Below are 57,671 nucleotides of genomic sequence, written 5' to 3' on the forward strand. Positions count from 1 at the left end.
CCGGTCAGCGAGAGCGGCGACGGGCGTGACCACAATCCTTACGGCTACACGATCTGGATGGCGGGCGGCGGCGTGAAACCGGGCTTTATTTACGGTGCGACCGACGACATTGGTTACCACGCGGTCGAAGATCGCATGCACATTCACGACTTCCACGCGACGGTGCTGCACCTGCTGGGTTTCGATCACGAACGGCTGACGTACCGGTACAGCGGACGCGATTTCAGATTGACCGATGTGGCGGGCGTGGTCGCACACAAGATCGTAGCCTGAGTTGGCGGCACATAAGTTCAGCAGTTACAGGACGGAATGGACGAGAGTTTTTCTCGTGCCCATTCCGTTCTTTTTCTTTCTTCACTACAATCACGCCCCCACACAAACAGGACAGCGCGGAGTGAGTTGACGATGACAGCGGCGCATACATTGACGCAATTACTCAAGGACTGGAATGCAGGCGATCAAGCCGCGCTCGCGCAGTTGGCTCCCTGCGTTGACAGCGAGTTGCGGCGCTTGGCGGGCGCATATATGCGGCAGCAACAGCCCGACCACATCTTGCAAACGACGGCGCTGGTTAATGAAGCGTGGGTGCATTTGATCGAATGGCGCGAAGTCTCCTGGCAAAACCGCGCGCATTTCTTTGGATTGGCCGCGCAAGTGATGCGCAACATCCTGGTGGACGAGGCGCGCCGCTGCCGGGCGCAAAAACACGGCGGCGCACACTTACGCGTTTCGCTCAGCGACGCGGCCAACGAAACCATTCGCAATGATCCCGATCTGGTGGCGCTCGATGATGCGCTCAACACCCTGGCGCGCTTCGACGAGCGTCGCAGCCGCATCGTCGAGTTGCGCTTTTTTGTCGGCCTCAGCGTCGCGGAAACCGCCGAAGTGTTGCAGGTCTCGCCGCGCACTGTCGCGCGCGAATGGCAGTTGGCGCAAGCCTGGCTTTATCAGGAACTCAGCAGCGCGTACCCAGAAGAGGGCTTGAACGATGAACAACCGTGAAATGACTGCCGGACGTTGGCGCCAGATCGAAGCCGTTTTTGACGCCGCGCTCGACTTACCCACACGCGAGCGCACCAACCTGTTGGCCGCGCAAGAAGCCACGTTGCGGCGCGAAGTCGAAGCCTTGCTGACTGCGCGCGCTCAGGCCGAGGGCTTTCTCTGTCAGCCCACCATGCAATTGCCCGCAGCCCTTGCCGTCAACGGCCACGGACAAGCCAATGAACATGTCGGCCCCTACCGGCTCATCCGTGAACTGGGGCGCGGCGGGATGGGTGTGGTCTGGCTGGCCGCGCGCGCCGACGGGCAGTTCGAGCAACAGGTCGCGCTCAAACTCGTCAATTCCGGCGCGGGCAACGTCGAGATCAAGCAGCGCTTCCACCACGAACGCCAGATTTTGGCCGGACTGAATCACCCCAACATCGCGCGCTTGACCGATGGCGGCGCGACTGAGGACGGGCGGCCCTTCTTCGTGATGGAATACGTCGCGGGCGCGCCGCTCGACGAGTATTGCCGCGCGCGCCAACTCGGCGTGCGTGAACGGCTGCAACTGTTTTTGCCGGTCTGTGCGGCGGTGCAATACGCGCATCAACATCTGGTCATTCACCGCGATCTCAAACCGGGCAACATTTTCGTCACCGATGACGGCGCGCCGAAGCTGTTGGATTTCGGTATCGCCAAACTCTTGCAACCCGACCTGACGCAAGCGCAGAACACGCTGTCGGGCGCGCAACCGATGACGCCTGCTTACGCCAGCCCCGAACAGGTGCGCGGCGAGAAGCTCACCACCGCCAGCGACGTTTACTCGCTCGGCGTCGTGCTTTACGAATTGCTGACCGGACGCAGCCCGTATCGTTTGCAAAGCACGACCTTCGGCGAATTGACGCGCGCCATTTGTGAGCAGGAGCCGCTCAAACCGAGCGAAGGGATGAAGGATGAGGGCGGAGGGATGAAGAATAAAACTCATCCCTCCGCCCTCATCCTTCATCCCTCTGTCCTGCGCGGCGATCTTGACAGCATCGTGCTGATGGCGCTGCGCAAAGAACCGGCGGCGCGTTACGGTTCGGTCGAACAACTGGCCGAAGACCTCCGGCGTTATCTCGCCGGGTTGCCGACGCTGGCGCGGCGCGGCACCTTTGGCTATCGCGCACTCAAATACGCGCGCCGCAATCGCGTGCCGCTCGCCGCCGCCGCGCTGGTCGTGCTCGCGTTGCTCGGCGGCCTTGGCGCGACGCTGCGGCAAGCGCGCATCGCCCTGGCCGCGCAAGCGCGCGCTGAACGCGAACAGGCCCGCGCCGATACGCAACGCCAACGCGCCGAGCACGCGCTGGACACGGCGGAAGAGCGCCGCCAGCAAGCCGAAGCTGCGCGCGGCGAGGCCGAGCAGCAACGCACTGAGGCCGAAGCGCAACGCGCACAGGCCAATGAACAGCGCGCCTTGGCCGACAGTCAGCGCGTGCGCGCCGAGACGCAAGAGTTGTCGAACCGCCGCCTGCTTTACACCTCGCGCATGGGCTTGGCGCAACAAGCCTGGGATGAAGCCAACGTCGGGCGGATGCACGATCTGCTCAACCCCTATCTGCCGCAGGCGGGCGCGCCGGAGTTTCGCGGCTTCGAGTGGTACTACCTGTGGAAGCTGAGTCATCAGGAAGAGCAAACGTTGCCGTTTCCGTCTCAAATGAACAACAACGATAGCGTGGCCTTTTCCGCCGATGGCAAACAACTGCTGACGGTCGTGCTGAAACGCGAGCGAGCGCCAGCGGCGGTGGTGACGGAAGTGTTGTTCCGCGAGGCGGCGACCGGGCAGGTGCGGCAGCAACTCAGTTTGCCTCCCGCCTCGATCACTGCACTGACGCGTGATCGAAACACGTTGGCACTAGCGCTCCACAATGGCAAAGAGATCAGCCTGGTGTCGCTGCCCGCTGGAAAAGAATTGAGCAAGCTCGCCGGATTGCAAAGCGGCCTCAGTTGCCTGGACTTCACCCCGGACGGCAAACAGATGGTCGCGGGGTTTTTCGATGGCTCGATTCGTCTGCTTGATGTGGCGACAGGGCGAGAAGTTTACCAAGTCAAACAGCATACGCAGCGCGTCTTTACTGTAGCGGTCGCGCCGGATGGGCAAAAGTTTGTCTCAGGCGGTGATGATCGAACCGTGCGGCTGTGGGCGCTGGCTGCGGGGAAAGAGTTATTCACCCTCGGCCAACGGCTGAACTTTCCGAATAATTCACTCTTTTCTCCCGATGGCCGGGTCGTGGTGGTATCGGGCAGCGGCTTGACGACCGCGTGGGAAGTCGCCAGCGGCAAGGAACTCGCGCGACTCAAGAACAAAGGCCGGCGCATGGTCTTCACGCCCGACAGCCGCACGCTGATCATCGGCGGCGAAGACGCGGAGCGGCAGTCGGAGATCACTTTTTTAGACACAGCCTCGTGGCAGGATATGGCCGTGCTGCGCGGGCACGGCAACTGGATTCTTTCATTGGCGCTGACTCCCGATGGTAAGCAGCTTGCTTCCGGCAGCAGTGATCGAACGGTCAAGCTCTGGGACTTGAACCGCGCACGCGAAGCCTCGTTCATTGATGACTACGCCAGAAAATGGGGCGGCTTCAAACAGGCTGTCCTGACGCCTGATGGGAAGAGATTGTTGATTGGGCAGGGAGATCAATCAGCAACTGTCTGGGAGGTCGCTACGCGGAAAGAAATCATGACGCTACGAGGGCACACACCACTGCCAGCTTACCGTGATTTCGGGTTTGCCATCGCGGTTTCAGCCGATGGTCAGTGGTATGCGACGGGCGGCAGCGTGGACGCCCAAGTAAAGATTTGGGAAGCGGCGACAGGAAAGGAACTCAAGAGCTTCAAAGCTGCTGGGCCGATTGAGTCGTTGAGCTTCTCGCCGGATGGCAGCACGCTGGCGGCAGGCTGTGTTAATCAGGTGCAACTGTGGGAAGTGAGCAGTGGCAAGGCGCTGGCAACGCTCTCCGGTCAGCGTGGCAGAATCAACGCACTCAGTTTTTCGCCGGACGGAAAGACTCTCTTCGGCGCCAGTGCGGACAGCACGGTCAGAGCCTGGGAAGTCTCGACCGGCCAACTGCGCAAGGAATATCGCTGTGGCGATTCAGCCATCCTGTCTTTTGCACTCGCGCGCGCTGGCCGCTTTTTCGTAACGGGAAGCACTGATGCGACAGCCCGCCTGTGGGAGGTGCAGACCGGACGAGAGGTGTTTGTGTTCAAGGGCCATTCGGCGCCCGTCTGCGCGGTGGCTTTTTCGCCGGACGGCCACAGATTGGCGACGGGTAGCCAGGACAAGACGGTCAGGCTTTGGGATGTGACGACCGGCGAAGAGTTGATCACCCTGAAAGGACACAGGGGCTGGCTCGCCAACAACGCCCTCGGTTTTTCGCCGGATGGCGGACTGCTGTTTACGGCTGATCACTCAAGGATGGTGAAATTTTGGCGCGCGGCGACGGAGCCGGAAGTGGTGGCGCGGCGGCGGTGATCTGGGAGCGTAGCGCATCCCTGCCTGCGGGTTTTGGCAAGTCGCGCTTTTCTCTTCAAAGCGCCGCTTCACAAGACCCGCAGGCAGGGATGCGCTACGCTCCCAGAGGGCAGCTCACTTAATCGCAAGCGTCCCGCTGTTGCTCGTTACGCCGCCGCGCGTGATCGTCAGCGTATACGTGCCCGTCGTGATGTTCGCGGGCAACTGCAGATTGAATTGATTGAGGCCCGCCAGTCCTGGCGTAGTACCGGCGTAAAGTGTCGGGACAATCACTCCGTTCAGTCGCGTTGTGACACTCGCGTTAACATTGCCGCTCACATCGGTTGCGTCGCTTCCCAAACCCGTGCCGAAAACCGCAATGATATTCGGCTCGCCGTTGGCCTGCTTCGCGTCGAAAGGGCCGAGAGTGAATCTGAGCGCGTCGAGCGCCGCCGCCGCGCCCGCGCCGGTCGCATTGGTTGTGAAGATGGCGGGCGCCGTGGCTCGCACCTCCAACACCCCAGACACGCTGACGCCCGCGCCGTTGGTGATAGTCACGGTCGTCGTGCCATTGGCCGTGCCAGCGGGGATTTGATAGTTGATCTGTCCCGCTGAAACGAAGAAGAGCGGCGCGGGGCGCTCAGTGCCGTTGGTGTCCCTGACTTTGACCGATGTGCCTGCCAGCGTCAGCGGCAAAGGCAGCGCAGTGGCTGCGGCAGTACTTGTCGCCAAAGCCGTGCCGAAGGCCGCGACGATGGTCTTATCGGCAATCGCGCTCGGGCTGAAGCTCGCGGCGGAAACCGTCGCGAAAGCCGAAGTATCGTCCGGCTGAAAGAAGACGCCACTGCCCTGCGAAGCCAACACGACGCTGTTGCCGCTGACGGCGATCCGGCTGACCAGGCCGAACAGCCCGTCGTTATTGGCCTGCCACGTCGCGCCGTTGTCTTTGGACGAATAACAACCAGCTCCCGTGCCCGCCACATAAAGCGTGCCGCCGCTGCGCGCGATGCTGTCATAAGCCGCATTGGTGAGCACGCGCGTCCACAGCCCGCCGCTGTCGGCGGAGCGGTACACGCCGTTGCCGCTGGTGAGAAAAAGCATGTCGCCAGCCACTTGCAAGCTGCGTGTAGTTTGCGTGGTCAGCCCCGTGTTGATCGCCGTGAAGCTATTGCCGCCATCCATCGAACGAAACGCGCCTGCGCCGTTGGTGGCAACAAAAACGGCATTGTCGCGGAAGGCCAGCGACCAGATGTAGGCAGTGCCCGGCAAGCCGCTGGTTACTGGCGCGAAGTTCTCGCCGTTGTCCGCTGAGAGCCACAACCCTTTCGAGTCGAAGCCGAGATAAAGCTTGCCGCCGTTCGCGGCCAGCACGGTTGGGAAAGAATTGAAGTCAGCGGGCGGCAACCCTTTGCCCGCCGGCGTCCACGTTTCGCCGAAATCGGTCGAACGATACAAGCCAAAGGGCTGGTTCGTTGCAGTGTAAAGCGTGTTCCCGACTGCGCTCACGGCGCTGACGAAGGCGAAATAAGGCAAGCCGTTTTTCAACTGCCGCCAAGTCGCGCCGCTATCCGCCGTCACCCACAGACCGCCGCCGAGGCTGCTGACAAACACGCGGTTACCGAGCACGGCCACGTCGCTGGATGAGTATGACGAACGCAGCCCTTTGTTTTTGAACTCGAGACTTGCGCCGTTGTCGTTCAGGCGAAGGACGCCGCCCGGCGTGCCTAGAAAGACGGTCGGGCCTTCGGCCAGCAGGTCGTAGATGATTTGCGAAAACGGCAGCCGCATTTTCTGCGTCCAGGTCGCGCCGTTGTCGGTCGAGACATAGAGTGTGGACTCAGCGTCCGGCGCAGCCGAAGCGAACAAGGCGGTATAGACCGTCGCCCCGCTGGCGAAAGGCGCATAGGTGAAGTTGCTACCGACGGGCGGCAGGCCGCTGGCTATCTGCCAGGTCTGGCCGCCATTCTCAGACGACAGCAAGCCCACCGTAGAGCCGAGGAAAACCTTGTTATTACTGGTCGCCAGCGCGAAGGGGATTCCGCCCAGCAAGGCTTGCGCCTCTACCTTCGTCCAGTTCAGGCCGTTGTCAGTGGAGCGGTAAAGTTCCGGCGTGGCGGCGGCGGCGTTGCGCAACAGCAGCGCGTTGTTGCTAAAGGCCAGCCCGCCCGCCAAGGTGACTGAAATCGCACTCGGCAAGCCGTTGGTCAGCCGCGTCCAACTGTCGCCGTTGTTGGTTGAGCCGAACAACTCGCCGTTGAAAGTGACGGCAAAGAGATTGGCGCCGTTGACCAGAAAGTCTTGAATCGAGCGCGGCGCGGGAAAGCCATTGTTGATCGCCGTCCACGTTTGCCCATTGTCATTCGAACGGTAAACACCGCCGCCCGTTCCGCCGAAATTCGTGCCCAGAAACAGCGTGGTGCTATTGGCAGCTAAGGCGCTGACGCCGCGCCCGATCAGCAAACCGTTGTTAGTCGTGCGCGCCCAGTTTTCGCCATTGTCGTCGGAAAACCACAGCCCGCCGAAGGTGCCCATAAACAAACGTTGTCCGCGCCGCAGTAAGGCAAAAGCATTGCCTGTCTCCGGCCCGGACGATTGCACCCACGTGGCATTCGGCGCGGCAGCATAGTTTTCGGCGGCTTCAGCCGCGGCTGTTTGGCTGGACACTGATGCGCTTTTAGCGAGTCGGTGCAACTGTTGATCCAGCCACCCCCAGGCAGGCGGTGGCGGCGGCGTGGGCGATTGCGCCTGACTGAAGGTGAGCGAAAAAGACAGCACGATCAATAACGCAATGGCGCTGCTCAAAGATTGCTGACGCATAAGTTTCTCCTTGTTTGTGGTGATCCGGCACGTCAAAGCGGCACACGTTGACCTTTTGCACAGTGCGCCCGCAGCCGCTTGCAGCTTAAACAAACGGATAACGACGCGGGCATTGGAGCGGCCAGGCGCGCCTCCAAATTTCCTTGGCGGTTATTCGACTCCTATCAAGTAAGACGAAATGCGCGTGCGGGAACTGCCAAATGCGCGCAAGTTTTTTGGCGCAGGCGCGGCCCTTGGCTGTTGGCTTGGCGGCGAACGATCACGCGTGTGACAAAGACCGATGGACTGCCAACCGCCAACCGCCAGCCGCTAACTATTTTTTGCCACCGGAAAAACTTCTCAACGTTTAATCACTCAGGCCCGTAGAGCTAAGCGAACAGGCAAGCAACCAAGTAAGCAGGTGGAGATGCAACCCATGCCCGGCGAGATCGCGGAATTTGTGCTGATGGCTGACAACTTGAATTTGCGCACGGCCAACGACGCCGCTACCGACGCGCACGCCCGTTGCATCGCGCGCGCCAAGGCAGGTGACCGCGTCGCCTTCGATCAACTGATGATGCAGCACGAGCGGCGCGTGGTGGCGCTGGCCTGGCGCTTGCTCGGCACACCCGAAGACGCCCGCGATGCGGCGCAGGAAGCGTTTTTGCGCCTGTTCAAACACCTGCACCAATACGACGCGGCGCAGGATTTCAACGGCTGGCTCTATCGCATCGTCGTCAACGTCTGCCGCGACTTGCAACGCAAACGGGGCCGCCACGGCCTTTCGTTCGAGGCGGAATTGGAAGCGGGCAATGTGCGCGAACCGCTCAGCAGCGACGATGCCGAAGCGGCTACGTTGTTGACGCAGGAACGCGCGATCATTCAACGCGCGCTGGCGACCTTGAGCGAGAAAGAGCGCCGCGCGTTGGTCTTGCGCGATCTGGAAGAGTTGCCGACCGAAGAGGTCGCGCGGATATTAGGTTCTTCGCCCACGACCGTGCGTTCGCAGATCAGCACGGCGCGCGTGAAGATCAGGGCGTTTCGTGCCAAGTTGTTAGAACGCGGGTTGAAGGCGAAAGGGAAGCATTAGTTGGAAAGTGAGGCCCCAATGGACTGCACACGAGTGGAAGAATTGTTAGCGTTATTCAGCGGCGACGACCTGGACGCGCGCCAAACCGAACAGGTGCGTGTGCATGTGGCCACATGCCCTGCGTGTCAGGCGCAAGCAGATGAATTGGCGGCCAGCCACGCCTGGTTGCGAGCCGTGCCGCCACCGCAATTCGATGAGGCGTTTTATGCCGGCTTGCGGCAAGCGGTGTTGTGCGCGTTACCGCCAGTTAAGGAGGAGGGAGGCCGCTTTGCCTGGCTGACCGGATTATGGCCGCAATGGCGCTGGCAGCCGGTTTGGGCAGCGGTGGCGGCGGCCTTGTTACTGGTTATTGGTTGGGCGGTTTATCGGAATGTCGTTGGCAAGTCGCAAGGCACGTCATCGGTCTATACCGTGGTGAGGCCCTCGCCCACGACTCCTGCTGTAGCGACGCCTTCGCCTGCGGCTCCTCCGCCTGACGTGCAGAAGGTCTCTGGCCTTCCGGGGCAAGGCTTACTTTCTTACCGGGGCTATGCCCCTGACCGGTCGGGGCGTAGCCCCAAAAATTCAAACGTCACAACACCGGGAGGTCGTAGACCTCCCGCACATCAGGCGGCAGAGCCGCAGGGGGGGGCACCGAGGGGCAACACGGTTGCGCAAAACATGAGTGTGACCAACTCCGCGCCAGTTCCAGAACCTGAAATGATGCGCATGGAAATTCAAACGGCGGATCCCAACATTCGCATCATCTGGCTGACGCCCAAAGCAACAGCCATGAACCCCACGGAACCGCAGACCAGATAGCAAAAAACAATGAAGGAGACGAACGTTATGAAAGCAAAAATGATCTCGTTGGTGTTGTTGCTGGCATTGACCGGCAGCGCCTTGGCGCAAGCCAACTCCGAGCCAAAGAAAGAGCAACCGCCGATGAGTTGCAATGTCAACGAGCAGATCGTCAAACTGCTGGAAGTCAAACACCGGCCAACCAACACACTGCGCGATGTCTTGCAGGGCTTGCTCAGCGGCACAGGCGGCAGCAACATCCGGGACAATGCGCAAACCAAGACGATCACCGTGCGCGATTGCCCGGCCAACATCACCGTGATCGAACAGGCGCTGGCAAAGCTTGACGTGCCGGAACAATCGCCCGCCAATATGGAATTCCAACTGCATTTGCTGGCGGCTTCGGCCAAACCGGTGGAGGCGACGGCCACAATGCCCAAAGCGCTTGAGCCGGTGGTGACGCAACTCAAGGCCACGCTCAAGTATGCGCACTATCGCTATGTTTATTCGGCGCTCAATCGCATCAGCAATGGCAGCCGCGTCGAATCGAGCGGCGTGACAGGGGAGCTTTTCCCTGCGCCGCCGGGCGTGTCGAATGCGCCGGGCAATCCGTCCTTCTATCAATATCAGCTTTCCAACGTGAAGTTTACGCAGGATGGGAACGGCAAAGATTCGGTGCAGATTGAGCAGTTCCGCTTCGGCATCAGCGTGCCGATTCAAATTGGCGAGCCTGGCAAGGTGCAATACCGCGACATTGGGTTGACGACGCCGCTCAGCATCCGCGAAGGCGAATTGGCGGTGGTCGGCACCGCGAACATCAGCGGTTCGGATGAAGCGATGATCGTGGTGGTGTCTGTCAAAAAGCTGAAATGAGCTAGCGTAAAAACAGTACGGGGAGCGTGAGCGACCTGAGCCTTGGCGAATGGCGGATTGAGAAAACCCAAGCACTCTAATTGCCAAGGCCCAGGTCGCTCACGCTCCCCGTACCGTTTTATTCGTCAGCGTTTGTCCGCCAGCAACGTTACCCGGCGCGGATCGTGCGCGGGCTTGTTATTAAATATCCGTTGCAACCAGCCTTGCTTTTTAGGCTCGATCAATCGTTTTAGTCGTGGCATCACCTTGCGCGCGGCGGCTTCGCCGGCGGCGATCATTTCGGCTGCTTTGGTCAGATCATCGGGGCGCACGTGCCGGATTTCGGGGCGAATGACCAGATCGGCGTCCTGATAAAGATAGCTGACCGAACTGCGACCCATAATCGCCAGCGCTTGCGACATCACGGTCAGCAGATGCGTCGGTTCGGGAATGGGCAGGTGCTGCGAATTGACATCCACGGCGATGACGATGTCCGCGCCCATGGTGCGCGCGACGGCGGCGGGAAGGTGGCCCACGAGGCCGCCATCCACCATCATCCGCCCGTTGACCATGACCGGCGTATAAAAGATCGGCAGCGCGCAACTCGCCCGAATCGCCAGCGGCAAACTGCCTTCGGTAAAGACGACCATCCGGCCCGTTTGCAGATCGCAGGCGACCGCGCCGAAAGGCATGCGCAGTTTTTCGAATTCGCTGACCTGAAAGTTTTTGCGCACATAGTCTTCGGTGCGTTCGCTGCTGTTGAAGCCGAGTTTGGAAACGGTCACGCGGCCCAGCAGGCTCCAGCGAATGTTCAGGGCAAGTTGTTCGATTTGATCGGCTGACAAGCCCGAAGCATACGCGCCGCCGATCAGCGAGCCGACGCTGGTGCCGGCGATCAGGTCAATCGGAATGTGGTTCTTTTCGAATTCGCGCAGCACGCCGACGTGGGCGCAACCACGGGCCATGCCGCCGCCGAGGGCCAGGCCGATGCGTGGACGCTGTGGACTGTTGGGCATACGGTTTCTTGTCGCCTCCCGCGCGGCATTCTATGCATAAGACGCAGGCTTGGGAAGAGAGTGCGCCCTCGCGGGCTGGCGCCTCAGGCTTGGCCGCGCAACTTCGCCAGCCACCAGCGCAAGCCGACCAGCAGAAAGCGCCAGTCTTTGAAAAATTCCGGCGGTTGGCCCTCAAACCAGTGCCCGATGAATTGCAGCACCCAGCCGATGACAAAGAGGCTTAGCGCCAAGTAGAAGAGGCTGCCCACGAAAATTCCTGTTAGTGCCAGCAGCAGCGAGATTGCAATGAGCGGTATGCCAAGAGTGTGGCAGAGCCGATTGACCGGGTGTTGATGACTTTGGGCGTATTCCGCGACCCACGCATTCCAGGGTTTGCCAGCGAGCATGGTGTTCTCCGTCATTAGATCGGTTTTGAATTCAGTGTACGGGAAGACCGCGCTGCGGAACAGTACCGCGCACGTGAGCAAGCCGAGCTTTGGCGGTTTAGCCAAAGGGGCAAGGTTGATACGCCGCTTGCTGACGCGCGCGGTACTGTTCCGGCGTCACTTGCCACGCCGTAATTTCCACTGGCAGCGCCAACCTATGCCTCTTGCCCGAATTGCAGCAAGTAGCCGTTGCAATCGCGAATCCCGAACTCGCGCATCCCGAAATCAAAAGTCTCCAGCGGATATTCGACCGTGACCGTGTCTTTCAACTCAGCCCAGACGGCGGCAACATCGTCGGGGTAAAAGTAAAGTGCGCCGGTCAGCAACGGTGTCGTGGCGGCGCTGAATTCGCGGCGGTGCTCATTCCGCAACGAGAACATGAGTTCGACCGGGCCATTGCGCAGCGTTGCCCAGCACGGTTGCTGGGCGTCGGGCCAGACGTTCTGGCAAACGAAGCCGAGCTTTTCGGTGTAGAACTGAATGGTCTCAGCCAAGTCATTGGTTTCAAGCATGGGAATCAGATTGGTTAAGCGCATAGGGTTCCTTTGCGAGCAAGTTTGTCAGCGGCTGGCATTATAAACACGCGGTTGGTTCCGTAAACCCGACTTGCCCTTGTAGCGTTTTCCCCCAAACCCGTGACGCTTGGGGGCGTGCGTGCTACAATCCGCGCCGTTTTAGAACCATGAGCTTTGCTCGAACAATTTTTTCATTGCTTCATCGTTCACCATGAAAAACAGCAAGCGGCCTGCGATGCGCTCTTCATACCCTTTTCACTATACAGTTGCAGCAAGCCGATTGCCCTCTTCGTTTTGTCGTTATATGAGGTCTTATGCTGGCAGACATCATCCTGATTCGTACCGTCTTTTCGCTGATACTCATCATTGCCGGGTATCTCATCCATCCGATTCCCCAATCCGTCACCGCCGCGTTGGGCTTGCCGGGTGAAACTGGTTCCAGGCTCTTTTCGGCCCTCGTCGCCGGCTTGATTGCCGCCGGGATCATCTATTTTGAGTTGCGCATCCGCCGCGCCACCCTGAAAACCCTGATTGGCGGGGCCATTGGTTCAACAATGGGCATTCTGGGCGCGTCGCTGATGGGCTTCCTTATCACGGCCCAACCGTGGGACACGTCGCTCAAATCGTTTTTGACGCTGACGCTGACAATGTTTATGGCCTATTGCGGCTTGCTGGTGGGGGCGGCCAAAGGCGATTTTCTGGACCTGGCCGCGCTTGGCGGCATCCTCAGCGACAAAGGCGCCAAGCAGCATTTCAAGATTCTGGACACCAGCGTCATCATTGACGGGCGCGTGGCCGACATTTCAGAAACAGGCTTTCTGGACGGCACGATCCTGATCCCGCAATTTGTTTTGCGCGAATTGCAGCAAATCGCCGACAGTTCCGATTCGGCCAAACGCAATCGCGGGCGGCGTGGCCTCGACATCCTGGCGCGCATCCAGAAAAACCAAAGCCTCGACGTGCAGATTCACGATACCGACTTCCCGCAAGTCAAAGAGGTTGACCTGAAGCTGATCGAACTCGGCAAATTGCTGAACGCGCCCATCGTCACCAACGATTTCAATCTGAACAAAGTCGCCCACCTGCGCGGCGTGGCGGTGCTCAACATCAATGAACTGGCCAACGCGCTCAAACCCGTCGTGCTGCCCGGCGAAATCATGAAGGTCTTCATCCTCAAAGAAGGCAAAGAGTACAACCAGGGCGTCGCCTATCTCGACGACGGCACGATGGTCGTGGTGGACAACGCGCGCCGCCTGATCGGCAAAAACGTAGACATGATCGTCACCAGCGTGCTGCAAACCACAGCGGGCAAGATGATTTTCGGGCGGGCGGATGAAAACCAGCGCAACGATACGCGCGACAACCCTTCGCGGGACACGCGCGACCGGGGTGACCGCAACACGCGCAATACGCCGGTGCCAGCAGTAGCGCCGACTGTGGTCGAGTAGCCGAAGGCAAAAGGCAAAAATCAAATGGCAAAAGTTGTCGCACTGCTACGGCTACCCATTTTTGCTTTTTGCCTTTTGCTTTTTGCCTTTTGATTTTATGAACATCGCCATCATTCCCGCCGCCGGTTCCGGCAAACGCCTGGGCGGCCAAATCCCCAAACAATTTTTGGAAGTGGCAGGTGCAAGCATCCTGGCACATACGATCTCGCGTTTCGTTGCTTGCCCAGACATTGGCCTGATCGTCATCGCGCTCGCGGCAGAAAACCTTTCAACATCTCAGTATCCCGCCCAAGCCAAACCGATTCTCTATGTTGAAGGCGGGGCCGAGCGCAGCGATTCGATTTACAACGCGCTGCAAGCCGCCGCCGCTTACAACCCCGAAATTGTCGCCGTGCACGACGCCGTGCGCCCCTTCGTCACACCCGCGCAGATTTCCGCCGTCATTGCCAAAGCGCGCGAAACCGGCGCGGCAATGCTGGCCTTGCCCGCCACCGACACGATCAAGGAAGTCGAGAACGGACTGATCGCGCGCACGCTCGACCGCCGCCGCATTTACCGCGCGCAAACGCCGCAAGCCTTCCGTTACGAATTGTTGCAACAGGCCAATGCCCACGCGCGCATGGCGGGGCTGTCATCCGCCGCCGCCACCGATGACGCCTTGCTGGTCGAACAACTCGGCCACCCCATCGCCGTCGTCGAAGGCTCGCCCAACAACATCAAAATCACGACACCGGAAGACCTGACGCTGGCCGAAAAACTGTTTGACGAAATGAATCCGCAATCCGCAATCCGCAATCCCGTGTCGGCATCGGCAACGACATTCACCGTTTGGTCGAAGGCCGCAAACTGATTTTGGGTGGCGTCGAGATTCCGTTTGAGAAAGGCTTGCTCGGCCATTCAGACGCTGACAGCTTGAGCCACGCGATCACCGATGCGATCTTAGGCGCAGCAGGCCTGGGCGACATTGGCACCCACTTTTCGGACAAAGACCCGCGCTGGCAAGGGGCCGACAGCCAGAGGTTTTTGCGGCATGCTTATGAACTGGCCCAAGCGCGCGGTTATCACATCGCCAACATTGACGCGACGATTCAAGCCGAACAGCCGAAGCTGGTGCCACACCTGCCCGCGATGCGCGCGCGTTTGTGCGAAACGCTCGGCCTTGCTGAATCACAACTCAACCTCAAAGCCAAAACCAATGAAACACTCGACGCCATTGGGCAGGGCGAAGCGATTGCCGCACAGGCTATTGTCCTGTTACAAAGTGGCTAGCAATTTTTCTGTCTATCAATTTCAAGGCTGGTGAACCGGAAAGAATGCGCGTATTGCAACTTGGCATGGCTGGCTCCTGATTCCTGATTCCTGATCCCTGACAGCCGAAAATTGCTGATGATGTTCATTGTTCAGGAGTCAGGAGTCAGGAATCAGGGGCCAGCCATCAGGCTCCCTGTTTTATCCCCCCATGAACTTGGGAATCGCTGAGCCTGCCCATCGTTGCCCGCGTCCGGCCCGTCCATTATCTTGAGGCAAAAGCTATGCGACCCGAACTCGACTTTTTCAATCTCAACTCACAGCTTTCTGACGAAGAGAAAATGATGCGCGACAGCGTGCGCCAATTCGTCAACGAACGTATCAACCCGATCATCGCCGACTGTTACGAAGCAGGGCGGTTCCCCAAAGAACTCATCCCCGAATTCGCCCAACTCGGTCTGCTGGGTTCCAACCTGCCCGAAAAATATGGCTGCGCGGGCATCAACAACGTGGCTTACGGTCTGGTCACGCAGGAACTCGAAGCCGGTGATTCCGGCGTGCGCAGCTTCGTCTCGGTGCAAAGCTCGTTGTGCATGTATCCGATCTACGCCTTTGGCAGCGAAGAGCAGCGGCTGAAATATCTGCCCGGCATGGCGAAAGGCGAAATCATCGCCTGCTTTGGTTTGACCGAAGCCAACTCCGGCTCAGACCCCGGCAGCATGCGCACGCGCGCCAAACGCACGAAAGATGGTTGGCTGATCAACGGCAGCAAGGCCTGGATCACCAACGGTAGCATCGCCGACATCGCCATCGTCTGGGCCAAGGTCGAAGACGAGAACGACAAGATTCGCGGCTTCATCGTGCCGACCAATACGCCTGGCTTTAGCGCGCCCGAAATCAAACACAAGCTTTCCTTGCGCGCTTCGGTTACGTCTGAATTGTTTTTCCAGGACGTGTTGATTCCCGAAGAAAACCTATTACCGGGCACGGGTGGATTGAAAAGTCCGCTGATGTGTTTGACACAGGCGCGTTACGGCATTGCCTGGGGCGTCGTCGGCGCGGCGATGGCCTGTTTTCAAACGGCGCTCGATTACAGCAAGAACCGCATTCAATTCAGCCGCCCGCTGGCCGGCTATCAACTCACGCAAAAGAAGCTGGCCGAGATGTACACCGAAATCAGCAAGGCGCAGTTGCTCTGTTTGCGGCTGGGCCGCATGAAAGACGCGGGCGAATTGGAGCCGGTGCACGTTTCGATGGCGAAGATGAACAACGTCGCGATGGCGCTCGAATGCGCCCGCACCGCGCGCGGCATGCTCGGCGGCAACGGCATCATGGGCGAATACGGCGTGATGCGGCATCTGTGCAATCTCGAAACCGTCTACACCTACGAAGGCACGCACGAAGTGCATATGCTGACGATTGGACGGTACCTGACCGGATTGAATGCGTTTGAATAAAACGCAAAGATCGTTGCCACAGAGGCACAGAGGCACAGAGGGGAGCCTACTGATTCGTGCCGCTTTCTCTTTTCCTCTGTGCCTCTGTGGCTAAGCTTGGCACGCTATGTTTGATGTAATCGCCTTTGACGCGGACGACACGCTCTGGCACAACGAGCCACATTACCGCGACATGCAGCAAAAAGTCAGCGCGATGCTGGCGCAGTACCACGAACCTGCCTGGGTGACGCAGCGTCTCTACGAAACCGAGATTCGCAACCTCGAACATTATGGCTACGGCACCAAAGGCTTTACGCTTTCACTGATCGAAACCGCCATCGAATTGACCGAAGGCCGCATCAGCGGCGGCGAAATCGCCCAGATCATCGCCCTGACCAAAGCCATGCTGTGCGCGCCAATTGAATTACTAGACGGCGTGCGCGAAACCATCGAGCAATTAGCTGACCAACACGAACTGATGGTCATCACCAAAGGCGACCTGTTCGATCAAGAAGCCAAGCTGGCGCGTTCAGGCTTGGGCGATTACTTCCGACATATCGAAATCGTGCCCGACAAAACCGCTGCCATTTACGCTGCGATCACGAAGCGGCACCGGCTTGATCCGCAACGCTTCCTGATGGTCGGCAACTCACTCAAATCGGATGTGCTGCCCGTGCTGGCGCTGGGTGGGCACGCAGTTTACATCCCGTATCAGACGACCTGGGCGCACGAACAGGTGCCGGAAGCGGAGTTGGCGGACAAGCATTTTCACGAACTCGCGCACATTGGCGCATTGCCCGCTTGGCTGAACGAATGGAAGAAGGCGTGTCAGTAGCCCGCGCGTCAGCGAGGGCTTGAGTGGCGTCAGATCGCCCTTGCTGACGCGCGGGCTACTGACACGATTCAAAACTATGCGACCACAAGACCTGATCGAAAAGAAACGCGATGGCGGCGAACTGACGCCCTCCGAAATTGCCTGGCTGATTCGCGGCTACACACGCGACGAGATCCCCGATTACCAGATGGCGGCCTGGCTGATGGCCGGGTTCCTGAATGGGTTGAGTGAAGCCGAAACACAGGCTCTAGTCGTCGAGATGCTGCATTCCGGCGAAGTGCTCACGCACGACCACATCGCCGCGCCTAAAGTGGACAAGCATTCGACCGGCGGCGTCGGCGACAAGACTTCGCTCGTGCTCGCGCCCGTGGCGGCCTGTTGCGGCGTCGCGGTGCCGATGATTTCGGGCCGTTCGCTGGGCCATTCGGGCGGCACGCTGGACAAGCTCGAAGCCATCCCCGGCTTCCGCACCAATCTTTCGCTGGCAGAATTCCGCGCGACGCTGGCCCAGTGCGGCCTCGCGCTGATCGGCCAAACCAAAGAGATCGCGCCCGCCGACCGCAAGCTTTATGCGCTGCGCGATCTGACGGCGACCGTGCCGTTTCGGCCCTTCATCGTCGCTTCGATCATGTCCAAAAAACTGGCCGAAGGGATTGATGGCTTGGTGTTGGATGTGAAGTCTGGCAACGGCGCATTTATGCAAAGCGATGCCGACGCGCTGCAATTGGCTGAGATGCTTTGCGCTGTGGGTCGCCGGATGGGCAAGCGTGTGACTGCGCTGCTGACAGACATGAATCAACCGCTAGGCCGCTGGGTCGGCAACGCCGTCGAGACGCGCGAAGCCATCGAATGTTTGCAAGGCAATCTGCAAGGCGAATTTGCCGAACTGAGTTTGGAATTGGCCGCGCAAATGCTGGTCGTGGGTGGCGTAGCAGAACTTGAATCTGCGCGGCAACAAGTTCGTGAGGCAATCACCTCTGGCCGCGCGCTCGAAAAATTCAAGCAATGCATTGCCGCGCAGGGTGGCGATCCGCGCGCGTGCGACGATGTGCGCTTGTTGCCACAGGCCGCACAGCAACTCACGATTCGCGCCGACCGCAGCGGTTACGTCGCGCATATTCAAACCGACGAATTGGGCCGCATCGTGCAGGAATGGGGCGGCGGGCGCTTGCGGTTGGAAGACCCCATTGATTACGGCGTCGGCTTGGAGATTCAGGCGAAGCTGGGCCAGCAGGTGCAGGCTGGCGATGAGTTGCTGACAGCGTCTTACAACGACGAAGCGAAGCGCGTTGAGATGCAGGCGCGCTTGCAGGCGGCGTATCGGATTGCTGAAGAAGCGCCGACGGTTCCGACCTTGATTCGCGTAACGATCTGAAGCTTGTCTGACCCCGACTGCCATAGTATCGTGCCCGCCATATAGCAAAGATTGTCAAAGCCCCAAAAGTACATCAACCTCAAATTCCACAGAGGAGCCGACAGCCGTGACTGATCCCATTCGCTTTCGTTTGGAGGCCTGGAAACGCAAACTCATTGACCTGACCAAACGCAACCGGTTGCTCAATTTCAAGCCGACGCGCGTGACGACGATTCGCATCATTGACGAACTGCCGACAGAAGTTTTCCGCACGCTTTGGCTGCAAAATCAAACGATGACATTTCAGCCCAATTCAGCGCCAGCCGGGCGCAACGCTACCGCCTTCGATCCCGCCGCTGACTTGCTCGAATTGGAAGAATCCGAGGAGTCAGCCGAAACGTTCACGCAGGCGGATCGCGCGTTGTTGGCCGGGCGTCATACCGATAAGCGGTTGCAAACCAAGCTGTTTGCCGAACAACTTGCTACCAACCTGTTGCGGCTTTATCAAAACGCGGTGAGTTTGTTAGAAGAACAAGGCGTTAACGCACTTTATTTAACGCTGGGGATGTTGGAATGGCAGGAAAGCGTCGCGTCTGAGGTGACGTTGAAAGCGCCCCTGCTGCTTTTGCCGGTTGAATTGGTGCGACAGAATGCGCGCAGCCTTTTCACATTGAAAACTACGCAAGATGACCCGCTGCTCAATCCAGCCCTGGTGGAAAAACTGCGGCATGATTTTCGCTTGGCGTTACCGTCATTGCCCGAGACTTTTGAAGACTTCGAGCCGCAATCCTACTTTGCACAACTGCAAGAGAGCTTGGCGGCGCAGCCTGGTTGGCGTATCACGAATGAGATCAATCTTGGCCTGTTCACCTTTCAGAAGTTCGTGATGTACAAGGACCTGGAAAACAACGATGCAGCCTATGCCAATCACCCTGTCATTCAAGCTCTTTGTCTCGGCAAAAGCGTTCGGGCGCAGCCTTTGCCAGAACATCTCCTGGACGCCAAGCTTGACGAAGCGTTGCCCCCTGAAACGACCTTGCAAGTGCTGGATGCCGATTCCAGCCAGCAACGCGCTTTGTTGGCAGTGCAAGCTGGCAAAGATTTGGTGATTGAAGGGCCGCCTGGCACCGGCAAATCACAAACGATCACCAACCTAGTTACTGAGGCACTAGCCGCTGGCCAACGTATCTTGTTTGTCAGCGAGAAGATGGCGGCGCTGGAAGTTGTTTATAACCGGTTGGCCGCCGCCGGGTTACAAGATTATTGCCTGCAACTGCATAGCAACAAGGCCAACAAACGCGCGGTGCTGGATGAACTTGGGCGGGCACTCGACAGTCCGCGCAGCCCCAACCATACGCATGATGAGCAATTGAAGCGGTTGGGTGTGTTGCGTGCAGAGTTGAATGACTACGCTGCCGCGTTGCACACGCCTTTCGGCAAACTCGCCGCTACTCCCTACGAGGCCTTCGGCGAGTTCGACCGTCACCTCAGCGCGCCAATCGTCAATGCGGAGATCAAAGGGCTGGCGGATTGTGACCGCGCTGCGCTTGAGCGCACCTGTCGCGAACTGACAGAGCTTGTGGCGCGGATCAATGCAACTGGAGCACCCGACACGCATCCCTGGCGCGACAGTACGTTGCAAAACCTCAACGGAGCGCAGGAGGACGAACTGCGTGAAGTCCTGAGGCAGGCCACGGCCTGGCTGAATTATCTGGGCGGTCTCAGTCAGCAGTTTGCCGATGAGCTTGGCGCCGCATGTCCACGCACATTGGGGCAGATTGAAGTGCTCTGTGAATTGGCGCTGGCCCTGGCGCATTCGCCTGGCGTCAGCGAAGCGGTGTTGCGCAATGAGCGTTGGAACACCACTTCGGCAGAAGCCCGCGAATTATTGATGCGCGGAGCACGTTACAGCCAGCGCTACGCCGCGCTCACGCAACAGTTTCGGGCGGAGTTGCTGGAGCTGGATTTCGCCGGTTTGCTGGTGCGTTACCGCGCACATTGCGGCAGTGTGTTGCGCTTCTTCAAACCGGCTTTTTGGGCGGATCGCAAAACCTTGCGCGGTAATTTTCAACCGGGTTATCAACCCACCACGAATGAAAAGCTGCTGGCGGCATTGAGCGAGGCGCTAGCTTGTCGTGAAGACCTACTCTTTCTGCGCGAACGTGAGCCGCTGGGCCGCGAATTGTTCGGCGAGCATTGGCGCGGCGTGGAAAGCGATTGGGTGCAACTCCAGCGTTTGGCCGAATGGGTGGTCAGCGTGCGGCGCTACATCATCGAAGAAGCTTTGCAAAGTAAAGGCATCACGCTAGCGTCGCAGCGCCGCCACGAACAGGCGCGCGTGCAGGAGCGCGTCGCCGAACTCCGGCGCGCGTTGGACATAACACGCCAGACGATTGAGCAGATTCGGCAGCTTGCGGCGTTGCGTTCGGAGAGCGAGTTGACCGCCGCCGCCGCCGCGCAATTGGCGCGGTTGGCGGCACGGTTATCCGAACTGGGCGCGCATCCTGCGAAGTTGCGGGCCTGGGTGGATTATCAGCGCAGCCTGGCGCAATGCTGGTATGGCCTAGCTGGGCCGTTGTTGCAGAAATTTTTTCAGGAACGGTTGTCATGGGAACAACTCGAACCTGCCTTTCGCCGCTTGTTCTTCCGGCGTTGGCTCGACTTGGTTTGCCAGGAGCAGACGGCGCTGGCGCACTTTCGCGCGCTCACGCACGAACAACGCATCCGCGAGTTTCAGGAGCTTGACCTCAACGCGCTGACGCTGGCGCGGCAACGCACTTTGCATCAACTCGCGCGTGCGCGTGATCGCGAGTTGACCAAACCGGAGCGCCATAACGAATTGGTCACGATTCAACGCGAAATTCGGAAACGCAATCGCAATTTGCCGCTGCGGCAGCTTTTTGCGCGTGCGCCCCAAGCGTTGTTGGCGATTAAGCCTTGTCTGATGATGAGTCCGCTTTCGGTTGCCCAGTTTCTCGCGCCCAAGCTACACGAATTCGATTTGGTCGTCTTCGATGAAGCTAGCCAGATTGTGCCGGAAGACGCCGTGGGTGCGCTCGTGCGTGGTAAACAGGCCGTCGTGGTGGGCGACAGCAAACAATTGCCGCCCACCAGTTTCTTTTCGGCGCAGATTACGGCAGCCGATGACTGGGAGGGCGAAGATGCTGAGTTGCCGATTACTGACAGCGTGGAAAGCGTGCTAGACGAATTCGCCAGCATCGGCTTTCCACGACTGCGGTTGAAATGGCATTACCGCAGTCGGCACGAATCGCTGATTGCCTTTTCCAACCGCACTTTTTATGACGGCGAGTTGCTGACCTTTCCCGCGCCGGAAACAGGCGTGACGCATGGCGGTTTGCAGTTCGATTGGGTCGGCGGTGTTTATGAAGGCAAAGGCCTCAACCCGATCGAAGCCCGCGCGGTGGCGGATGCCGTTTGCGCACATGCGCGCACCACGCCGCAACTCTCGCTAGGCGTTGGCACCTTCAATTTGCGGCAGCAGATTTTGATTCAGGATGAATTGGAGCAGCGGCGGCGCGCCGATCCCGCACTCGAATTCTTCTTCACGCGCAAAGGCGAGGGGCAGTTTTTCGTCAAGAATCTGGAGAACATCCAGGGCGACGAACGCGATGTGATCTTTATCAGCGTCACTTACGGCCCAGATGCCGCCGGGCGCATCCGCCACAATTTCGGCCCGCTCAACGGCGCGAACGGCGGACGGCGCTTGAACGTGATTATGACGCGCGCCAAACAGCAACTGCGTATCTTTTCCTCTTTGCGCGGCGAACAGATTGATCTGACGCGTGCTCAAAGTGACGGCGCGAAACTATTACGCGAATACTTGCTCTTTGCCGAGCGTGGCGTCTTGGAGAACCTGACTGTCAACCCCGCCGCTGAAATGGATTCGCCCTTCGAGCAAGCGGTTTATCAAACGCTGACACGGCATGGACTGCGGCTCGTGCCTCAGGTTGGACAAGCAGGCTATCGCATAGATTTTGGCGTGCTGGATGACGAGGTGCCCGGCAGATTTATTGCGGGTATCGAATGTGACGGCGCGGCCTATCACAGTGCTGCCACGGCGCGTGACCGCGACCGCTTACGGCAAGAAGTGCTCGAACGCCTTGGTTGGCGTATTCATCGAGTCTGGTCTACCGATTGGTATTACGACCGTCCAGCGCAAGTTGAACGGCTGCTCCGATTGATCGCAAGCTCGCGGCGGGCAGCGCGGCAAGCAGCGGATGAAGAACAACAAGCACGCTTGCGTGAGCAGTCCGAAATTGAAAACACGTCGGTGGAATGCGTTGAGGCAAAGCAAGAAACCGCACCAATACCCCAGCCACCAGTCGAAATCGCACAATCGGCTGAAGAATTGTCTGTGCCACTCTATCAACTGACACCCATTCAATTGCTCGGCACACTGGAAGACTTCCAGCTTGCGACTGATACGACAATTGCCGAAGTAGTAGCGCACATTGTGAAGTGCGAAGCACCGCTCCACCTTGATGAAGCGGTGCGCCGCGTTGCCGCACACTGGCAAATCAGCCGCGCCGGAAATCGCATTCGAGAACGCATTCTCGAGGTCGTGCGGTTGCTCGAATGCCGGCAGGAAATCTGGCTAGACGACAGCTTTCTGTGGCGCAAAGACCAAGAGGAGCCAATCGTGCGCTCACGCGCATTGACTGACTATGACTTTGCGCCAGAAACCATCTGTCCGGCGGAATTCGAGCAAGCGATTTTGATGACGTTGCGCCAGCGTGGGCCACAGTTGGTCAATACGCTCATTACCGAAAGCGCACGGCTGCTTGGTTTTGACCGGGCTGGGCTAAAGCTGAAAGAGCGGCTTACGAACGCTATCCAGCGCTTGGTGGCACAAGAAAAGCTGAAGCCGAGTGCTGCTGGCTTGCAAGCTGTAGAGTAATCAATCGTAGTTTCGATTAAGGCGAATGACTTCCTTCGATGCTTTGATTTTACCAGCGTAATAGGCTTGCCAGTTGTGTGAGAGTAATGATTTTGCCCACTTAAAACGTCAATTGCCCGCCATCTACCACCAGCGCATGCCCTGTCACAAAGCTCGCATCTTCTGAAGCCAGAAACGCCACGACGGCGGCGACTTCATCCGGCGTACCGAAGCGAGCCATCGGGATTTTGTCGCGCAGATATGCCTGGCCCAGCACTGGATCGGCGTCCAACACGGCGCGTGAAAGCTTGGTTGCGATCATTCCTGGCGCGGCGGCGTTGACGCGGATGTTGTACGGAGCCAGTTCAAGCGCCAGCGTCATCGTCATTCCCACGACGCCAAACTTGGAAGAGTTATACGGCGTTAGCCCAATCTCGCCGACCAGTCCATTTGTCGAAGCCATGTTCACAATCGCACCGCCCAGCCCCTGGTTGACCATCTGGCGTGCAACGACTTGCGAACACAAAAAGACCCCGGTGAGATTTACGTCCAGTGTGGCGTGCCAGTCATCATCGGTCGTTTCGAGAAAAGGCGCAGAAGGCGCGATGCCCGCGATGTTGCAGAGCACATTGACGCGGCCATAACGTGCGAGTACGGCAGCGAGCATCGCTTCGACGTCCGCGCGTTGAGAAACGTCGGCTTGATGCGCAAAAGCCTGGTTGTCTGCTTTGGCGATTTCGGCAGCGACCTTTTCGGCTTGGGCAAGATTGCAATCCACCACAGCAATAGCCGCGCCTTCGCGGGCAAGCCGCAACGCCGTAGCGCGTCCGATTTCACCGCCGCCGCCAGTGACGATGGCGATTTGATGAGCAAAACGCATACAAAACTCCTGATTTACAAAAATAACAGGCAAAACCGCGCAGCGCCGGTACTGTACTGGCGCTGCGCGCCTTTATCTCGATTTGACGATAAACCAGTCTGCCAATCCCGGCAAAAGCCTGTGCGCAGTTGCCGCCTCTGACGCTCTCAGCGATAATCCCCGCCAATCAAAAGGAGATTTCCGTATGTCCGTTTCCAAGCAACTGTTTTGTTTGTTGGTCGTCCTCGCCTATCTGAATGCAGGCTGTGCTACGCGCGAAGTTGTCGCCGAAGCCGACAGCAAGAAAGCCAAAGTCGGTATCGTCTATGACATCGGCGGCAAAGACGACCGCTCGTTCAACGCGGCGGCCTATCAGGGAATGCTGCGCGCCAAAAAAGATTTGCCGATTGTCTTGCGTGATGTAGAGCCGGGCGATCCGACTTCGATTGAACCGGCGATTCGGGCTTTTGCGCAATACGGCTACAATCTGATTACGGGCGTAGGCTTCACGCAGGGGCCAATTTTGGAGGCGGTGGCGAAAGATTATCCGCAACTGCATTTCGTCATCATTGATTCGGTGGTCGAAGCGCCCAACGTCGCCAGCCTGTTGTTCAAAGAGCACGAAGGTTCATTCCTGGTTGGGATGATCGCGGCGGCGACCAATAAAACCGGGACGATTGGCTTTGTCGGCGGCATGGACATTCCGCTCATCCGCAAGTTTGCCAAGGGCTACGAAGAGGGCGCGCTCTACGTCAATCCGCAAATCAAGGTTGTGCAGAATTACGTGGGCATCACCGACGCCGCCTGGAACAATCCGGGCAAGGGGCGCGAGTTGGCGAATTCGCAATACGAACAGGGTGCGGACGTGATCTTTGCGGCGGCGGGCAATTCGGGTCTGGGCGTGTTCGACGCGGCAGAGAGTTACAAGAAATACGTCATCGGTGTGGACGCGAATCAGAACTGGGTCAAGCCGGGTTATGTGCTGACCAGCATGATCAAACGCATCGAAAACGCCGTCTACAGCGTCGTGCAGGAAGAAGTCGCGGGCAAATTCAAACCGGGCGTGCATATTTACGGGTTGGAAAACGACGGCGTCGGCTATGCGCTGGATGAATACAACAAGGCGCTGATTCCGCCGAGCGTGATCGAGCGCGTCGAACAAGCGCGCAAAGACATTATCGCGGGCAAGATCAAGGTGACGGATGTGATGGCGGCGAAGTAAGCTCGAGTGAATGCGGGATTTCGCCCACGAAGCCACACGAAGCAGCACGAAGCAGCGCCAAAACTGCAACGTACTTGCCCTAAATCCTACTTCGTGCTGCTTCGTGTGGCTTCGTGGGCAAGCAAAAAATCCATGACTACCAACATCATCGAAATGCGCGGCATCACCAAACGCTTCGGCGCGGTGCTGGCCAACAAAAATATCAAGCTCGCCATCCCGGCCAACACCATCCACGCCATCGTGGGCGAAAACGGCGCGGGCAAATCCACGATCATGAAAATCCTGTACGGCTTTTATACCGCCGACGAGGGCGAGATCGTGCTTGACGGCCAGCCGCGCGCGATTCGCACGCCGCACGACGCCATCGCGTTGGGCGTGGGAATGGTGCATCAGCATTTCATGCTGGTGCCGCCGATGACCGTGCTCGAAAACATCGTGCTGGGCGCGGAACCGGGCAATGCCATGCGCATTGATTTCAAAAAGGCTGAGGCGGAGATCAGCCAGCTAGCGCGCGATTTTGGCTTCAACCTCGACCTGCACGCCAAAGTCGAAGACCTCTCGGTCGGTCAGCAACAGCGTATCGAAGTGCTGAAGGCGCTCTATCGCGGCGCGCGCATTTTGATTTTGGACGAACCGACCGCCGTGCTGACGCCGCCAGAGGTCGAAGAGTTTTTCAAAATCCTGCGCTCAATGAGAGAGCAGGGCAAAACGATCATCATCATCACGCACAAGCTGAACGAAGTGCTTGCGCTCAGCGACAACGTCACCGTGATGCGCGACGGCCAGGTCGTGGGTGGACGCAAGACCAGCGAGACCGATGCCGCCGAGTTGGCGCGGTTGATGGTTGGACGCGATGTGCTCTTGCGCGTGGAAAAGGAACCCGCGCAACCCAAGGCCGTCGTGCTGAGCGTCAAGCACTTGAAACTCGGCAGCGCCCTGAATGACATTTCGTTTGATGTCCGCGCCGGTGAAATCGTCGGCATCGCGGGCGTCGAAGGCAACGGCCAGACCGAATTGATCGAAGTGCTATCTGGGTTGCAACACGCCGCCAACGGCAGCCTGACGCTGGGCGGGCAGGAACTCAACCGGTTATCGGCCCGCGCTATCAAAGAACTGGGCATCGCGCACATTCCCGAAGACCGCCACGCGCGCGGCTTGCTGCTCGAATTCGATCTGGCCGACAACACGATCCTGGGCACGCATTACCGCGCTCCGGCGGCGAATGCGTTTGGTCTGTTGGATGACGACGCCATCGTGGCGAAGGCAGAACGGCTGATCCGCGATTTTGATGTGCGTCCGCCCAATGCGGCCTTGCCCGCGCGCGCGCTGTCGGGCGGCAACCAGCAGAAACTCATCATCGGGCGTGAATTCGATTTGCAACCCAAACTGCTGTTGGTCTCGCAACCGACGCGCGGCGTTGACATCGGCGCCATCGAATTCATCCACCGCAAGTTGATTGGCCTGCGCGATGCGGGCGCGGCGATCCTGCTGGTCTCGGCGGAATTGGAAGAAGTGCTCTCGCTCTCTGACCGCGTGCTGGTGATGTACCAGGGCCGCATCGTCGGCGAAGTTGATCCGCAAACAGCCGCACAAGAAGAGATCGGGTTGTTGATGACGGGCGGGAAACGTAAGTGATTATCCGGTGCGGTACCGCGCGCGTGAGCAAGCGGTTGTTCGGATAACTGCCGCTTGGATGACAACTCGAACTGCCGCTTGCTCACGCGCGCGGTACCGTAAACACAGCATGCCAGAAGAAATCACACAACTCTTGCAACGTTGGGGCGCGGGCGAAGCGGCGGCGCTGGATCGCTTGCTGCCGCTGGTGTATGACGAATTGCGGCAGTTGGCGCGTTCGTATATGCGTCGGCAGGCGGTGAATCATTCGTTGCAACCGACGGCGCTGGTGCATGAGGCGTGGCTGCGGCTTGGCCGGCAACAAGCGGGCGACTGGCAAAATCGCGTGCAGTTTTTTGCGCTGGCCGCCAAGGTGATGCGCAACGTGCTGGTTGATCACGTGCGCCAGCACGCAGCCGAAAAGCGCGGTGGCGCGCAAGAGTTGCTTTCCTTGCGCCACGCCGAACAGCAGGGCCAGGAGACCGAGTTCGAGTTGCTGGCCTTGGATGAAGCCTTGCAACGGCTGGCGGCTCTGAATGCGCAACACGCTCACATCGTCGAGTTGCGCTTTTTCGGCGGCTTGACCATTGACGAGACGGCGCAGGTGTTGGGCATTTCGCACGCGACGGTCGAGCGCGGCTGGCACGCGGCGCGCGCTTGGCTTTTCAGCGAATTGCAGCGTTAGCGGCAAACATACAAACCACATTCCCACATGACCCCGGAACGCTACGCACAGATCAATCAACTCTTCAACGACGCCTTGGCGCTGGCGGCGGATCAACGCGCCGGCTTTTTGCGGCAAGCCAGCGCGGGCGACGAAGAATTACAGCGCCAGGCCGAACGTTTGCTAGCCGCGCACGAACAAGCAGAGGGCTTTCTCGAACCTGCTGCATTGGCCGATGCAGCGCGCGTGTTTTATGAAGTGTTACAGGTGCCCACCGCGCAGCGCGCTGACTTTTTGCAAAAAGCCTGTGGCGGGAGCGCCGCGTTACAACAGGCGGTCGAACGTATGTTGCAAGGCCGTGAAAAGGTAAATGGTTTGCTCGATCAGCCTGACTTGGCCGCCCTGGCGCAGGCCGCCGTTGAGGCGGAGCCAGACCCGCTGTGCGGCCAGCAACTCGGTCATTACGAAATCATCCGGCGCATCGGCGCGGGCGGCATGGGTGAAGTTTATCTGGCGCGCGATTTCGCGCTGGATCGGCAGGTCGCGCTCAAAATTTTGCCGCTCGAATTCACGCGCGACCCCGACCGCTTGCACCGCTTTGCGCGCGAAGCCAAAGCCGCCAGCGCGCTCAATCATCCCAACATCATTACGATTTACGAAATCGGCGTTGCCCAGACCGCTGACGGCGAGCTGCATTTCATCGCCACCGAATTCATCGAAGGCCAAACCCTGCGTCAGCGGCAACAAGCCAAACCGCTGAGCATTGCCGAAGCGCTGGATGCGGCCATTCAAACGGCGGCGGCGCTCAATGCCGCGCATCAAGCGGGCATCATTCACCGCGACATCAAACCCGAAAACCTGATGCTGCGCCCGGACGGTTACCTGAAAGTGCTCGATTTCGGCTTGGCGCGCATCAACAAAGCGACTGCCGTGCCCGGCGATGATTCGACCACGCGCCGCTTTTTAGAAACGCATCCCGGCGTGGTGATGGGCACGCTCGCGTATATGTCGCCCGAACAGGCGCGCGGCGAGCGCGTGGACGGACGCACAGACCTGTGGAGCCTGGGCGTGGTGCTTTATGAATTGCTAGCGGGCACGCGGCCTTTCACCGCCGCGACCTTGCCCGACTTGATGGTGGCGCTCTTGGATCGTGAACCGGCACCGCTGGCGCAACATCTGCCGGACGCCGCGCCGGAGTTGGCGGCGGCGGTGCAAAAGGCGTTGGCGAAAGACACCGTGTTGCGCTTTCAATCCGCCCAGGAATTCGGGCAGGCGTTAAAAGAATTGCGGCGGTCGGTGGATGAAGCCGCTGCACCCGCGCCCGTGCGCGAACGGGCTGCGCAGTTATCCGATGCGCCGACGCGCACCTTTGCCAAACAGCCTGCGGTGGCGGAGATTGAAGAAGCGGAAACATTGCCCGCTGCGCCAAAAGCGACGCAAGCGCAACCCGTCAACGTTTCAACGCAACCGATACGCGCCGCGCGCCGTTGGCATAAGTGGTTACCGCTGGCGTTGGTGTTGGCGCTGGGCGGCGGTCTGGCGGCGTGGCGCTGGCTGGGGGTTGCGCCAGCGCGGGAGCCTGCACCCGCTTTGACGCAGGCTCCCAATGTGCCGGAGCGTAGCTTGCGTTATTGGCTCACGGTTCAGAAAGTTCGCAATGAGCAGGAAATTGGCCCACCGCTCGTTGCCACGAGCGACGAGCCGTTTGAAAATGACTGGAAATTCCGGTTCGGCTTCAGCAGCCCGCAGGACGGCTATGTGTACGCCATCAATGAAGGGCCGGGGGAGCGCGGGCAAACCCGCCTGATCAAGCTTTTTCCGTGGAAGGATGAATCCGCGCAATTGCCCGCGAACGCTGAGCGACTCACCGGCAATAACAACTTTGATCAAAACAAAGGGACTGAGAAAATCTGGCTGGTCTGGGCCAAGTCAGCCATGCCAGTATTGGATGCGGTGAAAACCGTGATCGTCAGCGATCCGGCGCAGGCCGAAGCCATTCGCCAGTTCTTATCTCAGCACGAGCGCGAACAGGCGGAAAGCGTGACCGATCCGCAAAGCAAGCAGACCACTTTGCGCGGGCGCGGCGAGACGTTGGTGAAAGCCATTTTGTTGAAGCATCAATAGGCCGGAAGCGGTGCGTACTCAGGTAGAAAAATTTTCGGCCTGGGCAACTGGCTGGCGGAGCCTTTGGAGTGCGGCGGCTGGACGCCGCTTTTGTATACCCTTCAGCGCGTCAAGCAATCAAGGCGATGGACAGCCACAGTGTCTTTGGCTAGCGGTTTTGCCCAACGCCGAGAGGCTTACCAAAGCGGCGCCGGGCCGCCGCACTCCAAAGGCTCCGCCAGCCAAACGAGCACGGGTTTTCATTAGTTGTACTTGTACAGGTCGAAAAATTTTCATCGCGGTGAGGGGATTGGCCGTGAAATTCCGTTTGTGTTAGTAGAGCGTGATAGACACGCCCTAGGCGAAATGATCTGTTAGAAACTGTGGTGAGAGGCTTATGAACAGCAACGAAACAACCAGCGCTTTCTATCAAACGCAAAACTACAACCCCACCGACCCCGCCGGTGCGGCGCTGCCCCCCAGCCTTTCGGGCATCGAGGTGTTGGCGCTGACGATCGCCGCGCCCGCGCCCACGGCGCATTTGGCGCTGGCGGAGGGCGCACTGGCGACCGCCTCGTCCGTGACGGCGGAAAGCGAGGGCGCGTGGACACTGGCGGCGGGGGGCGCGTTGCCGTTGAATTTGCAACTGACCTATCAGCACGGCGTCACGCTCATTGTCGAGTTGTGCGGGACAGACGTTGCCAACGCGCCGGAAATTACTTTGGGCATCGAGGTCAATGCTGCCGTCCTGGAATTGGCGGGACTGTCAGGCAAGCAGTCGTTCTATAAACGCTCGTGGTACCTGACGCCTGATCTCATGCATAGCGGCGACAATCGCCTTGTCATCAAGTTGCCAGCGGATGCGCCTGCGCCGATCCGGCTGAAATCGGTGGCGGTGATGCGCTTCAATTTGCAGCGGCAGGAACAGAAGTATTGGTGCTGGGCTTCAGTCGCCAGCGGCATCCACAGCTTCTTTGAGCCTGCCGTGGTGTTGTCGCAAAGCCAGATTGTCGAGGCTTGTCTGGGCAGCCCCGAGAACAAAACGCTCGAACTGGCGCAGGCGTTGAAAAAACTGGGCACGCTGGTTTGTTCGCACGAAGCGGTGCCGGGTTTGGGCGAGATTCGCAAACAACTGAGCAACGGCGTCCCCGTGCCGGTGCGCATCGGCTGGACGACGGAGCAAGACGGGCGGCGCGTGCTGAACAAACGCGGGCATTTCATCGTCATCACCGGCGTGCTGCAAAGCGATGCGCGCGGCGATGATTTTACGCTCGTGCGCGTGGCCGATCCGGCGCACGATATGGCGTCTTATATGCCTTATGGCATTCTCAAAAACGGTTACAATCGTAACCAAGGCGTGCTGACACATTTCTATATTCTCAAAAAACAGGACAGCGCCAACACTGCCAATACCGCCAATGCTGCCAATACTGGAGGCCAGTCATGACCATTCCCCCGTTGTATCTGCCTTTGCATCAGGGCGCGGCGGCGGCGGTGCGCGATACGCTCGCCCATCTGCCGACCGTCTATCTGAGCTTGGCGAGCATGTTTCGTGAAGTCTGCAATGACCCTGAAGCGCATTGGCCGCACCCGGTGTATTTGATGAATGAGGATGACCTGCTGGCGGGCGATGGCTTGAACACGGCGCGTTTGGTGGGCTGGCAGTTTTTAGCGAAGGCTGCGGGCGGGCGCGCTTATGCCATCGAAGTGCAGGGCGGGTTGGCTGGCAAGGATTGCCGCTTCGCCAATCTGGCGCACGGGCCGTTTGTGGACGGCCTGTGCCAAGCGCTCGAGAATCCTGATTTGCAGGAGCAGTTGAGCAGCGGCAGCGCGCAGTTGGCTGTCCTGGTGCTGAGTGAACTGGGCACGCAGGCCGCCTGGTTTCGCACGACGAATCCCGCGCAGGGTTTTTTATTCGTCGTGCAAAAGGTCTCGGATGTCCTGCGGCCCTGGCCGGCGTTTTACACCGTCAAACAATTTGAAGAAGCGTTGCGCCAGGAAGTACAACGCGCGGCATAAACCCCGCGCGGATTGGTTTGAACACTGCGTCTTGAAAGACCGTTGTCTTTCGATCCCACTCCGGTGCCGTCCCCAAGCCAAGCAGGCTGGCACGACCACCGGAAACCTCGCGGCTGACCTCGTCCGGTCATTCGCCCCAACGACACCAAGTAAAGGAGCAATACCATGCCTGAAGATATTCTCGACAATGAACAGCAACAAAGCAGTCAACCACAAGCCCAACACGCGCCGAAAAAAGTGCTGCAATCGCGCGAAGAGGAAGGCGACGAATCTGGCGGTGACGATGTGGATGACACCAAGCCGAAGGAATAATGGGTGAAAGCGGTTGGATGACTTTCCAGCCTGGCAGCGGTAAGCCGCCGCAGCCATAAGCTAACGAAGCGTGAGCGCCGCGCGGCAAAACCTGGCTGCGCCCGCTCACGCCTGTTTTTCACACAGCAAGCCGCTCAGCAACAGCGCGAATTGACTGTCCCGCGCGCCTGCATCAGAATTCCGTCAGCATCACCAGATCACCTGAGAGCAACACTGAAGACAGGCCTTCCGCTATTCATTCCAGTTGAAGAGCAGCGGCCCCAAGGAAGTCGCTATGACTCGTCAAGCTGTGCGGTCTCTGCATCAACTCCTCTTTCCTTCTTATCAAAGCCGCAGCACAGAACTAGCTGCCCGGTTGAGCGCCGGGCTTGTGCTCTGGCTCGTGCTTGGGCAGTTCGCCGACTTCAATCCTTTGCAAGCGCAGGCCCAGGAATTGGAATTGGGAAAACCTGTGCAGCGTGAGTTGACTGCTGGTGGAACGCAGTCTTTTCAAGTGTCGCTGACGGCGGGCCAATTTCTGCACGTTGTCGTTGAGCAGCGCGGGATAGACGTGGTGTTACGGCTCTGGGCGCCAGACGGGCAAAAGTTGGTCGAGATGGACAGCCCGAACAGTACGCAGGGGCCTGAGGCTGCCGCCCTGATCGCTGAACAAACCGGGACTTATCGGATCGAAGCCGCGTCCTTAAATCAGGCTGTGCCAGCGGGACAGCTTGTCATGCAGCTTCAAGCGCTACGCCCAGCCACCGAGCAAGACCGTCGGTGGATTGCGGCGCAACGAGCCTTTCTTGAGGGCAATGCGTTGCAACGGCAAAGCACTGGGACAGCGCGCCAGCAAGCCATTGAGAAATTCCAGGAGGCGCGGCTCGCTTGGGGCATAGCTGGAGATCAGGTGATGGAGGCGCACGCGCTATTGCGCCTCGGCCAAACCTGGGGACGTTTGGGCCAACCGCAGCGAGCCTTGAGTTATGTTACCCAGGCGCTTGAATTGCAGCGCGGCGGCGCGGCACAGCGCGAGGAAGCCAATACCCTGGTTCTGCTCGGCAATATCCACAATGAATTGTGGGAACCCAAAAGAGCGCTGGAATACTTTGGCCAAGCCCTCATGCGCCAACGCGCCCTCGCTGATACCTATGCCGAAGCTCAGACGCTGCTCAATCAAGGCGCGGCTTATTACAGTCTGGGAGAAACCGCGCGGGCACTCGAAACTTACACGGCGTCACTTTCTTTCTGGCAAAAGGTGAAACATCGTCCGCGTGAGGCCACCACGCTGCACAACATCGGCTTGGTTTATGCGGCGCAGGGTGAGTTTCAGCAGGCGCTTGAGTACTATCTGCGCGCGCTGACTTTGCAACGGGTGCTGCAAAATCCCGAAGCGGAAGCGGATGAACTGAACAGCCTTGGCTCGATCAACGGACAACTGGGCGAATGGCAACAGGCGCTGACCTATTTTGAACAGGCATTGGCGCGTTGGCGGGTTGGCGGGAATCCGGCGAATGAGGCAGTGGCTCTCAAAAATATCGGCGCGGCTTATTTTGCGCTACAACAATTTCCGCCAGCGTTGGAGCATTACACCCGGGCGTTGAAATTGAATCAAGAGGTGCGCAATCGTCGTGGCGAAGCCCAAACGTTGGAAAAAATCGGCGAATTGCACGCCGCCCAGGCGCAACCGCTGAAAGCCCTCGAAGCGTTTGACCAAGCCCTGCCGTTGCGCCGCGCGCTGGAAGACCGCCGGGGCGAAGCCAGCACGCTCGCCCAATTGGGCAACGACTATCTGACCTTGGGTGTGGCGCAAAAAGCGCTGGATAATTTCACGCCAGCCCTGCCGCTTTATCGCGCCGTTGGCGACCGGCGCGGCGAGGCCAGTGTGCTTTACGGTTTGGCCCGCGTCGCATTTCTGCAAGAAATGCTCGCCGAAGCCCGCCAGTACATCGAAGCCGCTTTAACCATCGCCGAAGCCGTGCGCGCCGATGCCGGCAGCCAACAGGCGCGCACCTCTTACTTCGGCACCGTGCAGCAATACTACCAACTCGACGTTGACGTGCTGATGCAATTGCACCGCGTCCAACCCACAGCAGGTTTCGCCGCCCAAGCCTGGCAGACCAGCGAGCGCGCCCGTGCCCGCAGCTTGTTGGAAGAACTGGCCGACGCGCGCGCCGACATCCGCCAGGGCGCAGACCCGGCCCTGCTCGCGCGCGAACGCGAATTGCAGCAATTGCTCAACACCAAAGCCCAACGCCAATTGCAACTGCAAGAACAGCGCAGCGCCGAAACTTCTGTCAAAGGCTTGCAGCAAGATTTGAGCACGCTCGAAGACGAGTACCGCCAATTGCAATTCAAGCTGCGCCAAAGCAGCCCGCGTTACACGGCGTTGACGCAACCGCAACCGGTTGGACTGACGGAACTGCAACAGCAACTCGATGCCGACACGCTCTTGCTCGAATATGCGCTGGGGCCGGAGCGCAGCTATTTGTGGGCGGTGACGAAAACAGGGCTGACTGCCTATGAACTGCCCGCGCAAGCGCAAATCGCCAGCGCCGTGCAAACGCTCAACCGTTTGTTGACCGCGCGCGGTATCCGCGTTGTGGGCGAAACGCCGCCCCAGCAACGCACGCGGCTCGCCCAAGCCGACACGCAATTAAATGACGCAGCCCACGCGCTGAGCCGCCTGATCCTGTCGCCCGTCGCCGCACAACTCAAGCAACAGCCGCTGGTCATCATCGCCGATGGCGCGTTGCAATACGTGCCTTTTGCCATGCTGCCGGAACCAAGCAGAACGGAAGAGAAGGAAAGAGAGAATGCAGGAGCGCAATCCGCAATCCGCAATCCGCAATCCGCAATCCCCCTGATCGTAAATCACGAACTCGTCACGCTGCCCTCGGCCTCAACGCTGGCGGAATTGCGCAAAGCCTCGGCGGGCCGCACGCCTGCGCCAAAAATGCTGGCGGTGCTGGCCGATCCGGTTTTTAGCCGCGCCGATGCCCAGAGCCGCTTGAACACTGGCAAGACCGTTGCCGCCAAACCAGCGCCGCGCGCGCGCAGCATCCAGCACGAAGAAGAGAAACCTGCCGTCGCGCTGGGCCGCTTTCAAGCGCCGCGCTTGCCTTTCACGCGCCAGGAAGCCGAACGCATTTACGCGCTGGCCCCCGCCGAACAAAGCCTGAAAGCGCTGGATTATCAAGCCAGCCGCGCCACGGCGATGAGCGCGGAGCTGAGCCAATACCGCTATCTGCACTTCGCCACCCACGGCCTGGTAGACAGCGAGCACCCCGGCATGTCCGCCATCGTGCTCTCGCTCATAGACGAAAAAGGCCAACCGCAAAATGGTTTTTTGCGCGCCCACGAACTTTACAACCTGAACCTGCCCGCCGAATTGGTTGTGCTCAGCGCCTGCCAGACCGCCTTAGGCAAAGACTACAAAGGCGAAGGTCTGGTCGGCCTGACGCGCGGTTTTATGTACGCTGGCGCGCCCCGCGTCATCGTCAGTTTGTGGAACGTGAATGACAAAGCGACGGCGGAACTGATGGCGCGTTTTTACGAACGCATGCTCAGAGACGGCCAGCGCCCCGCCGCCGCCTTGCGCACGGCCCAGGTCGAGATGTGGCGGCAAAAGCAATGGGAAGCGCCCTATTACTGGGCGGCGTTTATGTTGCAGGGGGAATGGAAGTAAGCCCGCGCCTACTGGTTTCGGTAGTGGGTCAATGGGAAGAGAACCCAGCCGCAGATCAACGCCGACCAACGCAGATCAATTGAATGACGAACAGGATTGATCCGCGTTTTTCAGCGTTCATCGGCGGCAAAGTTTCTACCACAATCCGGTTTTCTTTTTCAGGTGAGGGGATCCCGCCCGCAATTCCGTTTGAAGAGGTAGGAGGAACTTTTATGACCAAGCGTATATCTTTGTTCGTTGCCATTCTCAGTCTGCTCAGCTTCGCCCAAATCGCCCACGGCCAAGACACGCGCGGCATCCTGCCCGAAGAGTTCATCAAGGCTCGCAAAGCCAAAGCCAAAACGGCAAACCCGGCGGCCAGGCGCAATCTTTATCGCAAAGCGACTGGCTCCGCTCAGCACGCAAACGCGGGCAATTTCGCGCAACTGGGCCTGACGATTTGGCGCTTGCGGCCAGCCAGGACGACCGACACCGGCGCACGCATCATCGTGCATCAAGAGGCCGAGACCATCGAATGGACGCCCGAACGCATCGCCGCCAACACGCCGTTGAGCCTGGGCGAACGCTTGCGCTTCAGCTTTGAAGCGCCGCGCGCCGGGTATCTTTACGTGATTGACCGCGAGCAATACGCCGATGGCAGCATGGGCGAACCGTCGCTGATCTTTCCCACCTTGCGCACGCGCGGCGGCGACAACCACGTCGAACCCGGCAAGCTCATCGAAATCCCCGGCCAGGACGACCGCCCGAACTATTTCACCCTGCGCCAAAGCCGCGCTGATCAAGCGGGCGAATTGCTGACCGTCATCGTCGTTGCCCAGCCCTTGCCCGGTCTGGAAATCGGCACGCAAGCCTTGTCGCTTTCGCCCACACAGGTGCGCCAATGGGAACAACAATGGGGCGCGCAAACCGAGACCTTCGAGATGGCGGGCGGCGCGGGCAAAGCCTGGACAAAAGCCGAGCAGGAAGCCGGGGCGGGCGGTACGCGCCAGTTGACGCAGGAAGAGCCGGGGCCGCAAACGATTTATCGGGTGGCGGTGAAACCGGATGCGCCCTTGCTGGTCAAAGTTGGGTTGCGCTATGGTCAAGCCACCCGCAAACCACGCCGTTGATGCCTGATAAAATTGATTAGGAAGAAGAGATTACGGAACAGCCGGAAATAACGGAATGGACGGAATGGCTTATGGATGAGGCCTTCCGTGTGTTCGGTTGTTTCCGTCTGTTCCGTAATCTCTTCCTTTCCTCGCAGGCAAAGCCACGTGTTGGCAACCCCGCCCACGTCCGCTACACTCATCGTTTGTTTTGTCGAACCAAATTCGTCCATGCAAGCAGGAGTCGTAGATGTCCGAACTGGAAGCGATCATCGTGCGCGGTGCGCGCGTTAATAATCTGAAAAACATCACGTTCACTCTCCCCTTCAACCAACTCACCGTCGTCACTGGCGTCAGCGGCTCCGGCAAGTCTTCGCTGGCGTTCGATACCGTCTACGCCGAAGGGCAGCGGCGTTACGTCGAATCGTTGTCGGCGTATGCACGCCAGTTTCTCGAACGCATGGACAAGCCGGATGTGGATGAAGTGCTCGGCATCTGTCCGGCGATTGCCATTAATCAGAAAAATTCGACGCGCAATCCGCGTTCGACCGTGGCGACGCAGACCGAGATTTACGATTACTTGCGGTTGCTGTTTGCGCGCATCGGCACGACGTTCTGTTACAACTGCGGGCAGGAAGTGAAACGCGACACGCCCCAATCCATCGCCGATGAAGTGCTGGCGTTGCCGACGGGCACGCGCTTTTACGTCCTGTTTCCCGCTGCGGCGGGCACCGAATACGTGCACGAAGAGCAGGTTCCCGAAGCCATCAATGGCGCGAAAAAGAAACGCGGCAAGGCAGCTCCGAAAAAGCCCGCGATCAACGTGCAGGCCCATTTGATGAGCCTGCTGCAACGCGGCTTCACGCGCCTGTTCACTGTCGCCGATCAACAGACCATTGAATTGCAAACGCCCGACAGTTTTACCGGCAAGGATTTTGACGGCGTGTATGTGTTAGTAGATCGTTTGGCGGTGCGCGACGACGTGCGTTCGCGGCTGGTGGATTCGGTCGAGACTTGTTACCGCGACGGGCATGGGCAGGCGGTGATTCAAACCGTGGGCGATAACCCACAGACGTTGGTTTACGCCGAAAAGTTTGCCTGCAAGCGTTGCAACATTGCTTACGTGCTGCCCGAACCGCAGCTCTTCAGCTTCAACAATCCGTTCGGTGCGTGCCCCAATTGCCAGGGCTTCGGCAACACAATCGGCGTGGATTTCAATCTGGTCATTCCCAATCGCGAATTGTCGCTCAAGGACGGGGCTATCGAACCGTTCACCAAACCGGCCTGGGAAGATTGGCGTGACGCGGTGCTCACCTTCGCCAAACGCGAGGGCATTCCCGCCGATGCGCCGTTTGCCAATCTGACGGCTGAACAGCAAAAAGCCGTGATCGAGGGGCGCACCGGGTTCAAAGGCATCACGGGCTTTTTCGATTATCTCGAAACCAAAAAGTACAAGCTGCACATCCGCGTTTTCCTCTCGAAATACCGCGGCTACACGCGCTGTCCGCACTGCGCGGGCGGACGGTTACGGCAAGAAGCGCGCGCGGTCAAAATCAACGGGCGTTCGTTGGGCGAAGTCAGCGCGCTTTCCATCCGCGATGCGCGCGCCTTTTTCAACGGCTTGCAACTGACCGTTGAGCAGATGGCGATTGCCGACCGGTTGCTGAAAGAGATCACTTCGCGGCTGAAGTTTTTGAATGATGTCGGCCTGGATTACCTCTCGCTGGATCGGCTGGCCTCGACGCTGTCGGGCGGCGAGGCGCAGCGCATTCAACTCGCCACGCATCTGGGGTCGTCGCTGGTCGGCGCGCTGTACGTGCTGGATGAGCCGAGCATCGGCTTGCATCCGCGTGATGGGGCGCGACTGATCAAACTGCTCGAAAACCTGCGCGACATCGGCAACACCGTGTTGGTGGTCGAACACGACGCCGAGATGATGCGCAACGCCGATCACATCCTCGACATCGGCCCCGGCGCGGGCGAACTCGGCGGCGAAGTGATTTACGAAGGCGCTTTCGCCGGGTTGCTCAAACACGAAGCCTCGCTGACGGGCCGCTACCTGCGCCACGAATTGCAGATCAAGGCGCCGACCGAACATCGCCCGCGCGGCAAGCATTCGATTCAACTGCGCGGCGCGCGCGAAAACAATTTGCAAAAGCTGGATGTCGAAATCCCGCTCGGCCAACTCGTTTGCGTCACCGGCGTGTCGGGCAGCGGTAAATCCACGCTCGTGCACACCTGCCTCTTCGCCGGATTGAAACACCAGCGCGGCGATTGGCAAGGCAACGTCGGCCAGTTCGCCTCGCTCGAAGGCGGCAAGTACCTAGACGACATCATTCTCGTAGACCAATCGCCCATTGGTCGCACACCGCGCTCGAATCCGGTGACGTACATCAAGGTCTACGACCTCATCCGCGAAGCCTTTGCCGAAACGCGCGAGGCGCAGGCACGCGGTTACAACCCCTCGCATTTTTCCTTCAACGTGCCCGGCGGTCGTTGCGAAACCTGCCAAGGCGACGGCACCGTCACCGTCGAAATGCAGTTCCTGGCCGATGTCGAACTGGTGTGCGAAGAGTGCAAAGGCACGCGCTTCAAATCCACGCTGCTCGAAGTCAAATATCGCGGCAAGAACATCCACGAAGTCCTCAACCTGACCGTGCGCGAAGCTATCGCCTTTTTCCAGCCCTTGCCGCGTATCGCGTCGAAGCTGAAAGTGCTGGACGATGTCGGCCTCGGTTATCTGCGCCTAGGCCAATCGGCGACCACGTTGTCGGGCGGCGAGGCCCAGCGCGTCAAACTGGCTTCTTACTTGACCAAAAAGGCGGGCGATCAATCGCTGTACATTTTTGATGAGCCGACGACTGGGTTGCACTTCGACGACATCAACAAACTGCTGGCGTCATTTCGCCGCTTGCTCGAAGCGGGCGCGTCCTTGATCGTGATCGAACACAACCTGGATGTCATCAAGACGGCGGACTGGATCATTGACCTGGGGCCGGAAGGCGGTGTGGGCGGCGGCGAATTAATTGCAGAAGGGCCGCCGGAAGCGATTATGCAGGTGGCAGAGTCGTATACCGGGCAGTATTTGCGGGCACATTTGCAACACGTGTCAGTAGCCCGACCGTGAGGGAGGGCGGGTGTCTAAGCCGGCCCATTGACTCGGCGCGCGAGCCTGCCCTCCCACACGGTCGGGCTACTGACACACCGTTATTCGTCAAGTTCTTCCACGTCTGGCAACTCGGCTTCGTCCGGCGGGAATTCGACGCGGTCGTACAGTTCGGCGAGCAACAGCGTGCAGCCGATGCTTGCCAAAGGGACGTGTTGCTCCAATCCTTCATACCGGCGGTACAACCAACTGCCATCCGCTTGGCGCTGGAAATGCTCGACCAGCGGCGCGCTTTGCGAGACCAGCACGTAATCGCGCAAGGTCGGATTCCATTTGCCGTAGCGTTGAAATTTCAAATTACGGTCGCGCAGTTCGGTCGAAGGCGAAAGCACTTCAAAGATGGCTGTTGGATTGGTGACGACGTCTTTGAAGTCGTCCAGTAATTCCGGCTCTCCGCAAATCACTACGGCATCGGGGTACGAAAACAAGCCTTTCGGTTTGCGCGGATTGTAAGGCAGTGGGCCACTGAGAATTTTGGTGTCTTTGGTACGCGCGCGGCAAGGCTTGCCCTTGAGTTGTTGCTGCAAGTCAGCCGCCAAATTGAGGCTGACATCGCCATGTGCCCAGCTTTCCCCCGCCATTTCGTAAATCTCGCCGTCCAAGTATTCGTGCCGTTCGTCGGCGTCGCGTTCAAGGCGCAAATACTCTTCGGGCGTGTAGCGCGGTGCGGGCGGTTGTGGTGGCAGCTTGCTTTGCGGTGTTGCCATTTGGTTTTTCCTCCTTGCTAAAAACGAACTGATCTTAACCCAGCGATTGAAGGTTTGTCAGCGTTTGCCAGCCGCCGCTTCCAAAGGATTCTCAGGCCAGGCGTGGCGCGGATAGCGGCGGCTGAGTTCGCGCCGAATGGCCGGGTAATGGCGTTGCCAGAAACCCGCCAGATCGCTCGTCACTTGCACCGCGCGCTGATTGGGCGCGAGCAGATGCAGCACCAAGGCGACACGGCCACCGGCAATTTTCGGCCCTTCTTTCATGCCGAAAAAATCCTGCAAGCGCGACTCGATCCAGGGTGTTTGGTGACGCGTGTAATTGACGCGCACCTGGCGGCGTCCGGTTAGCGTGATGGCATCGGGCGCATGTTGGGCGAGCAGGCGTTGCTGTTCGTTGGTCAGTTGTTGTCGCAGGACTTCAACCAATCCGCCCTTACTGGCTGCCGCGCGCAACTCGGCGAAGCTTTTCAAGCCGTCGCAAAGCTGCACCAAAGCTTGCTGAATTTCTGCTTCGCCAAAGTTGGGCAAGTTGGCTTCGGGAAAAGCGGCGGCGATGAAATCAGCACGCGCGCAAAACTGTTCGACCTTTTCGGGGTCTACGAATTTCTGCAAACCGGTGGCCAGCGCGGCTTCGGCCAGCACGTGCGCAGCTTCAGGCCCGTGGATTTGCTGGACGCGGCTTTCATCAAGCACCAGTTGGTCGTAAAGCAGTCGCTGGAAGACTTCGACGCGCTCGGCCTGGGCGTTCCAACGCGCTTCGGTGACTTCGCGCAACTGGTCGGCAAAGAGATCAATCAGCGATTCGGGTTTGATTTCCGAAGCGAGCCGCACCAGCGTGCTGCCGCGCTGCCCGGCTGCGACGTTGCGTTGCTCGGCATCCAGCGCGAGCAGGAAAGCGCTTTGTTGGACGACGCTGGCTTCGGACAATTCAGCCGCACCGCCCGCGCACAGCAATAGCTCGCGATTGTCGCCTTTCAGTGTGCGGCGTTTGGCGACGCGGTCGGGATACCCGGCTAGTAAGGCAAGCAACAGGGCTTCGTCTGTGTCTGAGGCTGGCCCTGGGTACGCACGCATCCCTGCGTGCCGGTGATCGTTCGCCCCTCGGCTCGCAGCGTTATCCTTTGCGCACAACCGCACCAGTTGTTTGCGCACGCGCTCCACGGCCAACACCGTGCCGACTTCCAAATCCATTTCCTGCAAGCGTCCCGGCGCGAAGTTGACGCGGGCGGCTTCGGCAAAACGATCCAGCCGTTCGAGCACATCGCTCGGCCCGGTGTGTTTGGCGCGGCACGGCGCGCGTGGCCCGCCCGCAAAGAGGTTGCTGGCGTGGATGTCGCGTTCGCCAAGTAGCGCCGCGATGGTGCAGGCGTCCGCCGCCGCGCCGCGCGTTTCGGCTTCGACCAGCAAGCGCGCCTGGCGTGGATGCAGCGGGAAGCGCAGCATCCGTCTGCCGATTTCGGTGAGGCGACCTTGCGCATCAAGCGCGCCGAGTTTGCGCAGCAATTCATCGGCTGCATTGAGGGCTGGCGTCGCGGGCGCTTCAAACCAAGCAAAGTCGGATAAGTCAGCGATGCCCGCCGCGTGCAATTCGAGCGCAGCTTCGGCCAGATCGAGGCGCTGGATTTCGGGCGCATCGTGCTTGGGGCGGACTTGGAAGTCTTGCGCGGTGAACAACCGCAAACAGCGTCCGGGCCGTGTGCGACCGGCGCGCCCAGCGCGTTGTGTGGCGGAGGCTTGGCTGATGCGTTGGACTTGCAACGTGGGCAAGCCCGACCAGGGCGAATGCGCGGCGACGCGGGCGAGGCCGGAATCAATCACCGCGACGACGCCGTCAATCGTGACGGAGCTTTCGGCGACATTGGTCGAGAGGATCACTTTGCGTTGCGCGGCAGGCGTGACGGCGCGGTCTTGCTCAGTAGGTGAAAGCTCGCCGTGCAGGGGCAGCACGAGCAAGTCGTGTTGTGTGGCCAGCGTTGCGCATGCGGCTTGGGCGCGGCGAATCTCTGCCGCGCCGGGCAGGAAGACGAGCACATCGCCGTCGAGCTTTTCATTCAACAAACGCTGCAAGGCTGCGACGACCTGTTCGGCCAATGGGCGCTGATCTTCGCGGGGCGCGTGTTCGATGGCGACGTCGAATCGTTTGCCCTCTGATCGCAACACGGGCGCTTGCAGAAACGCGGCCACGGGCGCGGCGTCGAGCGTGGCCGACATGGCGACCAGCTTTAAGTCAGGCCGCGTGGTTCGTTGCAGGCGGCGCAGCAACGCGAGCGCGAGATCGGCTTGCAGATGGCGTTCGTGGAATTCGTCGAGCACGACGATACCAACATTGCGCAGTTGCGGATTGTGGAGCAGCTTGCGCGTCAGCACGCCTTCGGTCAGGAAGCGCAGGCGTGTTTGCGGGCTGGCGACTTCTTCAAAGCGGACTTGATAGCCGACGGTTTCGCCCAGGCGCGCGCCGCGCTCTTCGGCGACGCGGTGCGCGGCCAGGCGCGTGGCGAGGCGGCGCGGTTCGAGCACCCAGACTTCGCCTTTGACGATGTGGGCGTCAAGCAAGGCGGCGGGCACACGCGTGGTTTTGCCCGCACCGGGTGGGGCTTCGAGCACTAAGTTGGCGGATTGCCGGAATTGGGCGATGAGGGCGGGCAGGACGTCGTCAATGGGAAGTGGCTGCATCGCGTTAGACTCAGTGGCTTCAAATTTCAGCTTGTGGCGAAGTGTTGTACTTGAGGGCCGATTCTTGATTCCTGACAAGCAAAAAATGAGCGCTGATTTTCTGCTGAGCAAGAATCAGGAACCGGGAATCAGTTTGCGCCCGCAGCGCTAAGTTTCTCTTCAATTTTGGAACTATTGAGACTACTTCCGCCCCAACTGAATTGCTTTCTCCTCAATGTCTTTGCGGCGTAAATAATGTCCGTCGCGCAGGAGGGAAACGTGAAAACGCTCTTCAATTAAAGGCAGATCATCGGTGGTAAGCAGCGCTTCCTGCTTTTCGCGCTCAGACATTTCCTGACAGGTGACGGTAAATGCGCCACCGATTTCATTGAAGAGGCGTTCAAATAAAGAGTTCAGGTCGGTGGTCAAAAGAGACTTCTTGCTGAAATAATTGAGTTGAACATTGGCTTCCATAACTGCTTCCTCAGAATCATGACGACTGCCAAACAGCACCGCTAAAAATGTCGAGAAATTCTACCACCATCATTTTACGTTCAACACCGGTGGCCGGATCACGCAAGGAAACAGTCTCGCCTGCCACCTGATCAACCACCACAAAATGACCTGGATTGCCACCGAGACGGGCGATGAAATGCCCGTGTGCGGCCAACGTCAGCAATTCCTGGTATGTGCCTTCAAGATAACCGCCTTTCCGACCGTGAGAAAACCGGTTCAGGTTTTCGGCCAGCGCTTGTGGCGTCAAGCCGCGATACCAGCCTTGGGTGAGGTTGGCTTGGAAAACCTGCACGCCCTTTTCGGCCAGCAACTGTTGCCCGCAAGCGCAGCCGCAACTATGGCGAGTCAGTTGCTTTTTCATGGTTGGCAATAGGCGGGCAAGACCCGCTGGCTTTGCTTTACCCGCGGTCTCTTGCCAAGGAATCTGCGTCCGCTTGTTCGCAGGTTCCTTGGCAACAACTTATTCGCCTGCTTTATGCGGCGTGCTTTGGTAATGCTCCGCCAGCAAATCCTTGCCGAAATCGCCGTTGAAATCGCGCCAGACCGTATGAATGTGATTGTTGTTGTTCTGGGTATCGTCGTATTCGATCATAAACGTCTTGCTCTGGATGCGGTAATAGTGCCCTTCGTTTTTGTTGATGCTGCCGGCCCAGCCAAAGTAAATCGTATCCAGCCCGGCCTTCTTCAAATTGTCGCGGCGCAGCTTGGCGACATCGTCCGGCACGCGGGCGAGATATTCGTCAATCAGCTTCATCAACTTGTCTTTTTGTTGCGCGTTGAGTTGGCTATAGGCAATGCCTTTGGGATCGAGGGGATCGGCTTTGGTCTTGCCGAGAGTGAAGATGTCGCCGGGCGCGGTCTTGTCATAAATCGCGATGGCGCGCTGTTTTTCATCCAGCAGTTGAATCAGTTCGCGGCCTTTGTCCTCTTCGTTGGGCAGTGCGCGGAAACCCGTGCGCGGGCCTTGGCGGACTTCCGCCGGGTTGTCGCCGAGTCCGAGCGGCGCATCGGCCAGCAATTCGCCTTTGATGATGGTGAAATTGAGCGAGACGTGATGGCCCTCGAAGCGCCAGCCCCATTTGTCTTTGGCGCCGGGCGTGCCGTAAATCGAGACGAAATACAGCATCTCATCGCGCGGGAAGCGGCGGTTCGGGCCTTCCAGTTCGCGCAGCACCGGTTCGAGGCTCATGATGCCGGTGACTTTCTGGTAGCCATACGCGCTCAGCCCGGTTTGCAAAAAAGCGTGCGCGAGTTTTTGTTGCGCCTCATTCATTTCTTTGAGCGGCAGCCCCTTGCGTTCGCGCGGCACATACGTCCAATCCATGCGGTTGGCATCGTCAAAGCCGATGACGGCTTTGGCTTTCTGTTCGGGCGAAAGCGCAGCCAGGAACTTGTTGGCGGCGTCAGCCATTTGGGCGGTCGTGCGTAATTTGGCGTGGCTTTGATAGCCGAACCAGGCGACAAAAGCGGCGACGGCCAGGTAGGCAGCAATTAAAACAGTGCGTTTGAAAGCAGGGCGTTGCATAGTGATCTCCGGTGAATTGGAAGTGGATCGCGATCTTTGCTAGCGGTGCGGGCAATGTATGCCGGGATACTGGGCAAGTCAATCGCTGGGCCAGAGTTGCCAAACTTCCGGGTCTACCCTATTTTGATGAAGAATTTCGTTGCTACCTTCACCTCACACACTTAGATCCGAACCAAAGGAGACTGATTATGGCAGCGCTGCGTTTTATGCTGTGCGCTTCGGTGCTGATGGCCGCGTGCCTCATTGTGTTGGCGCAAGACAATCCGTTTTTGGGCAAATGGGACATCACAGGCGTCGGGCCGCACAGTAGTTTTGTTTACTGGCTGGAGGTCAAACTGGAAGACGGCAAACTGACCGGCTACTTCCTCAATCGCACCGGCAGTGTGCTGAAAGTGGCTGACATCAAGCTGGAAAATGATGAACTCGTGTTCACCCCCGCAGGTTCCAGACCCGGTGCGCCGCCGCTGCCGAGCCATCACGCCCATTTGAATGAAGACAAGGACAAGCTTTTAGGCATGGTTACAGTGGGCGGGGAAGACATCGCCTGGCTGGGTGTGCCCGCGCCTAAGTGGGGCGAAGCCAATGCGAACAAAAAACTCAAACTTGGCACGCCCGTGGCGCTTTTCGACGGTAAGCATTTAGCCAATTGGGAAGGTCAGCATAAAGACAAAGAGATGGGTTGGAACATCGTTGACGGGGCCATGACCAACGAACCGCAGGCCAACAATCTGGTCTCGCGCCATCGTTTCCAGGACTTCAAGATTCATTGCGAATACAAAGTTGAAAAGAACAGCAACAGCGGCATCTATTTGCGTGGGCGTTACGAATTGCAAGTGCTCGACGATTTCGGCAAGCCGCCGGAAAGCCATAGTCACATGGCGTTGTATAGCCGCGTCGCGCCCAAAGTGAATGCCAGCAAACCCGTGGGCGAGTGGCAAATTATGGAGGCCACCATCGTCGGCAATCGCCTGACCGTCATCCTGAACGGCCAGAAAGTGCAGGACAATATCGTGATTGATGGCATCACGGGCGGCGCGCTCGATAGTAATGAAACCGAGCCGGGGCCAATCATGATTCAGGGCGATCACGAGAAAATTACGTATCGGCGTGTGATCGTGACGCCGATTTTGAACTGAAACCAGGTGCGCAAGTTCGGAGACTTTTGCACGTGACACTGTTCTGGTTTGCCCCTTTGTGCCGAAGAGAGGTTGGAAAGGTGAGAGTTGATGGATATTGCTGACAAGGTCTTTTCAAAGGCAGCCAAGCCGAAATTGCCGCAACGGCGGTGGGCCGGTTGGGCCGAGACCCTTTACGCAGCTTTGAAGCCCGGGCCGGACGCTTGGGGCGGGGCGATCACCGGAGCGGTGGCGGCGGGGGTCACGCTGGTGATGTTGATGACCTCGTCCTTTCACAGCGGACTGGGCACGGTCGCCGATGCGATTTTCGTGGTGCTGGCGGCGTTTCTGGGCATTCAGTTACTGAAGTTTTTGATCAATGGTTTGTTGGCGTTGTTGCGCGCCGTGCCGAAGGCGGTTCTCAGTTCGATCCTCAGCGCAGTCCTGACGGTTTTCCTGGTGCCGATGTTAATGGGCAACCCGAATCCATTGCTGGCGCTATTTGCGTTGGTCGTCGTGTTGGAAGCCTTGTTTGGTATGTGCATCGCCGCACTTTGGGGTGGAGAACTAAAGCGAGCGAACTGGCTTAAACGTATTGTCGTGGGTGGGGCGTTAGGGCTGACGCTGGCGGGCAACGTAATGCTCTTTTATTGGCTGGCGAATGGCGGCAGCGATGAACCTTTGGCACAGGCCAGCTTGCTGGCCGGGAAGAAGGACCTGCCATTAGCCGCACCCGATCCGGCGGCCCCCGGGCCTTTCGCGGTCGAAACGCTCTTTTACGGCAGCGGCACTGACCGGCAACGGCCAGAGTATGGGCAAGGGGTAAGCCTGAAAACTGCGCCGGTGGATGCGCGTTTGCTCTTGCCCTTTTGGCATGGTTATAAGGCCAAACTGCGGCAGTGGTATTGGGGCTTCGGCCCTGACCGGTTGCCGCTCAACGGACGTGTCTGGTACCCCAAAGGTGAAGGCCCCTTTCCGCTCGTGATCATTGCGCATGGCAATCATGCGATGGAAGTGCCCTCGGACGCGGGCTATGCCTACTTGGGCGAACTGCTGGCGAGCCGTGGTTTCATTGTGGTGGCCGTGGACGAAAATTTCTTCAACGTTTCGTGGTCGGGTGATTGGGAGGGCAAGGCGATGGCGGCGCGGGCCTGGATATTATTGCAGCATTTGCGGGTCTGGCGCGGCTGGAACGAAGCGGCGGAGAATCCTTTTTACCGTAAAGTCGCGCTCGACCGCATTGCGCTGCTCGGCCATTCGCGCGGCGGCGAAGCCGTGGCGGTGGCGGCGCTGTTTAACCGGCTTTCGCATTATCCCGATGACGCGCGGCTCAAATTCGATTTTCACTTCGACATCCGCACCGTCGTGGCCCTGGCGCCCACGGCGGATTACTATCAACCGGCGGGGCAGCCGCTGACGTTGACCGATGTCAATTACCTGCTGATGCACGGCGGACATGACAGCGACGTGGCGGTCTTTCTGGGCAGCCGCCAATATCAGCGCGTTAAATTCAGCGGCGCCGGAGACTGGCATAAATCCTCGATTTATCTCTATCGCGCCAATCACAGTCAGTTCAACACCGCCTGGGGCAGTGCGGATTGGAGCCAGCCGTTCGGGGTCTTGCTCAACCGCAAGCCATTGTTTAGCGGCGCAGAGCAACGCCAAATTACGAAGCTGTATGTCTCGGCCTTTCTCGACGCGACCTTGCGCGAGCGGCGTGCCTATTGGCCGCTCTTCCGCACGCAGCAGGCCACGGCGGACTGGCTGCCAGCCACGATTAGCTTGCAGCAGTATCAGGATTCCAGTGTTCATATCCTGAGCGATTACGAGGAAGACGTGGATGTCGCGACGGCGAGTGTGCCCGGTGTCTTGATCGAAGGCGGCAATCTGGAAGTCTGGCGCGAAACGAAGCTGCGCTTGCGCTTGGATGAAGAGGCAAACCAGGCAAACAATGTCGCGCGGTTGGAATGGACGCCCGGCGCGCCGCCCGCATTTTATCGCTTCACGTTGCCGGCGGGGTTGGCCACAACCTGGAAGCTCGATGAAACGGCGCGGCTCACGCTGGCCTTGGCGAATGACAGCGCGAACCGCCAGACGGTTGAGCTGATGCTGGAATTAACGGATGCCGAAGGCGCGCACGCGCGGTTACCTTTGCGCCGCTTCGCCGCCTTGAATCCGCCCTTACCCATTCGGCTCGCCAAAATGGCCGCGCTCGAATCCTGGCTGCTCAAACCGGCGGAGTTGGTTCCGCAAACCATCGAACTGCCGTTGGCGGAATTCGTGCGCGCCAATCCGTTGTTTAAGCCTGCCCATTTGGCGACGATTACGTTGCAGTTCGACCGGCAGACGGCGGGCGCGGTGGTGTTGGATGAAGTCGGGTTCAGCCGGGAAAATTAGACGTTATCGGGAAGAGGGATTAACCACGGGGAACACCGGGGAAGAGGGGGGAAGCACAAACTGAACCAGCAGATCGCCACTCTTCCTCCGCATGTATTTTGCTTGGTTTCCCCGTGCGCCCCGTGTGCCCCGTGGTTCGTTCGTTGCTTAATCCCGATAAGGTATATTGAAGCGACAGAGCATGCCCACTCGCAAAAAAATCTATTTCTCGATTGCCGCCCTGGTGGCGCTGCTGATTGGCGGCACGCTCGGTTATCATTTTATTGAAGGCTGGCCGCTGTTCGATGGTTTGTACATGACCGTCATCACGCTGGCGACCATCGGTTACGGCGAGGTGCAAACGCTCTCGCAAACGGGCCGGGCCTTTACGATTGTCTTGATTGTCTTTGGCGTGGCGTTCTTCGGCTTCCTGCTTTCGACGCTGACGCAGGCGCTGATCGAGAGCGAGCTTGCCAATACTTTAGGGAGGCGCAGAGTGTTTCGTGACATCAGCCAATTAAAAAATCACTACATCCTGTGCGGCGCCGGCAAGGTCGGCCTGCGCATCATCGAAGAGATCAAAAAGAAAGGCGAAGAGTTCGTCATCATCGAACGCGACGAACAGGTCGCCGAACGCCTGTTGACGCAGGGCCATTTGGTGTTGATCGGCGATGCGACGGATGAAGCCGTCTTGGAAGGCGCGCGCGTGGCGACGGCCCGCGCCTTGATTACAGCGGCATCCAGCGACCCCGAAAATGTGTATATCGCGTTGACTGCGCGCGGCATGAATCCGGAGTTGTATATCGTCTCGCGCGCCACCGACGCCCACGCCGAACGCCAGTTGATGCGCGCCGGGGCCAACAAAGTCGTCTCGCCCGCGCTGATTGCCAGCCATCGCATGGCCCAGGCGGCCCTGTCGCCCGCCGTGGCTGATTTCATCGAATTGACCACCATGACCGAATCGCTCGATCTGCATTTCGATCAGATTCGCATCGCCGCTGGTTCACCACTCGACGGCCAAAAAATTAAAGAGGCGAATGTGCGGGCCGAATATAACGTGATGCTGGTCGCCATTACGCCAGCGCAGGGCGCGATGATTTTCAATCCGAAGGGCGAACAAACCTTGCACGCGGGCGATATGTTGATTGCCATTGGCAATCGGGCGGGCTTGAGCCATCTGGCGCGCGTCGCCGCCGCCGAACGCGGGCACAAAGCCAAATCATAAGATTCGAGCCTGGGCGAAGCTGTCTTCGCAACAAAGTTGGCGAGCAAGCCTGACCGGAAAACTGCTTGCCAGATATGTCGCCGTCTGAGTAACATACAAAACGCATTCAGTGCTGCCGTGTCCCCCCAGTGGCAACTGTTCGCTCCGTAGCAAATCCGCACTTTACGGTTGGCGCGCAAAAGATTCGACAACCCCGAATATATGAAGCTTCCTTCGCTCCTGAATTTAGTCACGGATGATTTAGCGATTGACCTCGGCACCTCGCGCACGCGGGTCTTTGCCCGGGGCCGCGGCATCGTGGTGAATGAACCGTCGCTGATGGCCTACGACATGCCTTCGCGCGAAGTCGTCGCCGTTGGCCTGGAAGCCCTCGAACTCGAAGGCCGCGCCTCTGAAGACATCCAAATCATCAGCCCGCTGCAAGACGGCGTCGTGGCCGATTCCACCTTTGCCGGAAAGTTGCTGAGCAACTATTTGAAGAAAGCCCGCGATGGGCGTTCCAGCATTTCGCGCCGCGTGTTGATCTCAGTGGCTTCGGACGCCAGCGATATTGAACAGTACGCGCTGCGTTACGCTTCCAAAGAAGCGGGCGTCACGAATGTTCATTTCATCAACAAAGGCCTGGTCACGATCTTGGGCGCGGGCATTGATCCTGACGATCAACGCGCCACCTTGGTGGTGGATGTGGGCGCGGGCACGACAACGATTGCCGCGATGGTGCACAACCATCTGATTTTTACGCGTACCTTGCGGCTGGGCGGCAACGATATGGATAAAGCTTTGGTCGAGATGGTCAAGGCCAATCACAACCTGCACGTCGGGCCGCGCACCGCCGAGCGCGTCAAGATCGAATTGGGCTGCGCCGTGCCGCTCGATCAAGAGCAGACCACGATGGTCAAAGGCCGCAGCGCCGTCAACGGCCATCCCGAAATGGCCTTCGTCAACAGCATCGAAATTCACGAAGCCATCGAACCCGTCGTCGCGCGCATCAGCCGCGCCGTGCAGGACGCGCTGGAATCGCTGCCGCCCGAAGCTTCCGGCGATATTTATGATCGCGGCATCATCCTGGCGGGCGGCGCTTCGCTGCTGACGGGTTTTGACGAACGGATGATGAAAGACACGGAACTGGCTGTCTCGCTCACCGAAAGCCCGGCACGCGCGGTGATTCGGGGGCTGGGAATGTTATATGAAAATCCGCTCGCGTTACGGCAGGCGATTTTGAAAGGGGACTAGCGGCAAAAAGGGCCGCCAGCATCTCAAAGACGCTGGCGGCCCTTTTGTGTTGTGCGTGGCATGCCTATAATGCCCCGCGAGCCGAGATTCAAATTGACGAGGTGCGATCTTCAGACGAATTACTTACGCTGACCGTATTCAATTCGCTACGTCGCCAGTCAGGCCGGGTTTGGCAGTCCGCCCGCGCGTGACCCAGCCTTTTGCGCGCCCATCAGCACTGCACAAACAATCCAAACCGCATTCAATTCAAGCAACCGTAAACTGCTCACCCAACCTGATGACGGAAAACGTGGCTGGCAAGGCCAACGCCAACGCGCGTGCTCCTTTCGCTGGTTGTGTGGGGATGTCTTTTTCGTTTTGCGCCAGCGACCACGATGCTGTGCGCGCCAACAAACTGAAAGGGAAGCGCCGATGAATGGAAGGGTACTGGTTTTGAATTCGACCTACGAGCCAATCAACGTCTGCACGACGCGCCGCGCCATCGTCATGATCTTGAAAGGCATCGCCCGCACCGAAGAGAAGCATGCGCAGCATTACCGTTCGTCACACACGCACATCCACGTGCCCTCGGTCATCCGCTTGACGCAATACGTGCACATCCCCTATGAACGCAAGAGCCTCTCGCGCAAAAACATCCTGCTGCGCGACCATTACATCTGCCAATACTGTGCCCGCGTCCTGCCCACCGCCGAGTTGACGCTTGACCACGTGATCCCGAAATCGCGCGGCGGCGGTTCGGGCTGGGACAATCTGGTGACCTGCTGCAAACGCTGCAACAATCGCAAGGGCAATCTGCTGCCCGAAGAAGCCGGCATGCGCCTGCTCAAACGCCCGCAATCCTTCAGCCACAACGTCAATCGCCAGATCATGCGTTACCTGGGCCGCAGCGACGAAGCCTGGCGCAAGTATTTGTTTTATGAATCTTAGCTGCTTGGCTCCTGGGTACGCACCGCTTCCAGCGTGCAGCCTGGGAAGTTGCGCTGGTCAGCCGATAGCTCTGACTTGACGCCTGCACGCTGGAAGCGGTGCGTACCCAGGTGTGGTTTGTAACGTTTCGACCTGCCTTTCCACTTGCACATGCGGTTCGTTTGCCTGCACCACATTCCCCCCAAAGTTCAAATTGTTCGCGGAGGATTCATGCTCAAATACAGCCGAGGTGTTGTTGGACTACTCTGTCTTGCCAGTTGTGTCGGTTGGGCGGCGTTCAATACCGGCACGGCCCAAGCACAACGAGAACCGGAAGAAACAACCCCCAAACAGCAATGGACACCGGAAAAATTAGCCGCCGAAAAATGGCTGCTGCACGAATGGCACGAGCAGCAACTAGCCGCGCTGCCCGATGACGAACGCCAACGCCTGGCCGCCGACATCATCTTGCAGGATGTCAGCGACATCTCGGTGATCCAAAACAGCAATCTGATCGCCCGGCAGCCCAACAACTTCGATCTCAACGGGCGCACGTTGAATTTTGCGCCCGCTGGCCGAGGCTACGTCATCAGCAACGTGGGGCTGGCCTTTGATAACAACCTGGGCAGCAAACTTGATCTCGTCGCCGCGCCCGCCGTCAATCCCAAGCCCGGCGCGCAACCAGGAGATGATGCTTACGTGGGGCAAGACCTGGGGTTTAGCTTTCCGCTCTTTGGCGACGGTTACACCATCGTCGCCATCGCCAGCAATGGCAGCCTGACGTTTCGCAATGCGGGTGCCGTCACCGAGGGGTTTAACCTGGCCTCCGTCGCCAGCGAAACGTTGATTGATTTGCGCACCGGGCCGCCGCGTTTGGCGCCGTATTGGCACGATCTCGATGGCCGCCCAGCCAGCACGCCCGGCACCAACGGCGTTTATTTTCGCCGCGAAACCGACCGCGCCGTCATCACCTGGAACAACATCCGCGACTTTCCGAACGACCCGCAGCGCGATAAAGGCGTGCAGCGCTTTCAAGTCATCATTTTTCGTGATGGGCGCATCAGCTTCAATTACGACACCGTGCAACTCACCTCGAAGGCCCTGGTCGGACTCACGCCCGGCGCGGCGTTCAATTCGCCGGTATCCGTGAATTTCAGCAGCATCCCGGCCAGCGTTTTCAGCAGCGCCATCGCCGAGTTTTTCACGCTAGATCCGGGCATTGACGAATTGGCGGTGGCCAAGACCTTTTTGCAAAACCATGCGAATCGCGACGCCTACGATTTTATCTACGTGATGACCGATTTTTACTACGACCTGAGTGGTGCGCAGGCGGCCTATCTGCCCGTGCGGAACGAGGTCAGCGGCATCGGGTTGAACACCTTCGACAACGACCCGAATGGCGCGCTGGGAGCGCGGCGCATTCAGGGCATCATCAGCTTGAGCAACATCAGCGCGCTCTATCCCGATTCGCCGGTGGCGCGCTTTCTGGGGGCTTACAACGTGTGCGGCGTGCTGGCGCAACAGACGGGCCAGCGCTGGTTGGCGGCGGCGCGCACCACGGGCAGCGATGCCAAAGTGTTGCTCGGACGCGACGAAGCCAATTGGAGCACCTTCTTTAACACCGAGTCTGGCATGAGCAGTCCCGCCGCGCGTCGTTCTTCGGTGATGGAGGGGAATTACTGGGAAGAGATTAGCGGCGGGCGTTATATGTCCAACAGCCTAGCCGATGGTTATTCGCAACTGGATCAATATCTGATGGGATTGCGTCCTGCCAATCAGGTGGGCGATTCGTTCGTGCTGACGAATCTGACCAGCAATGGCGGCGTTGATCGCGCCTTCGGCGTGCGCGCCGGAATCGTGGTGACAGGCACGCGCCAACCTGTGACCGTCAACGACATCGTGGCCGCGAATGGCGGACGTTCGCCTGATGTCAACGCTGCGCGCAAGAACTTTCGCGCAGCCTTTGTGCTCGTCACGCGCAGCGCCCAGGCGTCAACCGAGACGATCACCAAGATCAATAGATTGCGGCTGGCATTTGAGAGTTACTTCGCCCAGGCGACCAACTATCTGGGCAGTATTAACACCGGCATTGCGGAACAGCCGACCTCACGCGTTATCGCGGCAGCCTCGGCGGCTAGTTTCAAAACTGTCGTCGCGCCGGGCGAGATTGTCGCGCTCTTTGGTGCCGATCTCGCAGGCGGACGTTTTTCCGCCCAGACCCAACCATTGCCGACGACGCTGACGGGCGTGCAATTGCTGGTGGATGGCATACCCGCGCCGCTCTTTTTCGTGTCGCCGGGTCAGATCAATTTTCAAGTGCCGCGCACGGTGGCGGCGACGACGCTTTCGCCCGGCTTCAATTCCGCGACCGCGCTGCTCGAAGTCCTGCGCGACAACCAACTCATCCGCCTCGGCACCGTGCAAGTAGCGCCCGTCACGCCCGGCCTTTTCACAGTCAAAGCCAACGGCGCGGGTGAGGTGTCCGCCGTGGATGCCTTGCGCGGCACGGCGGGGCCTTTTGAGGCTAAACAAGCCAACGGCCAGCCCAACGTCCTGGCGGTGTTCGGCACAGGATTGGGGCTGGATGGAACCGATGTGAGCGGCGACCAGGCGGGCAGTGTGCGCGTGAGCTTTGATGGTGTGGCCGGGAATGTTTTGTATGCGGGCCGCGCGCCGGGCTTTGTCGGGCTGAATCAATTCAACGTCCAGTTCCCGGCGAACATCGCTTCAGGGGCGCGCACAATGGTCATTACGCGCAATGGCCTTCCGAGTCAGGCTGTGACGGTGACGATTCGTTAAGGCGCGCAGGCCAAGCAGAGATTACGGAACAGACGGAAATAACGGAACAAACAGAGAAACCAACTGAGGTTATCGCGCCGTCTGTTCCGTTATTTCCGTCTGTTCCGTAATCTCCTTTTTCTTCACCCGACATCGTCTGCCGGCAACTTATCCTGAAACTGATCTTCGTCCTTCAGTTCCTTCTTCAACCGCTGCAACTCGCGTTTCAACTCTTCGACGATCTTCGTGTAGGCTGGATCGCTGTAGAGGTTGTGCATCTCGCCTGGGTCTTTTTGCAGGTCATACAGTTCCCACTGATTCAGCTTGTTGAAGAAAATCAGCTTGTAGCGCTGCGTGCGCACGCCGTAATGCGCCGCGACGTTGTGATGCAGCGGATGGTAGTAGCGGTAATACATCGAAGTCCGCCAGTCCCGTGGCATGCGGCCCGTCAGCAAGGGCAGGAAGCTGCGGCCCTGCATATCGGCGGGCACTTTTTCACCCGCCGCGTCCAGCATCATCGGCGCAAAATCCACGTTGAGAATCATCCCCTTGCTGACGCTGCCCGCTTTGATCTTGTTCGGCCAACGAATGAGGAAGGGCATGCGCAACGACTCTTCGTACATAAATCGCTTGTCAAAAAAGTTGTGCTCGCCGAGGAAAAAGCCCTGATCCGAGGTGTAAATCACGATAGTGTTCTTGGCTAAGCCGCTCTTATCCAGCCAATCCAGCACGCGCCCGATGTTGTCATCCACCGAGGCTACGCACGCCAGGTAATCGCGCATGTAGCGTTGATACTTCCACCGCTTCAAGGCCGCGCCGCTCAAGCCTTCGGGCGGTTTCATCTTCAAATCGCTTTCATTCAAATCAACGTCAATGTGCATCGTGGATTGCCGCGCCGCGTCCGACTTGCCCTTGTAATCGTCGTCAAAGGTCGCCGGGATAGGCACTTCGACATTCTCGAACTGCTTGCGATGCTTCTCGTCCGGCTGCCAGTTCCGATGCGGCGCTTTGTGGTGGTACATCAGAAAGAAGGGCTTGTCCTGCGGGCGCTTCTGCATAAATTCCAGCGACAGGTCGGTGATGATGTCGGTGGCGTAGCCGGGATATTTTTTGCGCTGTCCCATCTCAATCATCATCGGATCGAAATACGCGCCCTGACCGGGCAGTATGTTCCAGTAATCAAAGCCCGCCGGTTTGCCCTCGTCAGGCCGTTGCGGATCGTTGCCGCCCAAATGCCACTTGCCGATCATCCCGGTGTAATACCCGGCTTGTTGCATGTACTTCGACAGCAACGGCTGCGTGTTGTCTATGTGATTGAAGACAGGCACGCCGTTGATGTGCGCGTATTTGCCCGTCAGGATGGCGGCGCGGCTGGGCGTACAAATCGAATTGGTGACGAAGCAGTTCTCGAACTTCATCCCCTCTTTCGCCAGCCGGTCAATGTTGGGTGTCTGAATCAGCTTGCTGCCATAGGCGCTGATCGCATGCGCGGCGTGGTCATCGGTCATGATGAAGATGATGTTGGGCTGCTGCGTGGCCGTGCGTTGCGATTGAGCTTGGCTTAGCGGCAGACCCAGCAGCAGCAAGGACAGTCCGAGCAGTAGGGAACGAGTAAAGGTTTTCATAGGTGACTCCTAAATGGTGTGATAGACAGAAATGATCGGCTCAATGCCTGTTTCTTTTTGTCATGACGAACCGAACTTCCTCTTCGTGCCCATTCTGCCTTCTCAATTCAACATTCTACATTCCTGGCAGGACGCAGCAACGGCCACTCGTACTTCTGGCTAAGAATGCAGAATGTTGAATTGAGAAGGCAGAATGAGCGCGCTTTGGTCAATGCAAATACCGCTAATCCGCAACCTACTTCTCGTCTTTCTTGTTCAAGCCCCAAAGGTCTTTCATCGCGTCTGCGCCGGGGATGAGCTTCTCCCACATCTGCGGCGCGGTCGCGGTCATCTCCAGCAAACCGCGAAAGCGTTTGTCGAATTCCTCTTTGGTCTTGAGATACGCCTCAAAACTGCTGGTCAGATAATTGCGGAAGAAGTCCTGCGCCGCGCCTTCCTGCGAGCGGATCAGTTGAAAGAGGAAGGGCAGTGGCAGCAGATTCTTGTCGTTCTTTTCTTCTTCGAGAATGGCCTGGATCAGCACGGCTTTGGTCACGTCGGCTTTGCTGGTCGAGTCGAGCACCTGAATCTCATTGCCCGCGCGGATGATTTGCAGCAGGTCTTGATAGGTGACGTAAGTTTTCGTCTCGGTGTTGTAAAGTCGCCGGTTGCCGTAGCGTTTGATGATGACGCGGTCGTCACCAGCGGCGCGGGATTTGGTTTTTGCCATAACGGAGCGCAACTTAGCACAGGCGGGCGGAAACTGTCTATTGCCTTTGCTATCTATAAAAGAAACAGGGCTTTAGTCATAGTGTGCAAGTGCGAAACGCGAAGCGGCGCGCGTTGTGACTTGGAATGTCCAGGCAGATTGAGTTACAGCAGGCCATTGGCCGGTATTCTGGCGCGTGATTGGCTGGCCGCCGCGCAAATGGGCACTTCTATCTTGACTGACCGATCTTGATCGGCAGCGTTAAGCGAAAGACTAAATGAGTAAATAGCAGGGTTTAAGAGTTTCTGTTCGCAGATGCGAAAAATATGCTTGACGGATGAAGCTGTGTGGCCTATGCTCCGCACCGTTCCAAACCAAACGCAGGGCAGGAGAGCACAGCAATGATTCGCAAAGTCAAAGGCACCACCGTCATTATTACCGGCGC

42 protein-coding genes (2 of these 42 cut by a window edge) are annotated in these 57,671 nt (G+C 58.8%); 30 read left to right on the forward strand and 12 right to left on the reverse strand.

The genetic code is table 11. The features are described from left to right. The 3 genes from HY011_10800 to HY011_10810 all read left to right on the forward strand — a co-directional run. A protein-coding gene (locus HY011_10800) for a DUF1501 domain-containing protein (protein ID MBI3423414.1) crosses the window boundary here: on the forward strand, positions 1–273 show its 3' portion. The gene continues 1,218 nt to the left of window position 1, outside the view; the window shows 273 of its 1,491 coding nt (coding positions 1,219–1,491); its start codon lies off the left edge, out of view; its stop codon occupies positions 271–273. Positions 274–405: 132 nt separating this feature from the next. Then, positions 406–1,002 carry a sigma-70 family RNA polymerase sigma factor gene (locus HY011_10805; protein ID MBI3423415.1) on the forward strand — a complete coding sequence of 199 codons (597 nt, stop codon included), beginning with the start codon at positions 406–408 and terminating at the stop codon, positions 1,000–1,002. Further along, positions 989–4,495: a protein kinase gene (locus tag HY011_10810; GenBank protein ID MBI3423416.1), complete on the forward strand. Its 3,507-nt coding sequence runs from the start codon at positions 989–991 to the stop codon at positions 4,493–4,495. The genes HY011_10805 and HY011_10810 overlap by 14 nt, the downstream gene beginning before the upstream one ends. A gap of 114 nt (positions 4,496–4,609) precedes the next feature. On the opposite strand, the gene HY011_10815 is transcribed toward HY011_10810, so the two are convergent. Beyond that, a complete protein-coding gene (locus HY011_10815; protein MBI3423417.1) occupies positions 4,610–7,291 on the reverse strand; it encodes a hypothetical protein in 2,682 nt (893 codons plus the stop codon). A 445-nt stretch (positions 7,292–7,736) separates the two neighbouring features. Between HY011_10815 and HY011_10820 the strand changes: the two genes are divergently transcribed. From HY011_10820 to HY011_10830, 3 genes are read left to right on the forward strand one after another with little or no spacing between them, the layout of a single operon-like run. Next, a complete protein-coding gene (locus tag HY011_10820) occupies positions 7,737–8,360 on the forward strand; it encodes an RNA polymerase sigma factor (GenBank protein ID MBI3423418.1) in 624 nt (207 codons plus the stop codon). Between the two features lie 18 nt (positions 8,361–8,378). Next, positions 8,379–9,161, forward strand: coding sequence for a zf-HC2 domain-containing protein (locus HY011_10825; GenBank protein ID MBI3423419.1), 783 nt, complete (start codon positions 8,379–8,381; stop codon positions 9,159–9,161). Positions 9,162–9,188: 27 nt separating this feature from the next. Next, a complete protein-coding gene (locus HY011_10830) occupies positions 9,189–10,013 on the forward strand; it encodes a hypothetical protein (GenBank protein ID MBI3423420.1) in 825 nt (274 codons plus the stop codon). Positions 10,014–10,138: 125 nt separating this feature from the next. Here the strand turns inward: HY011_10830 and HY011_10835 are convergent, their stop codons facing one another. The 3 genes from HY011_10835 to HY011_10845 all read right to left on the reverse strand — a co-directional run bounded on the left by HY011_10835 (position 10,139) and on the right by HY011_10845 (position 11,969). After that, positions 10,139–11,008, reverse strand: a complete 870-nt coding sequence (locus tag HY011_10835) for a patatin-like phospholipase family protein (GenBank protein ID MBI3423421.1) — start codon at positions 11,006–11,008, stop codon at positions 10,139–10,141. Positions 11,009–11,091: 83 nt separating this feature from the next. Next, a complete protein-coding gene (locus HY011_10840; protein MBI3423422.1) occupies positions 11,092–11,394 on the reverse strand; it encodes a DUF962 domain-containing protein in 303 nt (100 codons plus the stop codon). A 194-nt stretch (positions 11,395–11,588) separates the two neighbouring features. Then, complete coding sequence (locus HY011_10845; GenBank protein ID MBI3423423.1) at positions 11,589–11,969, reverse strand: VOC family protein; 381 nt, start codon at positions 11,967–11,969, stop codon at positions 11,589–11,591. A 293-nt stretch (positions 11,970–12,262) separates the two neighbouring features. Here HY011_10845 and HY011_10850 point away from each other — a divergent pair, with 293 nt between their 5' ends. The 7 genes from HY011_10850 (at position 12,263) to HY011_10880 (ending at position 23,187) form a co-directional block, all read left to right on the forward strand. Beyond that, positions 12,263–13,396, forward strand: coding sequence for a TRAM domain-containing protein (locus HY011_10850; GenBank protein MBI3423424.1), 1,134 nt, complete (start codon positions 12,263–12,265; stop codon positions 13,394–13,396). Between the two features lie 97 nt (positions 13,397–13,493). After that, entirely contained in the window at positions 13,494–14,246 is a 753-nt protein-coding gene (gene ispD, locus HY011_10855) for a 2-C-methyl-D-erythritol 4-phosphate cytidylyltransferase (protein MBI3423425.1), read from the forward strand. Next, a complete protein-coding gene (locus HY011_10860; protein ID MBI3423426.1) occupies positions 14,177–14,665 on the forward strand; it encodes a 2-C-methyl-D-erythritol 2,4-cyclodiphosphate synthase in 489 nt (162 codons plus the stop codon). Before ispD ends, HY011_10860 begins: the two co-directional genes overlap by 70 nt. Positions 14,666–14,928: 263 nt before the next feature. Further along, on the forward strand, positions 14,929–16,101 hold the full coding sequence (locus HY011_10865) for an acyl-CoA dehydrogenase family protein (GenBank protein ID MBI3423427.1): 1,173 nt from the start codon (positions 14,929–14,931) through the stop codon (positions 16,099–16,101). 106 nt (positions 16,102–16,207) lie between these two features. Beyond that, positions 16,208–16,915 carry an HAD family hydrolase gene (locus HY011_10870; protein ID MBI3423428.1) on the forward strand — a complete coding sequence of 236 codons (708 nt, stop codon included), beginning with the start codon at positions 16,208–16,210 and terminating at the stop codon, positions 16,913–16,915. Positions 16,916–16,991: 76 nt separating this feature from the next. Further along, positions 16,992–18,290, forward strand: coding sequence for a thymidine phosphorylase (locus HY011_10875; protein ID MBI3423429.1), 1,299 nt, complete (start codon positions 16,992–16,994; stop codon positions 18,288–18,290). A 106-nt stretch (positions 18,291–18,396) separates the two neighbouring features. Then, the gene (locus tag HY011_10880) at positions 18,397–23,187 is read left to right on the forward strand and encodes a DUF3320 domain-containing protein (GenBank protein ID MBI3423430.1); all 4,791 of its coding nucleotides are present in this window, start codon (positions 18,397–18,399) and stop codon (positions 23,185–23,187) included. A 100-nt stretch (positions 23,188–23,287) separates the two neighbouring features. On the opposite strand, the gene HY011_10885 is transcribed toward HY011_10880, so the two are convergent. Then, a complete protein-coding gene (locus HY011_10885; protein ID MBI3423431.1) occupies positions 23,288–24,046 on the reverse strand; it encodes a glucose 1-dehydrogenase in 759 nt (252 codons plus the stop codon). 184 nt (positions 24,047–24,230) lie between these two features. Between HY011_10885 and HY011_10890 the strand changes: the two genes are divergently transcribed. The 10 genes from HY011_10890 (at position 24,231) to uvrA (ending at position 39,841) form a co-directional block, all read left to right on the forward strand. Continuing rightward, positions 24,231–25,247, forward strand: coding sequence for a BMP family ABC transporter substrate-binding protein (locus tag HY011_10890; protein MBI3423432.1), 1,017 nt, complete (start codon positions 24,231–24,233; stop codon positions 25,245–25,247). Positions 25,248–25,379: 132 nt separating this feature from the next. After that, positions 25,380–26,882: an ABC transporter ATP-binding protein gene (locus tag HY011_10895; GenBank protein ID MBI3423433.1), complete on the forward strand. Its 1,503-nt coding sequence runs from the start codon at positions 25,380–25,382 to the stop codon at positions 26,880–26,882. Between the two features lie 109 nt (positions 26,883–26,991). Then, positions 26,992–27,546 carry a sigma-70 family RNA polymerase sigma factor gene (locus HY011_10900; GenBank protein MBI3423434.1) on the forward strand — a complete coding sequence of 185 codons (555 nt, stop codon included), beginning with the start codon at positions 26,992–26,994 and terminating at the stop codon, positions 27,544–27,546. 27 nt (positions 27,547–27,573) lie between these two features. Next, positions 27,574–29,649, forward strand: a complete 2,076-nt coding sequence (locus tag HY011_10905) for a serine/threonine protein kinase (GenBank protein MBI3423435.1) — start codon at positions 27,574–27,576, stop codon at positions 29,647–29,649. A gap of 376 nt (positions 29,650–30,025) precedes the next feature. Continuing rightward, the gene (locus HY011_10910; protein MBI3423436.1) at positions 30,026–31,075 is read left to right on the forward strand and encodes a hypothetical protein; all 1,050 of its coding nucleotides are present in this window, start codon (positions 30,026–30,028) and stop codon (positions 31,073–31,075) included. After that, the gene (locus HY011_10915; GenBank protein ID MBI3423437.1) at positions 31,072–31,647 is read left to right on the forward strand and encodes a hypothetical protein; all 576 of its coding nucleotides are present in this window, start codon (positions 31,072–31,074) and stop codon (positions 31,645–31,647) included. The genes HY011_10910 and HY011_10915 overlap by 4 nt, the downstream gene beginning before the upstream one ends. A gap of 165 nt (positions 31,648–31,812) precedes the next feature. Next, a complete protein-coding gene (locus HY011_10920; protein ID MBI3423438.1) occupies positions 31,813–31,959 on the forward strand; it encodes a hypothetical protein in 147 nt (48 codons plus the stop codon). Between the two features lie 274 nt (positions 31,960–32,233). Continuing rightward, a complete protein-coding gene (locus HY011_10925; GenBank protein ID MBI3423439.1) occupies positions 32,234–35,626 on the forward strand; it encodes a CHAT domain-containing protein in 3,393 nt (1,130 codons plus the stop codon). Between the two features lie 212 nt (positions 35,627–35,838). Then, complete coding sequence (locus HY011_10930; GenBank protein ID MBI3423440.1) at positions 35,839–36,735, forward strand: DUF4384 domain-containing protein; 897 nt, start codon at positions 35,839–35,841, stop codon at positions 36,733–36,735. A 229-nt stretch (positions 36,736–36,964) separates the two neighbouring features. Then, the gene (uvrA, locus tag HY011_10935; GenBank protein ID MBI3423441.1) at positions 36,965–39,841 is read left to right on the forward strand and encodes an excinuclease ABC subunit UvrA; all 2,877 of its coding nucleotides are present in this window, start codon (positions 36,965–36,967) and stop codon (positions 39,839–39,841) included. Between the two features lie 80 nt (positions 39,842–39,921). On the opposite strand, the gene HY011_10940 is transcribed toward uvrA, so the two are convergent. From HY011_10940 to HY011_10960, 5 genes are all read right to left on the reverse strand, one after another. Continuing rightward, positions 39,922–40,587, reverse strand: coding sequence for a Uma2 family endonuclease (locus HY011_10940; GenBank protein ID MBI3423442.1), 666 nt, complete (start codon positions 40,585–40,587; stop codon positions 39,922–39,924). A 57-nt stretch (positions 40,588–40,644) separates the two neighbouring features. After that, on the reverse strand, positions 40,645–43,260 hold the full coding sequence (hrpB, locus tag HY011_10945; GenBank protein ID MBI3423443.1) for an ATP-dependent helicase HrpB: 2,616 nt from the start codon (positions 43,258–43,260) through the stop codon (positions 40,645–40,647). Between the two features lie 180 nt (positions 43,261–43,440). Further along, positions 43,441–43,713, reverse strand: coding sequence for a hypothetical protein (locus HY011_10950; protein MBI3423444.1), 273 nt, complete (start codon positions 43,711–43,713; stop codon positions 43,441–43,443). Positions 43,714–43,729: 16 nt separating this feature from the next. Beyond that, positions 43,730–44,116, reverse strand: coding sequence for a hypothetical protein (locus HY011_10955; protein ID MBI3423445.1), 387 nt, complete (start codon positions 44,114–44,116; stop codon positions 43,730–43,732). Positions 44,117–44,215: 99 nt separating this feature from the next. Then, a complete protein-coding gene (locus HY011_10960) occupies positions 44,216–45,280 on the reverse strand; it encodes a DUF3500 domain-containing protein (GenBank protein MBI3423446.1) in 1,065 nt (354 codons plus the stop codon). Between the two features lie 188 nt (positions 45,281–45,468). On the opposite strand from HY011_10960, the gene HY011_10965 reads away from it, so the two are divergent. The 6 genes from HY011_10965 to HY011_10990 all read left to right on the forward strand — a co-directional run bounded on the left by HY011_10965 (position 45,469) and on the right by HY011_10990 (position 54,934). Next, entirely contained in the window at positions 45,469–46,416 is a 948-nt protein-coding gene (locus tag HY011_10965) for a DUF1080 domain-containing protein (GenBank protein ID MBI3423447.1), read from the forward strand. A gap of 90 nt (positions 46,417–46,506) precedes the next feature. After that, positions 46,507–48,792 (forward strand): hypothetical protein, encoded by a 2,286-nt coding sequence (locus HY011_10970; GenBank protein ID MBI3423448.1) that lies wholly within the window; start codon positions 46,507–46,509, stop codon positions 48,790–48,792. Positions 48,793–48,973: 181 nt separating this feature from the next. Beyond that, entirely contained in the window at positions 48,974–49,996 is a 1,023-nt protein-coding gene (locus HY011_10975) for a potassium channel protein (GenBank protein ID MBI3423449.1), read from the forward strand. Positions 49,997–50,164: 168 nt separating this feature from the next. Further along, on the forward strand, positions 50,165–51,229 hold the full coding sequence (locus HY011_10980; GenBank protein ID MBI3423450.1) for a rod shape-determining protein: 1,065 nt from the start codon (positions 50,165–50,167) through the stop codon (positions 51,227–51,229). A gap of 411 nt (positions 51,230–51,640) precedes the next feature. Further along, positions 51,641–52,156 carry an HNH endonuclease gene (locus tag HY011_10985; protein MBI3423451.1) on the forward strand — a complete coding sequence of 172 codons (516 nt, stop codon included), beginning with the start codon at positions 51,641–51,643 and terminating at the stop codon, positions 52,154–52,156. A 210-nt stretch (positions 52,157–52,366) separates the two neighbouring features. Next, positions 52,367–54,934: a hypothetical protein gene (locus HY011_10990; GenBank protein ID MBI3423452.1), complete on the forward strand. Its 2,568-nt coding sequence runs from the start codon at positions 52,367–52,369 to the stop codon at positions 54,932–54,934. Between the two features lie 122 nt (positions 54,935–55,056). On the opposite strand, the gene HY011_10995 is transcribed toward HY011_10990, so the two are convergent. After that, positions 55,057–56,538, reverse strand: coding sequence for a sulfatase (locus HY011_10995; GenBank protein ID MBI3423453.1), 1,482 nt, complete (start codon positions 56,536–56,538; stop codon positions 55,057–55,059). A gap of 235 nt (positions 56,539–56,773) precedes the next feature. Then, positions 56,774–57,247, reverse strand: a complete 474-nt coding sequence (gene phaR, locus HY011_11000) for a polyhydroxyalkanoate synthesis repressor PhaR (protein MBI3423454.1) — start codon at positions 57,245–57,247, stop codon at positions 56,774–56,776. A 380-nt stretch (positions 57,248–57,627) separates the two neighbouring features. Here phaR and HY011_11005 point away from each other — a divergent pair, with 380 nt between their 5' ends. Beyond that, positions 57,628–57,671, forward strand: the 5' end (the start) of a protein-coding gene (locus HY011_11005; GenBank protein ID MBI3423455.1) for an SDR family oxidoreductase. Its footprint extends 814 nt past the window's final position; the window shows 44 of its 858 coding nt (coding positions 1–44); its start codon is at positions 57,628–57,630; its stop codon lies off the right edge, out of view.

The organism is Acidobacteriota bacterium (assembly GCA_016196035.1).
Lineage (GTDB): Bacteria > Acidobacteriota > Blastocatellia > RBC074 > RBC074 > JACPYM01.

Bases quoted from the DNA above. Each gene is read 5' to 3' on its own strand.
- HY011_10940 (MBI3423442.1), bottom strand. From the start codon at position 40,587: ATGGCAACACCGCAAAGCAAGCTGCCACCACAACCGCCCGCACCGCGC.
- HY011_10975 (MBI3423449.1), top strand. From the start codon at position 48,974: ATGCCCACTCGCAAAAAAATCTATTTCTCGATTGCCGCCCTGGTGGCG.
- HY011_10965 (MBI3423447.1), top strand. From the start codon at position 45,469: ATGGCAGCGCTGCGTTTTATGCTGTGCGCTTCGGTGCTGATGGCCGCG.
- HY011_10995 (MBI3423453.1), bottom strand. From the start codon at position 56,538: ATGAAAACCTTTACTCGTTCCCTACTGCTCGGACTGTCCTTGCTGCTG.
- HY011_10840 (MBI3423422.1), bottom strand. From the start codon at position 11,394: ATGCTCGCTGGCAAACCCTGGAATGCGTGGGTCGCGGAATACGCCCAA.
- phaR (MBI3423454.1), bottom strand. From the start codon at position 57,247: ATGGCAAAAACCAAATCCCGCGCCGCTGGTGACGACCGCGTCATCATC.
- HY011_10925 (MBI3423439.1), top strand. From the start codon at position 32,234: ATGACTCGTCAAGCTGTGCGGTCTCTGCATCAACTCCTCTTTCCTTCT.
- hrpB (MBI3423443.1), bottom strand. From the start codon at position 43,260: ATGCAGCCACTTCCCATTGACGACGTCCTGCCCGCCCTCATCGCCCAA.
- HY011_10895 (MBI3423433.1), top strand. From the start codon at position 25,380: ATGACTACCAACATCATCGAAATGCGCGGCATCACCAAACGCTTCGGC.
- HY011_10845 (MBI3423423.1), bottom strand. From the start codon at position 11,969: ATGCGCTTAACCAATCTGATTCCCATGCTTGAAACCAATGACTTGGCT.
- HY011_10865 (MBI3423427.1), top strand. From the start codon at position 14,929: ATGCGACCCGAACTCGACTTTTTCAATCTCAACTCACAGCTTTCTGAC.
- HY011_10970 (MBI3423448.1), top strand. From the start codon at position 46,507: ATGGATATTGCTGACAAGGTCTTTTCAAAGGCAGCCAAGCCGAAATTG.
- HY011_10900 (MBI3423434.1), top strand. From the start codon at position 26,992: ATGCCAGAAGAAATCACACAACTCTTGCAACGTTGGGGCGCGGGCGAA.
- HY011_10950 (MBI3423444.1), bottom strand. From the start codon at position 43,713: ATGGAAGCCAATGTTCAACTCAATTATTTCAGCAAGAAGTCTCTTTTG.
- HY011_10930 (MBI3423440.1), top strand. From the start codon at position 35,839: ATGACCAAGCGTATATCTTTGTTCGTTGCCATTCTCAGTCTGCTCAGC.
- HY011_10915 (MBI3423437.1), top strand. From the start codon at position 31,072: ATGACCATTCCCCCGTTGTATCTGCCTTTGCATCAGGGCGCGGCGGCG.
- HY011_10835 (MBI3423421.1), bottom strand. From the start codon at position 11,008: ATGCCCAACAGTCCACAGCGTCCACGCATCGGCCTGGCCCTCGGCGGC.
- HY011_10875 (MBI3423429.1), top strand. From the start codon at position 16,992: ATGCGACCACAAGACCTGATCGAAAAGAAACGCGATGGCGGCGAACTG.
- HY011_10920 (MBI3423438.1), top strand. From the start codon at position 31,813: ATGCCTGAAGATATTCTCGACAATGAACAGCAACAAAGCAGTCAACCA.
- HY011_10885 (MBI3423431.1), bottom strand. From the start codon at position 24,046: ATGCGTTTTGCTCATCAAATCGCCATCGTCACTGGCGGCGGCGGTGAA.
- HY011_10905 (MBI3423435.1), top strand. From the start codon at position 27,574: ATGACCCCGGAACGCTACGCACAGATCAATCAACTCTTCAACGACGCC.
- HY011_10985 (MBI3423451.1), top strand. From the start codon at position 51,641: ATGAATGGAAGGGTACTGGTTTTGAATTCGACCTACGAGCCAATCAAC.
- HY011_10820 (MBI3423418.1), top strand. From the start codon at position 7,737: ATGGCTGACAACTTGAATTTGCGCACGGCCAACGACGCCGCTACCGAC.
- HY011_10825 (MBI3423419.1), top strand. From the start codon at position 8,379: ATGGACTGCACACGAGTGGAAGAATTGTTAGCGTTATTCAGCGGCGAC.
- HY011_10850 (MBI3423424.1), top strand. From the start codon at position 12,263: ATGCTGGCAGACATCATCCTGATTCGTACCGTCTTTTCGCTGATACTC.
- HY011_10955 (MBI3423445.1), bottom strand. From the start codon at position 44,116: ATGAAAAAGCAACTGACTCGCCATAGTTGCGGCTGCGCTTGCGGGCAA.
- HY011_10990 (MBI3423452.1), top strand. From the start codon at position 52,367: ATGCTCAAATACAGCCGAGGTGTTGTTGGACTACTCTGTCTTGCCAGT.
- ispD (MBI3423425.1), top strand. From the start codon at position 13,494: ATGAACATCGCCATCATTCCCGCCGCCGGTTCCGGCAAACGCCTGGGC.
- HY011_10960 (MBI3423446.1), bottom strand. From the start codon at position 45,280: ATGCAACGCCCTGCTTTCAAACGCACTGTTTTAATTGCTGCCTACCTG.
- HY011_10815 (MBI3423417.1), bottom strand. From the start codon at position 7,291: ATGCGTCAGCAATCTTTGAGCAGCGCCATTGCGTTATTGATCGTGCTG.
- HY011_10805 (MBI3423415.1), top strand. From the start codon at position 406: ATGACAGCGGCGCATACATTGACGCAATTACTCAAGGACTGGAATGCA.
- HY011_10810 (MBI3423416.1), top strand. From the start codon at position 989: ATGAACAACCGTGAAATGACTGCCGGACGTTGGCGCCAGATCGAAGCC.
- uvrA (MBI3423441.1), top strand. From the start codon at position 36,965: ATGTCCGAACTGGAAGCGATCATCGTGCGCGGTGCGCGCGTTAATAAT.
- HY011_10910 (MBI3423436.1), top strand. From the start codon at position 30,026: ATGAACAGCAACGAAACAACCAGCGCTTTCTATCAAACGCAAAACTAC.
- HY011_10830 (MBI3423420.1), top strand. From the start codon at position 9,189: ATGAAAGCAAAAATGATCTCGTTGGTGTTGTTGCTGGCATTGACCGGC.
- HY011_10870 (MBI3423428.1), top strand. From the start codon at position 16,208: ATGTTTGATGTAATCGCCTTTGACGCGGACGACACGCTCTGGCACAAC.
- HY011_10890 (MBI3423432.1), top strand. From the start codon at position 24,231: ATGTCCGTTTCCAAGCAACTGTTTTGTTTGTTGGTCGTCCTCGCCTAT.